Origin of the sequence: Bordetella genomosp. 1 (assembly GCF_002261335.1) — a bacterium.
Lineage (GTDB): Bacteria > Pseudomonadota > Gammaproteobacteria > Burkholderiales > Burkholderiaceae_B > Bordetella.
Map to the genome: position 1 here is coordinate 222,703 of NZ_NEVL01000003.1, position 56,315 is coordinate 279,017.

Below are 56,315 nucleotides of genomic sequence, written 5' to 3' on the forward strand. Positions count from 1 at the left end.
ACCGATTCGTAGGCGAGGCGGCCGAGACCGGGCCAGCTGAAGACGGTCTCGACCACGACCGCGCCGCCGAGCAGCGTGCCGAAGTTCAGGCCCGCCACGGTCAGCACCGGCATGAGCGCGTTGCGCAGGATGTGGCGCAGCGTCACGGCAAGCGGCGCCACGCCCTTGGCGCGTGCCGTGCGCACGAAGTCCTGGCGGCTGACCTCCAGCATGGCCGCCCGCGTCAGGCGCGCGAAGATCGCCACGTAGAAGCCCGCCAGCGCAAGCGTGGGCAGCACCAGATGGCGCGCCACATCCAGCGCGTGGGCCCAGGCGCCGGTGTCGGCCGCGCCGATCGTGCTCACGCCGCCGGGCGGCAGCCAGCCCAGCTGCACCGACAGCACGATGATCGCCATCAGGCCGAGCCAGAATCCCGGCGTCGAATAGAGCAGCAGGGCGGCCAGCGAGAGCAGGCGGTCGGGCCAGCGGCCGACGTGGCTCGCCATCAGGGTGCCCAGCACGATGCCGGCCAGCAGCGCGGTGCCGAGCGCCGTGGTCATCAGCAGCGCCGTGTTGCCGAGCCGGCTGCCGATGAGGTCGGCCACCGGCGTGTTGTAGCGCGGTGACACGCCCAGGTCGAGGCGTGCCAGGTGGCCCAGATAGTTGCCGAGCTGGCGCAGCACGGGCAGGTCCAGCCCGAAATGCGTGCGCACGGCCGCCATGCTTTCGGCCGTGGCCGAGCCCGATTCGGCCGCGATCACGTCCGCCGCGTCGCCGGGCACGGCCTGCATCAGGAAGAAGCTCAGGAGGATCACGCCGGCCACGGTGGGCAGCGCGTGCAGCACGCCACGCAGGGCGGCGCGCGGCAGCGCGAGCAGGCGGGAGGGGCACGTCGGAGTGGCGTCGGCGGACATAAGCATCCAGGGCGAAGGACAGGGGAGCGAAGGGCGATCGTAGAAGCGCGCCGGCGCGCAGGGCTACGAAGCAAAGCGCATATGCAAAGTCGGAAGCGTGGGGGTTGGCCGTCCGGCCGGGGCGGGGCGCTCGCGGTGGCGGCGGGCGGCGGGGGCGGCGGGCCGTGCGCGGCGGCCGGAGCCGCGCATATCCATAGTTGAAAGCCTTCTTTGTCGCCGTGCTGGACGCCTTGCACGATGTGCGCACTCTCCCGTTTTCTCCCCCGAGGTATCGCACTCATGGCAAAACAAGAACCCACCCGCCGCCTGGCCCGATTCGCGCGCCGCTTCGCATTGCGCAGCGGTGCGGCGCTCGGCCTGTTGGTCTGCATGGGCCTGGCGCACGCGGACGCGACGCAGGACAAGATTCGCGAAAAGGGCAAGGTCACGATCGGCGTGCTCGTCAACGGCGGCGTGTTCGGCTCGATCGATCCGGCCACGCAGCAGCTGGTGGGCTGGAACCCCGAGCTGGCGCGCAAGCTGGGCGAGGGCCTGGGCGTGCCGGTCGAGCTGGTACAGGTGCAGACCGCCACGCGCGTGCAATTCCTGCTCTCGGGCAAGGTCGATCTGCTCATCGCATCGATGGAGCTCAATCCCGAGCGCGCGGAGAGCCTGGGCTATGCGCCCACGCCTTTCTATCGGGTGGGGGGTGCGGCCGCCACGCGCAAGAACAGCGGCATCAAGACCTGGGAAGACCTGCGCGGCAAGCCGGTATGCGTGTCGCAGGGTTCGAGCTTCGCCAAGCCGCTGGCCAATGACTACGGCGCCCAGGTCAAGGGCTACAAGAGCTCCTCGGACTCGCTGCTCGCGCTCAAGGGCGGCCTGTGCGTGGCCGCCGTGCACGACTCGACGCTCATCCATCCGCTGCTCAGGAGCAACCCGGAATGGGCCGACTATCACGCGCCCATCGCCAGCGAGATCCTGCCGGCCGATTCGGTGGTCTGGACCCGCAAGGGCGAGGCCGACACCATTGCGGCGGTCGACAAAGTGATCCGCGACTGGCATCGCACCGGCTGGCTGATCGAGACCGAGAAGCGGGTCGGCATCACGCCGCCCAATCCGGTGCTGCCCCAGTTGCACGACCAGGTCGTGAAGGGCAGCTGACCATGGACCGCAGAACAGGCATGATCCGGCGCGCCGCGGGTGCGGCCGTCTTGCTGGCCCTGCTGGGCCACGGCACGGCGTGGGCCGATGCCACGCTGGAGAAGATCAAGCAGCGCGGCAAGCTGGTGGTGGGCGTGGACGGCGCGAGCCCGCCGTTCGGCGTGCTCGACCCGGCGACCGGCAAGGTCGGCGGCTTCCAGGCCGAGCTGGGCCAGGACATCGCGCGCCGGCTCGGCGTGCAGCTCGAGACGGTGCCCGTGACGGCATCGACGCGCGTGCAGTTCCTGCAGGCGGGCAAGGTCGACCTGCTGATCGCCAATATCCAGTGGACCCAGGAGCGCAGCGAGATCCTGAGCTACGCGCCCACGCCCTACAACCTCGTGGGCGGCGCGGCGATGGTCTCGAAGAAGAGCGGCATCACGCGCTGGGAAGACCTGCGCGGCAAGGTGGCCTGCGTCTCGCAGGGCAGCAACTATGCCAAGCCGCTGCAGGAAACCTATGGCGCCGTGGTCAAGGGGCTGCGCAACATTCCCGAGTCGCTGCTGGCGCTCAAGGGCGGCACCTGCGACGCGTCGGTGCACATCCAGCCCGCGCTCTATGAAGTGCTGCACGGCAAGAGCGCCGGGGAGTGGACCGCCTTCGCGCTGGCCACGCCCGACCAGCTGATCCCGTCGCCCACCGTGATCTGGACGCGCCGCGGCGAGGCCGACACGCGCGCCTACGTCGACAACGTGATCCGCGACTGGCATCGCAGCGGCCTGCTGGTGAGCGAGGCCGAGAAATGGGGCGTGCCCGCCGACTACCTGCGCCAGTCGCGCGACAAGGCGCAGAAGGGCGAGTTCGACGCCGCCCCGCCCGAAACGCCCAATCCCTGACCGCGGCCCCGCGCCGCACCGCCATTCATCCGGAGCCCGCATCATGACCGCAAGCCTGTTTCCCGCTTTGCTATCCGCCCGCGCCCGTGCCGCCGAGGTTTCGCCCATCGCGGCCGCGAGCGCGCAGGCCGCGCGGCTGCGCGCCGAGGGCCGTTCGATCGTGACGCTGACGGCCGGCGAGCCCGACTTCGATACCCCGCCCGCGCTCAAGCAGGCGGCGCTGGCCGCGATCGCGGCCGGGCAGACCAAGTACACGCCCACCGCCGGCACCTGGGCCCTGCGCGAGGCGGTGGCCCGCGACTACGGCGCGCGCCACGACCTGCGGGTGGAGGCGCGCGAAGTGCTGGTCTCGAATGGCGGCAAGCAGATCATCTACCTCGCGTTCAACGCCACGCTGGACGCGGGCGACGAGGTGATCGTGCCCGCGCCCTACTGGCCGACGTTTCCGGACAGCGTGCGCATCAACGGCGGGGTGCCGGTGATCGTGCCGACCCGCGCCGAAGACGGCTTCAAGCTCACGCCGGCCGGTCTGCGGCAGGCGATCGGCCCGCGCACCCGGTGGCTGATCCTGAATTCCCCCGCCAATCCCACCGGCGCGGTCTACAGCGCCGCCGAGCTCGCCGCGCTGGCGGCCGTGCTGCGCCAGCATCCCGACGTCCTGGTGCTGTGGGACGAGCTTTACGAGCAGGTCTGGTTCGGCGAGGCGCCGGCCCACTGGCTGAGCGTGGCGCCCGATTTCCAGGGCCGCACGCTGCTGGTCAATGGGGTGTCCAAGGCCTATGCCATGACCGGCTGGCGCATCGGCTGGGGCACCGGTCCGGCCGGCCTGATCGATGCGCTGGAGGCGATCCAGTCGCAGGTGTCGTCCGGCCCGAGCTCGGTCGGCCAGGCGGTGGCGCTGGCGGCGCTCGAAGGCGCGGCCGACGCGTTCGTGGTGGAGGCCCGTTCGGCCTACGCGCGCCGGGCCCGCCTCATCGTGGAGGGCCTCTCGACGGTGCAGGGCCTCACGGTGCACGCGCCGGCCGGCTCGTTCTTCGCCTGGATCGGCGTAGCCGGCCTGATCGGCACCCACCGCCCGGACGGCGCGGAGATCCGCGACGACGCCGACGTGGTGCGCTGGCTGCTCGACGCCGAGGGCGTGGCGGTGGTGCATGGCGCCGCCTACGGCCTGTCGCCCTATCTGCGGCTCTCGTTCGCCACCTCCGATGCCCAGATCGAGCTGGCGGTGGAGCGCATCGGCCGCGCGGTGCGGGCGCTGCGGCCCGCGCCTCGCGTGACGCGGGTGGCCGAGGAGGCCGCATGACGCAGGGCTGGCTCGAACAAGGCGTGGCCTGGCTGCGCCCGCTGGGGCTGAACTACGCCTTCGTGCTGGACGCGGGCGAACGTGCCGCGTTCGGCCGCGGCCTGTGGGTGACGCTGCAGCTGTGCCTGGTGTCGATTCCGGTGAGCCTGCTGTTCGGCGTGCTGATCGCCGCCGGCCTCACCAGCGGGCGGGCCTGGCTGGCGCGCCCGCTCTCGGCCTTCGTCGAGCTGACCCGCAACACGCCCACGCTGGTGCAGCTCTATTGCGCCTTCCTGGTGCTCAACATGCTGATCTCGCAGAAGCTGGAAGGCGGCAATCCCGTCACGCCCTTCATGTGGGTGGTGCTGGTGGTGGCGTTGCACAAGGCCGTGTTCCATGCCGAGGCGCTGCGCGCCGGCATCGAGGCCGTGCCGGGCGTCACGCTGGAGGCGGCGCGCTCGCTGGCGTTCAGCCGCGGCGAGATCCTGTTGCGCGTGCAACTGCCGCTGGCGTGCCGCTTCGCGCTGCCGGCCCTGGTCAACAACCTGGTGGACCTGGTCAAGATGACCGCGATCGCCTCCGCCATCGCCGTGGGCGACGTGACCTACGAATCGATCATGATCTGATCGCAGCGCGACAACGTGCTGGAGCTGCTGCTGCTGATCCTGCTGTACTTCGGCCTGCTGACCTGGCTGGTGAGCCTGGCGGGCCGCTGGCTCGAAGACCGCCTGAGGATGCCCGGCTATGGCCAGTGATACCACGCTCACGCTGCCGCGCGGGCGCCGTGCCGGCTCCGCGGTCGCGCGCGCCACGACCGCGATACTGCGCGACGGCTGGGTGCAGCTGCTGCTGGTGCTGCTCGCCCTCAATGCCTGGTGGTATCTCGCCGGCACGGCGCCGGTGGCGGTCGAACGCCTGTGGTTCTGGTGGCCGGCGCTGCTGCGCGGCCTGGGCACGAACATCCAGATCAGTGTGCTGGCCATGGCGCTGGGCACCGTGCTCGGCCTGGTGGTGGGGGCGCTGTCGCTGTCGCCGCTGCCGCTGTTGCGGCGGCTCACGCGCGTCTACGTGCTGGCCTTTCGCAACGCGCCGATCCTGGTGCTGGTGTACTTCACCACCTACGTGTTCCCGTTCGAGATCGGCATCGCGCACTGGGTGGTGCCGTTCCCGGACTGGATCAAGGTCGTGATCGGCCTCGGGCTGCCGGCCTCGGCCAACGTGGCGGAGATCTTCCGCGGCGCGGTGCAGTCGATTCCGAGCGCGCAGTGGGAAGCCGCGCATTCGCTCGGGTTCGCGCGCACGCAGATCTTCCGCATGGTGATCCTGCCGCAGTGCCTGCGTCGCATGCTGCCGCCCTGGATGAACCTGTACGCCAGCATCACCATGAGCACCGCGCTGGCCTCGCTGGTTGGCGTGCACGACCTGGTCGACACGGCCACGGTGGCGAGCAACACGGTGGCGCGGACCGACTTCACCATCCTCATCTACCTCACGCTGTTGGCGCTGTTCTTTGCCTACTGCTATCCCATCGCGCGGCTGACGCGTTACCTGGAGCGGCGCCATGCCCGAATCTGAAGCCCTCGTGCGGCTGTCGAACGTACACCTGGCCTTTGGCGAGAACGCCGTGCTCGACGGCATCGACATCACGGTGCGCCAGGGCGAGGCGGTGTCCATCATCGGCCCGTCCGGCTCCGGCAAGTCCACCATCCTGCGCTGCATCACCGGCCTGTTGCGCCCGCAACAGGGCGAGATCCGGGTCGGCGACGTGGACGTGCACGCGCTGCGGCGCGAGAGCGAGTTCATCGCGCTGCGCAAGCGCGTGGGCTTCGTGTTCCAGCAGTACAACCTGTTCCCGCACATGAGCGTGCTGGAGAACCTGGTCGCGGCACCGGTCAAGGTGGCCGGCGTGCCGCGCCAGCAGGCGGTGCGGCGCGCGCGCGAACTGCTGGCGCGCGTGCGCATGGAGCACAAGGCCGACGCCTATCCGGGCGAGCTGTCCGGCGGGCAGCAGCAGCGCGTGGCCATCGCACGCGCGCTGGCGCTCGCGCCGCAACTGATCCTGTTCGACGAGGTCACCTCGGCGCTGGATCCTGAAATGGTGGGCGAAGTGCTGACCGTGATCCGCGACCTGGTCGACGACGGCCTGACCTGCGTGCTCGTCACGCACGAGATGCGCTTCGCCGAAGAGGTCAGCGACACGGTGTATTTCACCGAGGCCGGCCGCATCGTGGAATCCGGGCCGCCCGAGACCCTGTTCTGCGCGGCGCGCAGCGACCGTACCCGCGCCTTTCTGCAGCGCGCCAGCGGCAGCGCCGCGCCGCGCCGCATCGACCCCTACACCCGCTACACCTTCGATCCCCTGCAACTGGCGGTCTGACCGCCAGCCGACTACGAGGAGCCTTGCATGACCTCAGCACAGCATGCCCCCGCGCCCAGCGCGCGCCGCGCCAGCATCGACGCGGCGCTCGACGACATCCGCCTGATCCTGGCCGCGCAGGCGGTCGAGGGCGGACCGCTCAATCGCGTGACGCTGGCGCGCGTGTCGCTGCGCCTGGAAGCGCTGGCGGCCGAGCGCCACCTGTTTCCCGACGCGGACTTCCCGCCGCCGGCGCCGGGCGACGCCCAGTCGTCGGTGCGCTACCGCCTCAATCCCGACGACGGCGACGACGACCTCGCGCTGTACCTCAACGCCATCAACCCCGGCAAGACGACGGTGCCGCACAACCACACCACCTGGGCCGTGATCGTGGCGCTGTCGGGCGCCGAGCTCAACCGGGTCTATCGCCGCACCGACGACGGCGGCCAGCCCGGCCATGCGCGCATCGAACAGGTGCGCGAGGTGGTGGTGGCGCCGGGCCAGGCGATTGCGTTCCTGCCCGAGGACATCCACAGCATCCATGTGGACGACGGCGCGCCGACGCTGCACTTCCACCTGTACGGCCGCCCGCTCGAGACCCTGTCGGGCCGGATCGGCATCCAGCCCGACACGGGCGCCATCATCAACTACAACGCCAGCCAGATGAGCCCGAGCGTGGAGATCCGAGCATGAGCCGCGACAACGCCCCGCATGACGACGCCGACCTGCGTACCCGATTGATCCACGCCGGCTCGCCCGGCCTGCGCGACGGCGCCGGCCCGGTCAACGTGCCGGTGGTGCGCACCAGCACCGTGCGCTTTGCCGACAGCGACGCCCAGCATCGCCTGCAGGCCCGCCGCGGCGCGGGCGATCGCGTCGCGACCTACGGCCGCCATGGCCTGGACACGCACCAGGCCCTCGAAGAGGCGATCACCACGCTCGAAGGCGGCTACCGCACGCTGCTGGCGCCATCGGGCCTGTCGGCCATCACGCTGGTGCTGCTTGCGCTGCTCAAGCCCGGCGAACATGCGCTGGTGAGCGACAGCGTATATGCGCCGGTGCGCAAGGTCGACCGGGTGCTGCTGGCGCAGCACGGCATCACGCTCGAATACTTCACGCCCGGCCGCGACGCGTTGCCCGAGCTGATCCGCGACACCACGCGGCTGCTATACCTCGAGTCGCCGGGCTCGCTGCTGTACGAGGTGCTGGACCTGCCCGCGCTCGTCGCGCAGGCGCATGCGCGCGACGTGCTGGTCGCCACCGACAATACCTGGGGCGCCGGCCTGTACTACCGGCCGCTCGCGCTCGGCGCCGACATCTCGATCCAGGCGGCGACCAAGTACCTGGCGGGGCATTCCGACGTGATGATGGGCTCGGTCACGGCCGCCAGCGCCGACGTGTTCGACCGCCTCGCGGCGGTGCACGACGCGCTGGGCCTGTCGGTGGGGGCCGACGATGCCTATCTCACGCTGCGCGGCATCCGCACGCTCGACGTGCGCCTGGCCCGCCATCAGGTCAATGCGACCGAGGTGGCGCATTACCTGGCGCAGCACCCGGACGTGGTGCAGGTCTATTACCCGCCGCTGCCCCAGGATCCGGGCCACGCGCTCTGGCAGCGCGACTTCAGCGGCGCCAACGGGCTGCTGACGTTCTCGTTCGCCCAGATCGACCCGCGCGCCGCGGGCGCCTTTGTCGACGCGCTCAGGTACTTCTCGATCGGCGCCTCCTGGGGCGGCTACGAGAGCCTGGCGCTGGAGGCGGCGCCGGAACGCCTGGGCGAGCACGCAAGCTGGCGCGGCGGGCGCAGCGCGGTGCGGCTGCACATCGGCCTGGAGCATCCGGCCGACCTGATCGCCGACCTGGAGCGCGCCTTCGAGGCGGTGCGCGAGCGGCTCAAGCGCAGCGCCTGAGCCGTGCGCCGGGCGGGGCCGGCGCGGCGCGCGCCAGCCTACGCCCGGATATATGGTTAGACCGCGTCGTTCTTAATCCTTCCGCTTATGTAGACCGGATTACTTCCTCTTTGTTTTTCATGGGCTTGCGTGCCTATCATGTGCCTGGTTCAGCAGCAGGAATCCAGGCATGTCATCCATTTTGTCCATCGAATCCGTCCAGCTCTCGTTCCTCGCCCGCCAGGCCGGCGCGGTGCGCGAGTTCTATCGCCACATCCTCGGCCTGAACGAGGTGGCGGCAGAGGGCGACTCGCGCCTGACCTTCGCGCTGGGCAACGCCACGCTCTCGCTCTCGCCGGTGGCGAGCCTCGCCGCGGGCGTGAAGGCCGACTACCTGGCGCTGCGCACCGATGCGTTCGACCAGGTGCGCGACCGGCTGCAGGCCGCGGGCCATCATCCCGTCTGTTCGGTGCCCGACGCGCCCGAGCGCGTCATGTATGTGAAGGATCCCAGCGGCAACCAGCTGGCCTTGCTGGGCTGAGCCCCGCACACCGAACCCACGGCACCCCGATCATGAATTTCCAGCAACTGCGCTCCGTGCGCGAAGCGGTCCGGCGCGATTTCAACCTGACCGACGTCTCCGAAAGCCTGCACACCTCGCAGCCCGGCGTCAGCCGCCAGATCCGCGAGCTCGAGGAGGAGGTCGGCGTCGACATCTTCGTGCGCTCCGGCAAGCGGCTGATCGGCCTGACCCCGCCCGGCGAACTCATCCTGCCGCTGGTCGAGCAGATTCTGCAGGCGGCCGACAACATCCGTCACGCCGGCGCGGAATTTGCGGGCGCAACCACCGGCGTGCTGTCGATCGCGGCCACGCACTCGCAGGCGCGCTATGCGCTGCCGCCGGTCATCAAGGAGTTCCGCACCCGCTATCCCGAGGTCGTGCTGCACCTGCACCAGGGCTCGCCCAAGCAGGTCTCCGAGATGCTGCTCGAAGGCGAGGCCGACATCGGCGTGGCCACCGAAGCCGTGGCCGACTATCCCGGCCTGGTGAATCTGCCGTGCTATCGCTGGACCCACAGCATCATCGTGCCGCCCGCGCATCCGCTGGCGAACGTGGTGGCGCCCACGCTGTCGCAGCTGGCCGCCTATCCCATCATCACCTATGGCCACGGCTACACCGGCCGCGCCCATATCGACGAGGCCTTCGCTCGCGCCGGCATCACGCCCGACATCGTGATGACCGCCATGGACGCCGACGTGATCAAGACCTACGTGGAACTCGAGATGGGCGTGGGCATCGTGGCCTCGGTGGCCTGGGATGCCGAACGCGACACCCGCCTGACCGCCATCGACGCGCGCCACCTGTTCGAGATCAACCTGACCCGCCTGGCCGTGCGCCGCGGCGCCTGGCTGCGCGGCTACGCGTACCACTTCATCGAGCTGTTCGTGCCCACCCTGACCCAGCCGGTGGTGGAATCGGCGCTGCGCGGCGAGGTCATCGAAGACTGATCGTGAGTCGCGATGCACCCGCGCCCGGCCACGCCGCTACAGGCGTGCCGGGCGCGGTGTCCAGGCGCGACGCGCGCGTTACGCCTGGCCCGTGATCGGCGTCCTGCGCACCTCCGACACGTACATGATGATGAGCGAGACCCACACCACGCCGTAGAGCAGCATGAAGTTGCTCGAGCGGATGCCGACGAAGTCCAGGCCGAGGCCGAACAGCAGCGGCAAGAGGAAGCCACCCAGGCCGCCGGCGAGGCCCACGATGCCGGAGACCACGCCCATGTTGTCGGGGAAGTCGTCGGCCACGTACTTGAAGGTGGAGGCCATGCCGAAGGCGAAGCTCATGCCGAGCACGAAGAGCAGGGCGGTGAAGAGCCACAGCGGCAGGTAGAAGTGCAGGTTCATCGCGCCGTCGAGTGTCTTGATGCTCAGCGTGGTGTCGGGATACGACAGCAGGAACAGGCAGATCCAGGCCACCCACAGGCACCACCAGGTGGTGCTGTGGGCGCCGAACTTGTCGGCCAGCACGCCGCCGACCGCGCGCAGCACCGAGCCCGGCAGCGAGAAGCCCGCGGCCAGGCCGGCCGCGGCGGCGATGCCCAGGCCGTACTCGTCTTTCATGTACTGCGGAATCCACAGCGACAGCGCGGTGAAGCCGCCGAACGTGATCGAGTAGTACTGGCAGTAGCGCCACACCTTGGGATTGCGCAGCACCTTGAACTGCGCGCCCAGGCTGCCGCCCTTGGCGCCCGCGCCGGGGTCGGGCGCCGACATGAACCAGAAGATCACCGCCGTCACCAGCAGCATCCCGGCATAGATGCGCGGCACCATGCGCCAGCCGTAGAGGTCGAGCAGCACGGGCGTGACGAACAGATTGACCGCCGCGCCGACGGTGCCCGCGCCGAAGAAGCCCATGGCGAAGCCACGCCGGGCCGGCGGGAAGAAGCGGGCGACGTAGGGCGTGCCGACCGCGAACGAGGCGCCGACCAGCCCCAGGAACAGCCCGATCAGCAGGAATTGCCACAGCGCCGCCGCGTAGGTGACGAAATACACCGGGACCGCGCACAGCACCAGCAGCAGCGTCATCATCAGCCGGCCGCCGTAGCGGTCGGTCCAGATGCCGAGCGGCAGGCGGAACATCGCGCCCGTCAGGACCGGGGTGGACGTGAGCAGGCCGAACTGGAACGCCGACAGGCCGAGCTCTTCGCGTATCGGGATGCCCAGCACGCCGAACATCATCCAGACGATGAAGCAGACCATGAAGGCGAGGGTGCTGGCGTACAGCACCGGATAGGCCTTGGGCAGAGGCTGGTCCATGTTTGTTTCTCCTTGTTGGGGCCAGGGCCGCGGCTCATTGCACCAGCGGGGTTTGCGCGCCTTCCATCGCCACGCCCTCGATGCGGGCCTGGCCCACGAGGCGCTGCAGATACTGCGACTCGGCGCGGCGCCGGCTGGCGGCCTCGAGCCAGCTCGCGATCATCGGGCGCACCGCCTCGAACTCGCTTTGCTCGCCGGCCTGCTTGCGGCCGGTGCGCACGATGTGAAAGCCATGGCGCGTGTCGATCAGGCGCGGCGCCAGGGTGTCGCCGGGCAGGGCGAACACGGCGCGTTCGAACTCTTCGGCGGCATCGCCGCGCCGCAGCTCGCCCAGGTTGCCGCCGCCCGCGCCCGACGGGCAGTTGGAGTAGCGGCGCGCGCTCTCGGTGAAGTCGGTGCGCCCGGCCAGCAGGTCGTTGAGGATGCCGGTGGCGTGCGCGCGCAGCTTCTGCGCGTCGATGCGCGGCGTGAGCTGGAACAGGATGTGGCTCACCTCGACGCTCTCGCCCATCATGAAGCGCTGCATGTGCTGCGCATAGTAGCGCCGGCAGGTGGCCTCGTCGGCCTCGGGCGTGTGCACCTCGGCGGCGAGCACGGCCTGGATGCGGGCCTCCTCGTCGGGCCCGTCGATGCCGAGCGCGTCGGCGCGCTGGCGCAGCAGCTCGCGCAGCACGAGCTCGTGCGCCGCGCTCATCATCGGGTCTTCGGCGTCGTCATGGCGCGGCACCTCGGCCTCGAGCTGCGATTCGGTGATGGTGGTGTGGTTGATGGTGATCATGGCGTGTCCTCAGCGCGAGCGCACCAGCTGCCACGCACGGCCCAGGTAGCCCACCGAGGCAAAGCCGCTCCAGACGTGCACCAGCCGGGTGAACGGGAAGATCACGAACAGCGTCATGCCCAGCACCATGTGCACCTGGTAGACCCAGGGCGCACCGGCGATCAGGTCGGCCGCGCCGCTGCGGAAGGTCACGATGTGCTGGGCCCAGTCGCCCAGCGACACCATCAGCTCGCCGTCGCTGTGCTGGCGCGAGGTCAGGATCGACAGCAGCCCGAGCGACAGCACGATCAGGATCCAGATCAGCGTGAGCCAATCCGACGGGCGCGAGGTGGCGCGCAGGCGCGGTTCCGACCAGCGCCGCCAGATCAGGATCAACAGGCCGGCCAGGCAGACCAGGCCCAGGATGGCACCGACGATGATGGCCATCTGCTGCTTGAAGGCCGTGGTCACGCCGAAGGCGTGGTAGACCGCGGGCGGGGTCAGCAGGCCGACCAGGTGGGTGAAGAAGAGCGAGATGATGCCGAGATGGAACAGATTGCTGCCCAGCCGCAGCGAGCCGCGCTTGAGCAGCTGGCTGGAGTCGCTCTTCCAGGTGTACTGGCCGCGATCGAAGCGGGCCAGGCTGCCCAGCAGGAACACGGTGAGGGCGATGTAGGGATACACCGAGAAGAAGAAGTAATGGAGGTAGTCACCCATGGCCGTCTCCTCATTGACCGGATTGGGGGGTGGCGCGGCGCGGGTCGGTGGCATGGAAATGCACCGGCGCGGTCTGGCCGTTCATCTGCTGCAGCATGGCGCCGGGGCCGCCGGCCTGCGGGCCGAACACCACCGGGCGCTCTTCCAGGTCGCCCTCGGGCACGTCCGGCAGGGGCTCGGGCTGGACGTCGGTCATGCCGCGCAGGATCGCGAACACGCAGGCATAGGGGCTTTGCACCGCGGCGAGCTTGTCGCCCAGGCGCGCGATCACATGGACGGCGTCGCCCAGCAGCCGGCGCGCGTCCGCGGGCGGGATCTGGGCCAGGAACTCCAGGAACATCGGGATGTAGTCGGGCAGCTCGGCCGGATCGGGCGCGAGGCCATGCGACAGGTATTCCTCGCGCAGGTCCACCATGGCCTGGCCGCGGTCGCGCGACTGGCCATGGATGTGCTCGAACAGATGCAGCGAATGCGCCGGGCGGCTGTCGAAGGTCTCGACGTACTGCTCCTGCAGCGCGATCAGGTCGGCGCCGTTGGCCAGCCAGGCGAGCAGGGGCGAGAGCGCGGCGCGGGTCGGGGCGGGCAGGGCGGCGCGCAGCTCGGGCAGCGCACCGACCCAGCCGGCCTCGGGATAGCGCAGCAGCATGGCCAGGCCGGCGTAGATGTCGGCGTCGGCGTGTTGTGTGACTTGCATGATTCGCTCCTTCAGCGCGTGCGCTCGACTTCCATGAACACCATCTTCTGCGCGTCGCCGCGCGGCTTGCTGCCGAACAGCGAGGGCGACTTGGCCGCGCCCGCGTCGGCGCCACCGCCGCAGCCGCTGCCGAACGAGAAGCCGCAATCGCCCTTCATGTCGAAGGTGTTTTCGGCGTACTCGCGGTGGGTGGTCGGAATCACGAAACGGTCTTCGTAGTTGGCGATGCCCAGATAGCGGTACATCTCTTCGATCTCGGCCACCGAGAGCCCGACCTGGTCGAGGATGGCGGTGCGCTCCTTGCGCTCGACGGTGCGGGCGCGCATGAAGGCGCGCATCGCGAGCAGGCGCTCGAGCGCCAGCGCCACCGGCGCCTCGTCGCCCGCGGTGAGCATGTTGGCCAGGTATCGCAGCGGGATGCGCAGCGACTTCACGTCGGGCAGCTCGCCGTTGGCGCCGATGTGGCCGCTGTTGGCGGCCGACTGGATCGGCGAGAGCGGCGGCACGTACCAGACCATGGGCAGCGTGCGGTACTCGGGATGCAGCGGGAAGGCGATCTTCCATTGCACCGCCATCTTGTAGGTGGGCGAGCGGCGCGCGGCCTCGAGCCAGTCGTGCGGCACGCCGTCGGCGATGGCCTGGGCGATCACCGCGGGATCCTCCGGGTCGAGGAACACGTCGAGCTGCGACTGGTACAGGTCTTTCTCGTTTTCGACCGAGGCCGCGTGCTCGATGCGGTCGGCGTCGTAGAGCAGCACGCCGAGGTAGCGGATCCGGCCGACACAGGTTTCGGAGCAGACCGTGGGCTGGCCGGCCTCGATGCGCGGATAGCAGAAGATGCACTTCTCGGCCTTGCCGCTGCTCCAGTTGTAGTAGATCTTCTTGTAGGGGCAGCCCGACACGCACATGCGCCAGCCGCGGCACTTGTTCTGGTCGACCAGCACGATGCCGTCCTCGGCACGCTTGTAGATCGAGCCGGACGGGCAGCTCGCCACGCAGCTCGGATTCAGGCAGTGCTCGCACAGGCGCGGCAGGTACATCATGAAGGTGTTCTCGAACTGCCCGTAGATGTCTTTCTGCACCGCCTCGAAGTTGTAGTCCTGCGAGCGCTTGGCGAACTCGCCGCCCAGGATCTCTTCCCAGTTCGGGCCCCATTCGATCTTTTCCATGCGCTTGCCGGTGATTAGCGAGCGCGGCCTGGCGGTGGGCGCGGCCTTGAGCTCGGGCGCCGACTGCAGGTGGTCGTAGTCGAAGGTGAAGGGCTCGTAGTAGTCGTCGATCTCGGGCAGGTTGGGATTGGCGAAGATGCGCGACAGCAGCTTGAGCTTGCCGCCCTGGCGCGGCTCGATCCGGCCGTCGGGCAGGCGGCGCCAGCCACCGTTCCAGTGGGCCTGGTTCTCCCAGTCCTTGGGGTAGCCGACGCCGGGCTTGGTCTCGACGTTGTTGAACCACACGTATTCCATGCCTTCGCGCGAGGTCCAGACGTTCTTGCAGGTGACCGAGCAGGTATGGCAGCCGATGCACTTGTCGAGGTTCAGGACCATCGCGATCTGAGCGCGTACTTTCATGTCGATCTCCTCAGGCCGTGGCGCGCACGGCGGTGTCCTTGCGTTCTTCTTCGAGCCAGTCGATGCGCGCCATCTTGCGCACGATCACGAACTCGTCGCGGTTGGAGCCGACGGTGCCGTAGTAATTCAGGCCGTACGACAGGTGCGCATAGCCGCCGATCATGTGGGTGGGCTTGAGCACGATGCGCGTGACCGAGTTGTGGATGCCGCCGCGCGCGCCGGTGATCTCGGAGCCGGGCATGTTCACGATCTTTTCCTGCGCGTGGTACATCATGGTCATGCCCTCGGGCACGCGCTGGCTCACCACCGCGCGCGCCACCAGCGCGCCGTTCACGTTGAAGGCCTCGATCCAGTCGTTGTCGACGATGCCGGCGCGGGCCGCGTCTTTCTCGGAGATCCAGACGCAGGGACCGCCGCGCGACAGCGACAGCATGATGAGGTTGTCGGTGTAGGTGGAGTGGATGCCCCACTTCTGGTGCGGCGTGATGAAGTTGAGCACCACCGTCTTGTTGCCGTTGTCGCGCTTGCCCTCCAGCGGCTGCACCGACTTGGTGTCGACGGGCGGGCGATACACCACCAGGCCTTCGCCGAAGGCGCGCATCCAGGGGTGATCCTGGTAGAGCTGCTGGCGGCCGGTGAGGGTGCGCCACGGAATCAGCTCGTGCACATTGGTGTAGCCCGCGTTGTAGCTGACCTTGTCGGACTCCAGGCCCGACCAGGTCGGCGAGGACAGGATCTTGCGCGGCTGCGCCTGCAGGTCGCGGAAGCGGATCTTCTCGTGCTCGCGCGGCAGCGCCAGGTGCTCGTGGTCGCGCCCGGTCACCTGCGACAGCGCGCGCCAGGCCTTGACCGCGACGGCGCCGTTGGTCTCGGGCGCGAGCGCCAGGATGGTTTCGGCCGCATCGATGTCGGTGTCGATGCGCGGCCGGCCCTGCGAGACGCCGGCCTCGTCGACCGCGTAGTTGAGCGCGGCCAGCAGCTCGACTTCGCTCTCGGCCTGCCAGTTGATGCCCTTGCCGCCCACGCCCAGCTTGCTGGTCAGGGGGCCGAGCGAGGTGAACTGCCGGTGCAGGTCGGCGTAGCGGCGTTCGACCACGGTGATCGAGGGCGCGGTCTTGCCGGGGATGAACTCGGTTTCGCCGCGCTTCCAGTCGCGCACGTCGTGCGGGCTGCCCAGCTCGCCCGGGGTGTCGTGCTGCAGCGGCGTGAGCACCACGTCGTGCGCCACCGGCAGCTCGGTCTCGGCCAGGCGCGAGAAGGCCTTGGCGAAGCCCTTGTAGATCTCCCAGTCGCTGCGCGATTCCCACACCGGGTCCACCGCGGTGGAGAACGGGTGGATGAAGGGGTGCATGTCGGAGGTGTTGAGGTCGTTCTTCTCGTACCAGGTGGCGGTGGGCAGCACCACGTCGGAGTAGACGCAGGTGGTGGACATGCGGAAGTCCAGCGTCACCAGCAGGTCGAGCTTGCCGCGCGGCGCCTCGTCGTGCCAGGCCACCTCGGACGGCTTTTCGCCGCCGAACTCGCCCAGGTCGGCGCCCTGCACGCCGTGGTCGGTGCCGAGCAGGTGCTTGAGGAAGTATTCATGGCCCTTGCCCGACGAACCCAGCAGATTGGAGCGCCACACGAACATGTTGCGCGGATGGTTGTTGGGATGGTCGGGGTCTTCGCAGGCGAACTTGAGCCGGCCGCTCTTGATGCCTTCGGTCACGAAGGCGACCGGGTCCTGGCCGCTGGCCTGGGCCGCGCGCACCACTTCCAGCGGGTTGTCGTGCAGCTGCGGCGCCGACGGCAGCCAGCCCATGCGCTCGGCGCGCACGTTGTAGTCGATCATGGTGCCGCCGAACTCGGCCGGGTCGGCCAGCGGCGACAGGATCTCGCCCACGTCCAGCGTTTCGTAGCGCCACTGGTCGGTGTGGGCATAGAAGAACGAGGTGCCGTTCATGTGGCGCGGCGGGCGGTTCCAGTCCAGGCCGAAGGCCAGCGTGGTCCAGCCGGTCTGCGGCCGCAGCTTTTCCTGGCCCACGTAGTGGCACCAGCCGCCGCCCGACTGGCCGACACAGCCGCACATGACCACCAGGTTGATGATGCCGCGATAGGCCATGTCCATGTGATACCAGTGATTCAGGCCGGCCCCCAGGATGATCATGGACTTGCCCTGGGTCTTGTCGGCGTTGGCGGCGAACTGGCGCGCCACGGTGATCACGTCCTCGCGCTTGACGCCGGTGATGCGCTCCTGCCAGGCGGGCGTGTAGGGCACGTCGTCGTCGTAGGAGGTGGCGACGTTGGCGCCGCCCAGGCCGCGGTCCAGGCCGTAGTTGGCCATCAGCAGGTCATAGACCGTGACCACCAGGGCCTCGCCCTCGCGCGTGGCGATGCGGCGCGCCGCCATGTTGCGCAGCTGGATCTCGTCGTGGTCGGTGCCCTGGAAGTAGTCGTGCTGGCGCGCGCCGAAGTAGGGGAACGCGACCGGCACCACGTCGGTGTGCGCGCCCACCAGGCTCAGGCGCAGGTCGATGTCCTCGCCCGCGCCGTCCTTGCTTTCGAGGTTCCATTTGCCCAGGTCGCCGCCTTCCTTCTGGCCCCAGCGAAAGCCCGCCGAGCCGCGCGGCACGACCAGCGTGTCACGCGCTTCGTCGAAGGCCACCGGCTTCCAGTCGGGGTTGTTGTCCTGGCCGAGATTGCCGTCGAAGTCGCCGGCACGCAGCATGCGCTCGGGCACCCAGCGGCCGTCCTGCTGCACCAGCCGCACCAGGAAGGGCATGTCGGAGTAGCGCTTGACGTAGTCGCGGAAGTAGGCGCTCGTGCCTTCGAGGTGGAACTCCTTGAGCACCACGTGGCCCATCGCGAGCGCCAGGGCCGCGTCGGTGCCTTGCTTGGGGTGCAGCCAGATGTCGCCGAACTTCGCGCCTTCGGCGTAGTCGGGGAAGATCGACACGATCTTGGCGCCGCGGTAGCGCGCCTCGACCATGAAGTGGGCATCGGGCGTGCGCGTCTGCGGCACGTTCGAGCCCCACATCATGATGTAGCTGGAGTTGAACCAGTCGGCCGACTCGGCCACGTCGGTCTGTTCGCCCCAGGTCTGCGGGCTGGAGGGGGGCAGGTCGCAGTACCAGTCGTAGAAGCTCAGCAGCGTGCCGCCGAGCAGCGACAGGTAGCGGCTGCCCGCCGCGAACGACACCATCGACATGGCCGGGATCGGCGAGAAGCCGATGATGCGGTCGGGGCCGTAGTGCTTGGCCGTGTAGAGGTTGGCGGCGGCCACCAGCTCATTGACCTCGTCCCAGGTGGCGCGCACGAAGCCGCCCATGCCGCGCACCGACTTGTACTGGGCCGACAGCTCGGGCCGGGTGCAGATGTGGCGCCAGGCCTGCACGGGTTCCATGGTCTTGCGCGCCTCGCGCCAGAGCCGGGCCAGCCGGCCGCGCAGCATCGGATACTTGATCCGGTTGGCGCTGTACAGGTACCAGGAATACGACGCGCCGCGCGAACAGCCGCGCGGCTCGTGGTTGGGCATGTCGGGCCGGGTGCGCGGGTAGTCGGTCTGCTGCGTCTCCCAGGTCACGATCCCGCCCTTGACGTAGATCTTCCAGGAGCACGAACCGGTGCAGTTCACGCCGTGCGTGGAGCGCACGATCTTGTCGTGCTGCCAGCGATCGCGGTAGGCCGCCTCCCAGCTGCGGTCTTCGCGCGTGGTGCTGCCGTGGCCGTCGGCGAAGGATTCGCGGGGCCGCGTGAAATACTTGAGGCGCTCTAGGAAGAAACTCATGACCACTCCTGCATGTGTGGTGGCGTGACGCCACGCCCGCGCGGCGCGCGAGCCGGGGCCAGGCGGGGCGCACGGGCGTGGGAGGACGCCGCGGCGCGGGCCGCTCAGGCGAGGGAATCGGGGAGACGAAGGGACGGCACGGAGCGCGTCTGGGAGGCGCCGGCGCGGGGCGCCAGGGCGGGGGACGCGGCGAACTCGCTTCGCCGCTGACTACAGTAAGGAATCACGAACACCATTCTTGCCTCCGGGGGAGGGGTTGGCGAGAACCTGGCACCGTAAAGCGCGTTCACGATAACTGCGACAAAAGATCATCGTCAATCTGTGAACATCTTCCGGCCTTGCTCAGGCAGCTTGCCGCTCCTGCGTGAACATTGTGCAAGGGAATGGGCGCGGAAAACTCGCAGGGGGACGATATGTCGTGCCACGACTTGATATAGCGCAAGCGCCCCGGCAAAAGCGAGGCGGATGGCGGGGCCAGCGCTCCGCCCGGTGTTGCGAGGGGGAGACAGGCGTGCGCAACGGCGTGCGCAGCGGCATGCGCAGCGGCATGCGCAGTGGCGTGCGCTGCGGTGGGTTCCAGCGCATGCGCATTGGCATGCGCAGCGGTGGGTTCTACCGCGCGCGCAGCAGCAAGCGCTGCGGTGGCTGACGCAGCGCGCGCCGCGACGGGGAGAAGGGCGCGCGGCGGGACCCGCGCGCGGAAGCGGGGCGGGCGCCGGGTGGGCGCGCGCCACGGAGGCTGTCGCGAATCCCCCATGCGAGCGGGTTCGCGACAGCGCCTTGCCTTGGGGCCGCCGCGTCCGGCGGCGCGGGCGGCGGCCCGGCGGGCCTCAGCGGCCGGCCGGATCCAGGTAGACGTCGGCCAGGTTGGATTCCACCCCGTCGGCCGTCAGCGAGTGGTCGTGCACGCGCTGGTTGGCGATGGTGATGAACTCCGGCTGGTACAGGTTCAGGTCGGGAACCTCGCGCGCCACGATCTGCTGGAACTCGCGGAACAGCTCGACGCGGCGCTTGGGATCGTTCTCGACCGCGGCGCCCTCGAGCAGCGCGTCCACCTTGGGGTTGCTGTAGTGGGTGCCGTTGGAGAACGGCACGCCCTTGATGAAGTTCTTCGACCAGTACAGCCGCTGCACGCCCACCGTCGGGTCGAACAGATTGCTCGCGCCGTTGGTGGTGAAGGCGAAGTCACGGTCGGTGTACACGCGCTTGATGAAGGACGAGGCATCCTGGGCCCTCACGTTCACCGTGATGCCCACGCGCGCCAGCGTGGTGCGCAGGTAGTCGGCCAGGCGCGGGCCGTCGGCGCCGATCGGATTGAAGTCGAGCGGCACGGTGAAGCGCACGTTGTTGGCGCCGCGCGGGTAGCCCGCCTCGTCGAGCAGCGCGTTGGCGCGCTTCAGGTCGTAGGGGTAGGGCGTGGGCGCGGGGTCGTTGTACTGCTTCAGGCCCGGGGCGATGGGCGAGTAGGCGACCTGGCCGACGCCGTAGTTCACCACCTTCAGGATCACGTTGCGGTCGATGGCGTGCGCCACGGCCTGGCGCACCTTTTCGTTCTTGAAGTACGGATTGTCGAGGTTGAACTCGAGCCGCGTCACGTTGAACGAGTAGCTGTTGCCGCGGGTCTCGAAGCGCAGCGTGGGCACCTTGCGCAGGCGCTCCAGGTCGGCCAGCGGCACGGGCGTGCGGTAGCCCAGGTCCACCGTGCCGGTCTCGAAGGCGATCGCGGCGGCGGCCGGGTCGGCCACCACCCGCACGATCAGGCGGTCGATGTAGGGCTTGGGCTTGTCCCAGTAGTCGGGATTGCGTTCGTACACGATGTGGCTGCCGCGCACCCATTCCTTGAACTTGAACGGGCCGGTGCCGACTGGCGCCGAGGTGGCCGGGTTGGTGAGCGGATCGGTGCCGTCGTAGAGGTGCTTGGGCACGATCGGCGTCTCGGTGGCGACGAAGGCACGGATCAGATAGGGCGCCGGCTTGGACAGGCGCAGCACCACGGTGTGGTCATCGGGCGTGTCGATCGCGGTGACGTTGGCGAAGGTGTTGCGTCCGCGCGGATGGATCTTCTTGAGCAGCTCGATCGAGTACTTCACGTCGGCCGCGGTGAACGGCTTGCCGTCGTGCCATTCCACGCCCTGGCGCAGCGTGAAGGTATAGACCGTGCCGTCCGGGCTGACCTGCCAGGCGGTGGCCAGCTGCGGCTCGGGGTTGAGGTCGTAGTCGTATTTGAGCAGGCCTTCGGTGACCTTGGCGCTCACGCTCAGGATGGGCGTGGCGACGTTGCCCACGGTCACCAGGGCGGTCGGCTCGGAGGGCAGCAACAGCGTGAGCGTGCCGCCGCGCTGGCCGCCGCGCTGGCCGCCCGGTTTCTCGGTGGCGGCCTGCGCGAACGCGGCGCCGGGCAGGGCCAGCGGCGTGGCCAGGGCGGCCGCGAGGGCGGCCTGAAGCAGGGTACGGCGGGTCAGTGTCATGGTGCGTCTTGCGAAAGAGGAAAGAAGGGGGAAATCAGGGCGTGCCGTAGACCGCTGCGGCCTGGGCGGCGCTCACCAGGCCGAGCGCGAGGTCGGCGTCCAGATGCGCGCGGTCGCGCCGGGCGGGGTCGCCCAGGCCGCCACCGCCCGGCGTGTTCACCACCAGCGAGTCGCCGGCCGGAATCAGCTGGCGGCCCTTGGACTTGAGCGGCGTGCCCGAACCCAGCGCCAGCTGGCCGGGCGCGCCGTCGTGGCCGCCGAGCGCGCCCCGCGCGGGGTGGATCACGCGGTCGAACGCCGCCGCCAGAATCATGGCCGCGTCGGGGTCGGCGTGGCGCACCACGATGGTCTGGCCCAGGCCGCCGCGGCGCGCGCCGGGGCCGCCCGAGTCGGCCCGGTATTCCTTGCGTTCGAACAGCAGCGGATTGGCCGCCTCCAGGATCTCGATCGAGACATTGCGCACGCCGCTCGGATAGGAGGTCACGGACAGGCCGTCCTTGCCGGGCCGGGCACCGGTGCCGCCGGTCGAGAAGCTGACCGCGTTGAAGCGCTTGCCGTGGATCAGCGCATGGTTCTGCTCGGCGCTCGCGCCGGCGATCGGCTCGCCGCCCACCAGGTGCAGATTCCAGAGCGAGGAGCTGCCCTCGGCCGGCACCTGGTCGGCGCGGGCCTGGCGCAGCGCGCCGAACACCACGTCCGGCAGCATCTGGCCGATGATGTGGCGCGCCGTCACGGCGGCCGGGAAGCGCGCGTTCAGGATCGAGCCCTCGGGGGCGCTGACCTGCACCACCGACAGCGAGCCGGCGTTGTTGGGCACGTCGGCGCCGATCAGGCAGCGCACGCCGAACGAGGTGTAGGCGTCGGTATAGGCCTTGACCACGTTGATGCCGCGCGCCACCTGCGGCGAGGTGCCGTCGAAGTCCACCAGGATGCGGCCGGGCTCGACCGTGACGCGGGCCACCAGCTCGATCGGCGCGTCGTAGCCGTCGATGGTGAGGCGGTTGGTCCAGCTGCCCTGCGGCCAGGCGGCGATGGCGTGCAGCATGGCCAGGCGCGACTGCTCGATGATAGTGTTGCCGAGCGCGGTCAGGTCGTCGAGCCGGAACTCGCGCATCAGGTCCTTCAGGCGCCGTCCGCCCACCTCGTTGCAGGCCACCAGGGCATAGAGGTCGCCCTCGACCTGCTCGGGTTCGCGCACGTTGGCGCGGATGATGGCGCGCACGCCCGGATCCACCTGGTGCGCGTGGAAGAACTTCACGATCGGCAGGAACAGACCTTCGTGATAGACCTCCAGGCCGTCGGCGCTGCTGCCGATCCCGCCGATGTCGATCACGTGCAGCGTGGAGGCGAACAGCGCCACCAGCCTGCCGTCGTGGAACACCGGCGTGACCATGGTCATGTCGAACAGGTGGCCGGTGCCTTTCCAGGGATCGTTGGTGAGCAGCACGTCGCCGTCGTGCAGCGTCTCGAGCGGAAATTCCCGCAGGAAATGCCTGACCGACTCGGCCATGGCGTTGACGTGGCCGGGCGTGCCGGTGACGGCCTGGGCGATCATGCGCCCGTCGGGCAGGAACACGCCGGCCGACAGGTCGCCGGCCTCGCGGGTGGCGGTGCCGAAGGCCGAGCGGATCAGCACCTGTGCCTGTTCCTCGACCACCGACAGCAGGCGGTTCCAGGCGAGCTGGTGGCGGATGCGCGAGAGCGCGGAAGCGGCGCGGGCCTGATTGGCCTGCGCGCCGGCGGACTGAGCGGGAGCGGTCATGCCGTGGTCTCCAGATAGGTCGAGGCGGTTGCGGACACGCGCTGCAGGTCGTGCAGCACGAGCGAGCCCTGCGGGCTGCGGTGCGCGGCGAAGCCCTCGGGCACGTGCGTGGTGGTTTCGTCTTCCACCACCAGCGCCGGGCCCTGGACCTGCTGGCCCGCGGCGAGCGTGCTGCGTTCGTACACCGGTACCTCGCGCCAGCGCGCGCGCTCGAAGTCGTAGAGCGTGCGGCGCCCGCTGGGCGTGGCCGGCGTGCTGCCGGCGGCGTCGATCACGTCGGCGGCGATGGCGCGCCGCGCGCCCGCCTGCGCGGCCACCGACCAGCTCACGGTCTCGGCCGGGACGTGCGGCAGGCTGCGGCCGTAGATCTGCGCATAGCGCTCGGCGAACTGCGCCGCCAGCGCGCGCGCCGCGTCGGCGTCGAACGGACCGGGCGCCAGATCGATGGCGATCTCGTGGCCTTGGCCGGCATAGCGCATGTAGACCTGGCGACGCAGCGTCTGGGGCTCGTCGGGCGCGGCGCGCCGGACCACGGCCTGCACCTGCTCCGTGAGCGATTCGAGCGTGCGTTCGACCAGGTCGAGGTCGGCGCGGTCCAGGCGCTGGTGCAGGCTGCGCACCGCCTGGTAGGCGATCGGGGCCCACAAAAAGCCCACGGCCGAGCCCACGCCCGCGGATTCGGGCACGATCACGGTGGCGATGCCGAGCTTGCGCGCGAGCAGCGCGGCATGCAGCGGCGCGGCGCCGCCGAAGGCGATCAGCGTGCGGTCCTCGGCGTCGCGGCCCAGTTCGGAGGCGTGCACGCGGGCGGCATTGGCCATGTTTTCGGTGACCACCTCGAGCACGGCGTGGGCCGCCTCCGGGTCGGCCAGCTTGCCGGGCCGTGCGAGGTGTGCCTGCACGGCCAGGCGCGCCAGCGAGGGGTCGAGCGCCACCTTGCCCACGGCGAAGCGCTCCGGCGTGATGGTGCCGAGCACGGCGTGCGCGTCGGTCACCGTGGCGTGCTGGCCGCCCAGTCCGTAGGCGGCGGGGCCGGGCGAGGAGCCTGCGCTGTCGGGGCCGACCTGGATCACGCCGAGATGGTTGATGCGGGCGATCGAGCCGCCGCCCGCGCCGATCTCGATCATCTCGATCACGGGGATGCGGATCGGCAGGCCGGAGCCCTTGAGATGGCGGTGCACGCGGCCGAACTCGAAGCTGCGGCTCACCTGCGGCTGGTAGTCGTCGATGTAGCAGATCTTGGCCGTGGTGCCGCCCATGTCGAACGACAGCGCGCGCGCGGCGCCCACCTGTTCGGCAATGTGCTGGGCCAGGATGGCGCCGCCGGCGGGCCCGGATTCGACCAGCCGCACGGGCTCCTCGACGCCCGTCTGCAGCGTGGCGATGGCGCCGCCCGAGGTCATGAGGAAGGGTTCGGCGCGCAGGCCGCGCTCGCGCGCGGCGGCCTCGAAGCGGCGCAGATAGCCCGAGACCTGCGGCTGCACATAGGCGTTGGCGCACACCGTGGACAGGCGCGGGAACTCGCGGATCTCGGCGCATACGTCGGACGACAGCGAGATCCAGAGCTCGGGCAGCTCGGCGCGCAGGATCTCGCGCACGCGGCGTTCGTGGGCGGGATGGGCATAGCTGTGCAGCAGGCACACGGCCACGCTCTGCACGCCGTCGTCGCGCAGCCGCACGGCCAGCGCGCGCACCTGCTCCTCGTCGAGCGGGATCAGCACCCGGCCCTGGGCATCCACGCGCTCGGCCACGCCGTGGCGCCGGTCGCGCGGCACCAGCGGCTCCGGCTTGTCGAGAAAGATGTCGTACTGCGCGTAGCGGTCTTCCAGGCCGATCTCGACCAGGTCGCGAAAGCCGGCGGTGGTGATCAGCGCGGTGCGCGCGCCCTTGCGCTCGATCAGCGCATTGGTGGCCAGCGTGGTGCCGAGCACCAGGCGCTCGACCGCGTTCCAGGGCAGGCCGGCGGCCTGCAGCAGTTCGTCGATGCCGGCCAGCACGGCCTGTTCGGGCGCGGCCGGCGTGGTCAGCAGCTTGGCCGAGCGGCGCAGCTCGCCTTGCTCGAGCACGATGTCGGTGAAGGTGCCGCCGACGTCGACCGCCACCCGGATCGCGGGGCGGCGCGCGGCGGGCGCGGAAGGGGAAGCAGACATGGAGCGGGCCCTGTGTCGTGAATAAGAAGTGCCTGGCGCGCAGGGTGCGGCGCCTGGCAATGAGGAGACGATGCTAGGGAGCGCCAGGAGCCCGCGGAAGGACGTTTTTCGTATGTCGTTATGCGTGCCGGCCGGGGGAGGGCGGCGCATATGGATACTCGGTTTTCTGCGTTGCCGCGGGGCCGGGGGCGGCCGTAGCCTTGGCGTCATCCCCGGCCCACGCCGGACCCCCAACGCCATGACGACCGACGTACCCGAGATGACGCAACTGCCTCCCACCGCCGATCTTTCCGTCCAGACCACGCGCTCGCGCGCCGTGGCCGCCCTCATCGCGGATGTCCGCGCGGTGCTGCCCGACCCGGTGCGCGCCACGCCCGCCCAGCTCGACGCCGCGGCCGCGCTGCTGCGGGGGCTCGCCGGGCGCGCCGAGCTCTTTGCCGCCGAGGCCTTCCCGGTGCATCCGGAGCGCCCCGGCACGATCTACCGCCTGGCCGAAGACACCGACGGCGCCTACGCCCTGTATCTGTCGCTGGGCGAGGTGGGCAAGGCCCAGCCGCCGCACGATCACACCACCTGGGCCATCATTGCCGGCGTGCGCGGCGACGAGCGCAACGAGGTCTATGCGCGCGCCGCCACCGCCGACCCCGCGCGCGACACGCTGACGCACGTCAGGCGCGTCGACGTGGGCCCCGGCGGCGCGATCGTGCTGCAGCCGCACGACGTGCACACCATCGAACTGATCGGCGACCAGCCCGGCGCGCACCTGCATTTCTATGGCCTGGCGCTCGACCGCCTCGCCGGCCGCGTGGTGTTCGAGAGCAAGGAGGGCGGCACCGTCCGCACCTTCGGCCCGCCCGCCGCGATCTTTCACGCGCTGGTGAGCGCGCAAGAGGTGGAGCGCGCGCTGCGCGGCACCGCCGAGATCGCGCTGCTGGACGTGCGCGAGGCCGGCCGCTACGCCGAGCGCCACATCCTGGAGGCGGCCAACGCGCCGCTGTGGCGGCTGGAGCAGCGCATCGACCGCCTGGTGCCGCGCCGCAATACGCGCATCGTGGTGGTGGACGAGGACGAATCGCTGGCGCACGAGGCCGCCGGCAAGCTGACCCGGCTGGGCTACACCGACGTCGCCGTGTTGGCGGGCGGGACGCGCGGCTGGGAAGCCTCGGGCCGCGAGATCTTCTGGGGCACCAACGTGCCCAGCAAGGCCTTCGGCGAAGTGATCGAACACGAGAAGCACACGCCCTGGATCGACGTGGACGAGCTCGCCGCGCGCGTGTCGGCCGGCGAGAACATCGTGGTGGTCGACAGCCGCACCACCGAGGAATTCCACAACTTCACGCTGCCGTTCTCGCACAGCCTGCCGGGCGCCGAGCTGGTCTACCGCATCGGCGAGCTGGCGCCCGACCCCGACACCTTCGTGGTGGTGAACTGCGCCGGCCGCACGCGCTCGATCGTGGGCGCGCAGACGCTGATCGACGCCGGCATTCCCAACAAGGTGGCGTCGCTGCGCAACGGCACGATGGAATGGCTGATCTCCGGCCGCGAACTGGCCTATGGCCGTCACGCCGTGCTGCCCGAACCGGGCGCGCAACAGCTGGCGCAGGCGCGCGAACGCGCCCAGACCTTGATCGCCGCCGCGGGCGTGGGCTACGTCGATGCCACGCAACTGGCCGCCTTCGAGGCCGAAGCGGCCGCGGGCCAGCGCAGCCTCTATCGCTTCGACGTGCGCACCCGCGAGGAATACGAGGCCGGGCACCTGCCGGGCTGGCGCTGGGCGCCGGGCGGCCAGCTGGTGCAGGCCACCGACGAATACGTGGGCACGCGCCGTTCGCGCGTGGTGCTGGCCGACCATGATGGCGTGCGCGCCCTCACCACGGCGGCCTGGCTGGCCCAACTCGGCGCGGTCGAGGTCTATCTGTATGCCGCGCCGCTGCAGCCGCTGGCGGCCACGCCCGGCCTGGCCGCCGCGCCGGTGGCGCTCGAAGTGGGCGCCGAACGCGTCCGGGTGCTGCGTCATCGCGATCCGGCGCCGTCGGTGCGGGCCCAGGCCCTGGCCGGCTGGCTGGAGGCGGGCGACACGCTGGTCTACGACGTGGACCGCCGCGGCGCCTACGAGCGCGGCCACGTGCGCGGCGCGCACTTCGCCGCACCCGACCGCCTGCCGGCACTCGTGGCAGGCCACGCGGGCAAGCGCGTGGTGGTCGTGTCGGAGGACGGCGTGCTGGCGCAACTGGTGGCGGCCGAGCTGCATTGGCGCCTGCGCCGCCAGGACGGCGCGCCCGCGGTGTATGCGCTGACGGGCGGCACGCGGGCCTGGCAGGCCCAGGGCCTGCCGCTGGGCACCGGCGCGGGCGGCGTGCTGACGGGCGACGACGACCAGGACATCAGCCCCTATCTGCTCGACGACGTGGCCGCACGCAACGCGGGTTTCAAACACTATCTGGACTGGGAGCTGGGCCTGGTGGCGCAGCTCGAGCGCGCCGGCGCGAGCGACATCAAACTGATCGAGGCCGCGCAATGACGGGCCGCGCTCGCGAGACGGGGCCCGTGGCGGATGCCTGGGCCCGGCTGCGGCGCGGCTTGCGCCGGCTGCGCCGCCGCGAGTGGGTCAGGTGGGCGCGCCAGCCGGTGTCGTGCTGGTCGGCCGCGCCGTTCGCCGTGGGACCCGCGCCGGCCGTGCCGCGCGGCGCCCGGCCCCGTTCGGCGACGGACACGTGCTACGCCCGCTTCGACGCGGACGGCGGTTGCCGTTCCGCCTGCGCCACGGCCTGAGGGCCGCGGGCGGCGCGCAGGCCGGGAGGACGAGTCCCGCGCCCGCCGCCGCCGGCGGACCCGGCCGGGTGCGCCGACCGGCGCCCATCCCACCCATTTCCTGCCGCCGGCTCCGGCCGGCGGCGTCCGATACGCCATCCCGGCTTGTCACCCCGCGCGGAGCCGTTCCGCGCCATCCGTCCAACAGGAGTCATGCATGGCCATTCAATCCATCAACGCCCGCAACCAGTTCCGCGGCAAGATCAAGGAGATCGTGCTGGGCTCGGTCGTGTCCGAAGTCGACATCGACACGCCCGCCGGCATCGTGACCTCGGTCATCACCACCCGTTCGGTCAAGGAGCTGGACCTGCAGGTCGGCACCGAAGTGCTGGCCTTCGTGAAGGCCACCGAGGTGTCGGTCGCCAAGCTCTGAGCGCGCTTGCAAAACACCACGGGCCGCCTCTCGGGCGGCCCGTCGTGCTTGGTGCGCCCGTTCAGGCGGCGCGTTCGAGCTGGCGCGCGACGGCGCCCAGGACCTCGATCAGCGAGCCCGCGTCGCGCTCGCCGTCATAGCGGACGCCGTTGACGAACAGCGCGGGCGTGCCATTGACGCCGCTGCGGATGCCGCCCTGGAAGTCGCGCTGGATCCGGCCGTCGAAGCGGCCCGAAAAGGCCTCGTTCAATGCGGCGGCATCCAGCCCGAGGGTCTGGCCATACGCCATCAGCTCGCGCGGACGCAGGGCCTGCTGGTTTTCGTAGAGCATGTCGTGCGCTTCCCAGAACTTGCCCTGCAGCGCCGCGGCTTCGGCGAACTCGGCCGCCATCACCGCATGCGGATGCAGCTCGGAGATCGGAAAGTTGCGGAACACGAAGCGCAGCTTGTCGCCCAGCGCCTGCTGCACCTGCTTGAGCACCGGATAGGCCTCGCCGCAGTACGGGCACTCGTAATCGCCGTACTCGACCAGGGTGACCGGCGCATCGACCGGGCCTTGCAGGTGGTCCGTCGCATCGACGGGGTAGATCAGGCGGCTCATCGCTGGGCTCCCGGGATCGATTGCTGCGGGGCAAGGGCGGCGGCGCGCGCGCCGCCTGCGGCCAGTCCGGCCTGCGCGGGTGGCGGCGCGGTGGCGCCGGCGGCCATGGCATCGAGCGCCTCGAAGATGCCGTCGGCACCCGGATTGATGCCCAGCGGCGAGACATAACTCCAGCGGATCACGCCATGGGCGTCGATCACGAACAGCGCGCGTTCGCAGATGCCTTCGGCCTCGCGATAGACACCGTAGCTGCGCGCCACCGCGCCCTTGGGCTCGAAGTCGGCCAGCAGCGGAAAGTGCAGCTTGCGCTGTTCCGCGAAGGCCGCATGGCACCACACCCCGTCCACCGAGATGCCCGCCAGTTGGGCGCCGGCCCGATGGAACTCGGGCAGGATCTGGTTGTAGAGCGCCATCTGGTCGCCGCACACCGGGCTCCAGTCGGCGGGATAGAAGGCCAGCACCAGCGGGCGGCCGAGCAGGTCGTCCAGCGAGACCTGCTGGTCCGGCGTGGCCGACAACGTGAAGGGCGGCGCGGCGGTGCCCGCCGGCAATGCAGTCAGGGAATGCGCTTGCGACATGATGGACTCCAGGGTTGCGGCAGGGCAGGGTGGCTCAGCGGGCGGCGCGCGTGGTCTCGAACAGGAACCAGCTGCGGCGCTCGGCCTCGTCGATCCAGTTTTCGATCAGGCTGGCGGTCGCGACGTCGTTGTGTTCTTCGCAGACGGCGTGGGTGGCGCGCAGAAAGCCGGTCAGCTGGCGGTTGTCGTCGGCCAGTTCGGCCAGCATGTCCTGCGGCGTGACATAGTCGGCGTCGTTGTCGAGCAGGCGTTGCAGGCGCTGGATGTGGCCGATCGAACGCAGCGTGGTGCCGCCGACCTTGCGGGCGCGTTCGGCGATCGCGTCGGTGGTGGCGTAGATCTCGTCGCCCTGGTCGTCCAGCATCAGGTGGTAGTCGCGGAAGTTGGGGCCGGACATGTGCCAGTGGAAGTTCTTGGTCTTGAGGTAGAGCGCGAACACGTCGGCCAGCAGCGTGGTGAGGGCGGCGGCGATATCCCGGGCGGCGTCGGCGCCCAGGTCGGTGGGCGTGTTCAGCGGGGCGCGCAGACGGGCTTGCAGCGAGAGGTCGTTCATGGCGTTTTCCTTCGGTTCGTGGGACGGTCGGGTGGGCGGTCCCGGCGGGGCCCGGGGGTAGGGAGGCGGGCTGGGCCGCCGGGAGGTGCGCCCTGGAAAACAGAATATCCGTGCGTGAACCCCCGAAAAATCGGCAGATCGTTTCGCGCACTCATACCTTGGTTTAGGTCACCGTATGCTGCCGTGCGAGTGCGCGGCAGGGATCCTTACCCGATAATGAACGCGCCTGGCCCCACCCCCGCGCGGGGCCGCCGTTATCCGGAGATCATTCTTGTCCACGCCGCCACCGGCCGCGCAACCGTTGCCCGCGCAACCTGTTGCCGCCGCCGTCGATGCCGACGCCGCGATCGACGCGGGCCCCGCGCCCGCCGCCTGGCGCATCGGCGCGCTGGTGCTCGCCTTCGGCATCTTCCTGGTCGACACCTTCACCACGCTCGAAGGGGCGGTGGCCGTGCTGTATGTGCTGGCCGTGCTGATGGCCGCGCGCACCGGCAGCCGGCTCGACATCTTCGTGGCGACGGCCGCCAGCGTGATCCTGACCCTCGTCGCCTATGTCGATTCGCACGGGCTGCACCACGTCGGCGCGCCCACGGTGCGCGGCGTCGTCAGCCTGGCGGCGGTCGGCATCACGGCCTTGCTCGCGCTCGAGAACCTGCGCGCCACGCGCCGGCTGGCAGCGCAGGCGCGGCTGCTGGACCTCTCGCACGACATGATCTTCGTGCGCGACCGCAAGGGCGTGATCACGTTCTGGAACCGCACCGCCGAGGACGTCTATGGCTGGCTCGCCCGCGAGGCCGTGGGCCGCGTGGCCGACGAACTGCTGCAGACCCGTTACGCCGAGCCGCGCGCCGCCATCGAGGTGGCCCTGATGAGCGCCGGCCGCTGGGACGGCACGCTGCGCCAGGTCACCCGCAGCGGCGCCACGCTGACGCTGGCGAGCCGCTGGGTGGTGCAGCGCGACCATGCCGGCCGGCCGATGGGCGTGATGGAGACCCACACCGACGTGACCGACCGCGAGGCCGCCCACGCCGCGCTGGTCAAGAGCGAGCGGCGCTATCGCCGCATGTTCGACGCCACGCGCATCGGCGTGGTGCAGGAAGACTGGCGCGAGGTGCCGGCCGAGCTGGCGCGCATCGCGGCCGACGCCGACGGGCTGGCGCGCCATTTCGCCAGCCATCCCGAGGCGGTGCAGCGCATCCGCAGGCGGGTGCGCATCGATGCCGTCAATCCCGCCTTCCTGGCGATGGTCGGGGCCGGCACGGCGCCCGGCGCCCCGGGCAACGTCGACGAGGTGCTGAGCCCCTCCGACCGCAGCTTCGCCGAGGCGCTCACCGCGTACGCGCGCGGCGAGCCATTCCATGAGGGCGAGACCGACATGATCCGCGCCGACGGCACGCTGGTGCCGGTGCTGTTCACGATCACCTATCCCGCGCCCGACGATCCGGAGGGCTGCGTGCTGGTGTTCGTGGTCGACAACACGGAGCGCAAGCACGACCAGGATGCGCTGCTGCAGGCCCAGGCCGAGATCGCGCATGCCGCGCGCGTGGCCACGCTGGGCGAGCTCACGGCGTCGATTGCGCACGAGGTCAATCAGCCGCTGATGGCGGTGGTGACCAGCGGCGACGCCGCGATGCGCTGGCTGCGCCGCGATCCGCCCGACCTGCACGAGGTCGAGGTGGGCCTCGAGCGCATCGGCTCGGAGGCGCGCCGCGCCTCCGAGATCGTCAAGCGGGTGCAGGCCTTCCTGCGCAAGGCGCCGGCCCAGCACGACCGGCTGGCGGCCGGCGCCATCATCGAGGAGGCCGCGCGGCTGGTGGCGCACGAGTTCGCGCGCGAACGCATCGAGCTGCGCATCGAGGTGGCGCCCGACCTGCCCGAGGTCGCGGGCGACCGCATCCAGCTGCAGCAGGTGCTGGTCAATCTGATGGTGAACGCGACCCAGGCCATGGCCGGTCAGGCCGGCCCGCGGCTGCTGTGCGTCACGGCGGCACGGCACGACGACGCGCACCTGGCGATCACGCTCAGCGACACCGGCCCCGGCGTGGCCCCGGCCGACCGCGAACGCCTGTTCGCGCCGTTCTACACCACCAAGCCCGATGGCATGGGCATGGGCCTGGCGATCTGCCGCAGCACCGTGCAGGCCCATGGCGGCACGCTCACCCTGAACACGGCGCCCGGCCACGGCGCGGTCTTCCAACTCACGCTCGCGGTGGCCCGCGAAGGAATCCCGGCATGAACCGTTCCCCGATCCCGGCCCCGGCCGTCGAGCCGCTGGTCATCATCGTCGACGACGAGGCGCCGGTGCGCGACGCGCTCGATTCGCTGTTCCGCTCCGTCGGCCTGCGCACGATGCTGTTCGCCGCGCCCGCCGAGCTGCTGGCCGCGCGCATTCCGGACACGCCCGGCTGCCTGGTGCTGGACGTGCGCCTGCCCGGCATCAGCGGACTCGACTTCCAGTCGCAGCTGGCCGGGCAGGGGCTGGACCTGCCGATCGTGTTCATGACCGGCCACGGCGACATCCCCATGACGGTGAAGGCGATGAAGGCGGGCGCCGTGGACTTCCTGTCCAAGCCGTTTCGCGAACAGGACATGCTGGACGCGGTCACGACGGCGATCGAGCGCGACACCGAGCGCCGCGCCCAGACCGCCGGCCTGGCCACGCTGCGCGCCGCCTACGACACCCTGACGGCGCGCGAGCGCGAGGTGATGGGGCATGTGGTGTCCGGGCTGATGAACAAGCAGGTCGCCGGCCTGATCGGCCTGAGCGAGATCACGGTCAAGATCCATCGCGGCAACGTCATGCGCAAGATGGGCGTGCGGTCGCTCGCCGACCTGGTCCGCCAGGCCCACACGCTGGGCATTTCGCGCACCTGAATGGGGCGGCGACAAACCTGTGTATGATTCCTTTCATGGCTGAGAAGGTTCATAACGGAGACTGCCGCGTTTCGACGCACGTTCGTGCTGCCCGCGGCCTGAAGGACTTTCGTATATGAATCACGTTCCCACGATAGCGATCATCGACGACGACGATGGCGTGAGGACCGCCCTGTCCAGCCTGGTCCGCTCGCTCGGCTACCAGGTGCGCGCCTACGCATCGGCGCCCGATTTCCTCGGCGACGCGACCCTGCGCGAGCCGGACTGCCTGGTTTCCGACATCCAGATGGCGCCCATGAGCGGCGACGAGCTCCAGCGCGCGCTGAACGCCGCCGGCCGCCATTTCCCGATGATCTTCATGACGGCGTTCTCGACCGACGCGATGCGCCGGCGCATCCTGGAGGGGGGCGCGCGCGCCTATCTCGAGAAGCCGGTCGACGGCGGCACCATGGCGCGCTGCCTGGCCGAAGCCCTGGCCTGAGCGCGGGCGCCGCGCCGTCGCGGCCCGCCCGCGCGGGCGCGGCGATCCGGCCGGGCGGCCGCAGCCAATTGTCACATCCCTGACGTGCGCGAGGCGGTATGTTGGTGCTCCCGTGCGCCGCGGCCGGCCGGCGAGGTCGATACGCCGGCCCGGCGTGGCGCGTGCGGTACACCTTCGGTGCGGTACCGCACATACGTAGGTATAGGGCTGTCGATCCCACCGTAGGATTTCGCGACGCCGCCCGATTCCCTAATCTTGTCTTGCGGTTCTTTTCCACCCAACTCCCTCTGGAGCAACAAGACCATGAGCACGATCACCACGAAAGACGGCGTCGAAATCTTCTTCAAGGACTGGGGTCCCAAGTCGGCCCAGCCCATTGTGTTCCACCATGGCTGGCCCCTGTCGAGCGACGACTGGGATGCCCAGATGCTGTTCTTCCTGGCCCAGGGTTTCCGTGTGATCGCCCATGACCGCCGCGGCCACGGCCGCTCGGCCCAGGTCAGCGAAGGCCACGACATGGACCACTACGCCGCCGACGCGGCCGCCGTGGCCGAGCACCTGGACCTGCGCAACGCCGTGCACATCGGTCACTCGACCGGCGGCGGCGAGGTGGCGCGCTACGTGGCCAAGTACGGCCAGCCGCAGGGCCGCGTGGCCAAGGCCGTGCTGGTGAGTGCCGTGCCGCCGCTGATGCTCAAGACCGCGGGCAATCCCAAGGGCACCCCCATCGAGGTGTTCGACGGCTTCCGCGCCGCGCTGGCCGCGAACCGTGCCCAGTTCTTCCACGACGTGGCCTCGGGTCCGTTCTACGGCTTCAACCGTCCGGGCGCCAAGGTGCAGGAGCCGGTTGCGCGCAACTGGTGGCGCCAGGGCATGAACGGCAGCGCCAAGGCCCACTACGAAGGCATCAAGGCCTTCTCCGAGACCGACCAGACCGAAGACCTCAAGGCCATCACCGTGCCCACGCTGGTGCTGCACGGCGACGACGACCAGGTGGTGCCCATCGACGCCTCGTCGCGCCTGTCGGCCGAGCTGCTGAAGAACGGCACGCTCAAGGTCTACGCCGGCTATCCGCACGGCATGCTGACGACCCACGCCGAGGTCATCAACGCCGACCTGCTGGCCTTCATCAAGGGTTGAGGGCAGGGCGCGGCGGGCCGGGCCGAACCCCCGGCCTGCCCGCCGCGTCCACCTGCCCTCCACGGGCCCCGCGGCAGCCGCCGCGGGGCCCGCGCGTTTTTGGGGTGCAGCGCGGGCGCAGCGCGCGGACGCGGCCGGGTTATGCTCTGACCAGAGATGCCGCGCGCATCGTTCATCGCAATGGAGTGTGGCCCATGTCCCAGGAATTCGTGCTGGTCAAAACGCTGTTTCCCCCCAAGTCGCTCGCCAGCATGCAGGAAGACCTGGATGCCACGGTCGACGACTACGCCGATCTGGCCGAGTCGCTGTTTCCCACGCTGGCGTGGGACGAGGCCGTCGAGGACGACGATGACGAGACCCTGGCCGAGACCGGCCAGGTCGAGCTGCCCGGGCTGGTGATCGACGTGCGCGCCGACGAGGGCGCGCTGGTGCTGGCCGTGCAGGGGGAGGGCGAGGCCCTGCAGTCGCTGGCGCGCGGCGTGGCCCACGTCGCCGCGTCGCAGCGCTACGCCATGATCGATGTCGAACGCTCCGCGCTGGTGCCCGCCGACACGCCCGACATCACCTACACGGCCTGGCGCCGCCAGGCCGGCGGCTGAGCCTCCGGGGCCGCGCCGTCGCGGCGCGGCGAGCCGGGCGGGGTCAGGGGTTCTGCGCCCAGGTGCGCGCCAGGCTGATGTGCACCTCGGCGCCGCGGCGCTCGATGCCCAGGTCGCCCGCGCCGGCGTTGAGCGCGTTCGCCGCCTGCTCGGTCGCATCGATGGCCTGCTGCACCTGGGCGGCGAAGGCCGCGTCGCCGGCTTGCTCGGCCTGCGACTTCAGTTGCGACAGCAGGCCGGTGAGCGCGGGCAGGCCGGCGCGCTTGGCCAGCGTCTCCGCGGTCTTGGCATCGATGGCGCTGAAGCGCGGCGACATGGCCTCGGCCGCCTTGTGCAGGTCCACGAACGGCGTGTAGACCGTGTTCTTCAGGTGGCCCTTGTACACGTGCTCCTGGCGCACCACGTCGTTGCCGTGCCCGCCCGAGGTGAACTTCGACTTGATCAGGTCGATGCCATGGCCCACGTTGCGGGACAGCGCGCCGAAGAAGCGGCCGATCGCCGTGCCTGCGTTTTCGTGGCTTTCCTTGCCGCAGAAGAACGGCGGGCAGCCCACGTGCTCGAATTTCACCAGCAGTTCGCCGCGCGCGCCCGGCCGGCCGCTGCTCATGTCGTGCAGCTTGTCGAACAGCATGGTGCCGCCCTTGCCGGGCAGCTTGTTCAGGTAGTCTTCGGTGCCACGCTGCTCGGGCTTGCTGGTCGGAATGAAGCCGAACACCGAGTGTTTCGCATCGGCGGCGCTGCGCTCGTTGAAGTGGGTCGACATGCGCGCGTCGGAGGTGGGCGCGGCCTTCAGGAAGTCATAGATCCGGTTGCCCTCGTCGGGCATCACGATCGACCCGCTGGTCACCATGTTGCTGGTCGCCTGCGGATCGGTTGCGTTCACGTCCTGCAGCGCGGCCTGCGCCATCATGTACCAGCCCAGCGCGCGCGTGGTCTCCACGCCGCTGTGCACGGCGTGGGTCTGGCCATCGCCGCCGGTGACCTGCAGCACGCCCTGCTGCGACGCACCGTTGGCCAGCGCGTCGGCGAGGCGTTCGCCCATGGCGACCAGGCCGCGCAGGGTGTCCGGCTGGTTGGCCAGCGGCGAGCCGGTGAACACCGCATGCTCGACCAGCTTGTCGAACACGGTCGCGGGTCCGTTGCCCTGCTGGTCCAGGATGCTGTTTTCCATGGGCTGGCGCAACGCGGCCAGCATGGCGCCCTGCTGGGCCTCCAGCCCGCGCTCCGAGCGCGTCTCGCGCGCCTGGCTCGAGAAGATGCCCTCGATGGTGCGGCCGATCGCCTTGAAGGGGGCGGCCAGCGCGCTGAAGAAGTCGCGCGCCGCGCTTCCCTGGTTGAGCAGCTGTTCGCGCTGCTGGCCGTCGCCGACGTCGATCATCACGCCGTCCAGGGCCTCGCCCTGGCCGCGCACCGCGTTGATCGTGCCATGGCCGGGCGCGTTGTGGTCGTCGAGCAGGGGCTGGCGCTCGCCCAGGTCCTGGCTTTGCAGCGCGCCCGGGTTGAATCCGTGGATGCTCATGGCGGTCTCCGGGGTCAGGCGCGCTGGCCGAAGGCGGCCAGGTGGCTGGCGGGCGCCTGGGCGGTTTGCGACAACACGGTTTCGCCCGCAACCACCGCGCGCCAGAAGTTGGCCGTGTCGAGGAAGACGGCAAGCATCTCCGCCAGGTGGGCCGGCTCGGTGCCCTCCACGGGCAGCCGGGCGCCCAGCACCACGGTGCCGGTGTCGCGCTGTACGCCCAGGGTGGCGCCGCCGGTACCGGTCCAGAGGTGGTTGGCCTCCAGCAGGAGTCGCTGCACCTCGCCACGGCGGGCATCGTCGGGCGCGCCCAGCGCGGCGTAGAAGGCGACGTCGCCCTCGATCGGCTCGTTCACGTCGAGCGGCCGGTACTGGAAGGCGATCACCAGGTCGTCGAGACGGAGTTCCTCGACGTCGGCGAGCCGCTGCGGCTCGGGCAGGCCCAGATGGCTGGCCAGCCCGGTGAGGAGTTCGGTATAGCGTGCGGTCATGGTGTCTCCGGTGTGAGTGCGGGGCTGGCGCCCCGGCGATACCTCGTAAGTGACGCCGGCGCCGGGAAGGTTCCACGGCCGCCGGGCGGGCCGGCGGGAGTTGACCGGCGCGCCCGAGTTCACTAAAACAGCGTGCTTGCCCCCCCTCATCGGAGAGCGCGCATGTCCACGCACGACGAGCTCTACACCCCCCGCACCAGCCCCGACAATCCCGGCCAGGCCACCCGCTTTCGCGTCAACCTCACGCGCGACCAGGAGGCCTGGGACGAGGACATCGACCTGAGCGCCATGCTCAAGTCGGTGCTCGACGAGGCCGGCATCGAGACCGTGCGCGGCGACGCCTGGCTGCGCACCAGCCACGGCTTCTGGCTGCTGCCGCAGATCGCCAGCCTGGAGATCGCCGAGGAGGGCACGGCGCGCACCTCCACCACCATCCAGATTGCCCACGAGACGCTGGTGCCGCAGGGCTGTTTCGAGTATCAGCACGCCACCAGCCGGGAGGACGTGGCCACCTCGCTCATGCAGGGCCTGTCGCAATGGGCCCGCACCGACGCGGTCGTGTTGCACGACAGCGCGCGCGAGGCGCTGGAGGATTGCGGCGCCATCACCATCGCCTATCCGGCGGCCGACGCGGACGACAGCGGCCGGCGCCGCGTCGTGTTCGGCCCGACCTCGCACTATGTCGAGCATCCCGATGCGGAGGTCGATGATGCGCACCCGTTTTGTCCGTGCTGCCTGTTCACCAACAGCATCGATGCCTTCAACACGCTGCTCAAGGCGGGCGAGTTCGCGGCCATCCGGCTCTATGCGGCGCGCGACAGCGACGGCGGCGTGAGCGCCGACTGCCGCGTCAATGGCGTGGATTTCGAGCCCGGCGCCGAGGCGCTGCGCGCCTACGTGCAGACCTGGCCGGCGCGCGGCCTGGAGTTCCGCAAGCAGCTGGTGGTGGCGCAGCGCATCGACGGCGCGGCCTGACGCGGCCCGCGCCGCGCCCCGGCGCACGGCGGCGGAGAAGGGCGGCCCCATCGATACTGAGTCACGCCAGGCCACGCCACGCCCGGATGGGTCCCTCTGAGCGCCGCGCCGCCGCAGGCCCGGGGAATTCGCCTCCGCATCCCGATCAGCCACCGCATATCATCATGCGGAACGAGTATTTTTCGGCCCCGCGCCCGCCTGACAGAATCGCTCCATTCACCCCTCAAGGAACGATTCATGCAGGTGCGACGCAGTTTTCTGAAGCTGGCCGTGCGCCAGGTGGCGGCCGGCGCCGCGCTGCTCTCGGTGGCCGCGTTCGCGGCGCCCGAGGCGCAGGCCGTGCAGACCCAGGACGGCAAGACCACGATCACGGTCGGCATTTCGGTCGGGTCGGCCGAGAAGATCTTCGACGTGGTCAAGCGGGTCGCGGCCAAGGACGGGCTGGAGATCAAGCTGGTCAAGTTCAACGACTACCAGCTGCCCAATGCCGCGCTCAATGCCGGCGATCTCGACGCCAACGCCTTCCAGCACAAGCCCTTTCTCGACAACCAGATCAAGGCACGCGGCTTCGACATCGTGCCGGTCGGCCTGACCGTGACGGCGCCGCTGGGCTTCTATTCGCGCAAGGTCAAGTCGCTCGATGCCCTGCCCGAAGGGGCGACGGTGGGCATCCAGAACGATCCCTCCAACGGCAACCGCGCGCTGCTGCTGTTGCAGGCCAACAAGCTGATCACGCTCAAGCCGGAGGCCGTGCAGAAAAACACCGCCACGCCGCTGGACGTGGTGGAGAATCCGCGCAAGCTCAAGCTGGTGGCGCTCGACGCCGCGCAGTTGCCGCGCTCGCTCGATGACCTGACGGCCGCCTCGATCAACAACGATTACGCCGAGCAGGCCGGCCTGGTGCCGGCGCGCGACGCGATTGCGCGCGAGGCTGCCAACGGCCCCTACGCCAACCTGATCGCCGTGCGGCGCCAGGACCAGGACAAGCCGTGGGCAAAGCAACTGGTGCGCGCCTACCAGTCGCCCGAGGTGCGCAGCTACATCGAAAGCGAGTTCAAGGGCTCGCTGGTGCCCGCGTTCTGATCCGGGCCGAACCACCATGACGATTCTGACTTTGGCGGGCAGCCCGTCGCAACGCTCCCGCTCATCGGCGCTGCTGCGCCATGCCGCCCGCCGGCTCGAAAGCCTGGGCCTGAAGACCTCTGAAATCGGCCTGCACGACATCCCGGCCGAGGATCTGATCGAAGGCCGCTACACCGGCGCCGCGGCGTCGGCCCTGCGCACGCGGGTCCATGCCGCCAGCGCCGTGCTGATCGCCACGCCGGTCTACAAGGCCTCGTTCGCCGGCGGCCTGAAGGCGGTGCTCGACCTGCTCGACGAGAAGGCGCTGATCGGCAAGGTCGTGCTGCCGCTCGCCACCGGCGGCAGCCCGGCGCACCTGCTGGCGCTCGAATACAGCCTGAAGCCGGTGCTGTCGGCGCTGGGCGCGCGCCACATCCTGGCCGGCGTGTACGCCACCGACAAGGAAGTGAGCTTCGATGACAAGGGCCAGGCCCGGATCGAGGATGCCGTGCGTGCGCGCCTCGAAGACGCCGTGGAACGGCTGGCCGAGCACGTCGGCCGGCCGACGCCCGCGGTGGACCTCGGCCAGCTTGCCCTGCAGGCGCGCTTCAGCGTCTGACCCCCGCGGGCCGCCCGCGCATTCCGGAGGATGTGTATGAAAAGCAGTGTCGCTGTTTCCGCCTCGCGTCTTGGACTGCCGGGCTGGCTCAAGCAATGCGCCCTGGTGTTCTGCCTGGGCCTGACCGGCGCGGGCGTGGCCCAGGCGCAGGACAAGCCGCGCGAGTTGCGCATCGGCTTCCAGAAATACGGCACCCTGACCATCGTCAAGGCGCTGGGCACGCTCGACAAGCGCCTGGGCGAGCAGGGCATCCGGATCACCTGGACCGAGTTCCCGGCCGGTCCGCAGCTGCTCGAAGGCCTGAACGTCGGTGCGATCGACTTCGGCACGGTGGGCGAGGCGCCGCCGATCTTCGCGCAGGCGGCGGGCGCCGCGCTCGTCTACGTCGCCAACGAGCCGCCGTCACCCACCAGCGAGGCGCTGCTGGTGCCCCGCGATTCCCCGATCAAGACCGTGGCCGAGCTCAAGGGCAAGCGCGTCGCCCTCAACAAGGGATCGAACGTGCATTACCTGCTGGTCAAGCTGCTGGAGCAGGCCGGCGTGGCCTACCGCGACGTGGACGTGGCCTACCTCACGCCCTCGGATGCGCGCGCCGCCTTCGAGCGCGGCTCGGTCGACGCCTGGGTGATCTGGGATCCGTTCCAGGCCGCGGCCGAGAAACAGCTCGGCGCGCGCGTGCTGGCCGACGGCACCGGGGTCGTCAAGAACTACCAATTCTTCCTGGCGGCCAGGCCGTTCCAGGACAAGCATGCCGACGTGATCGACATCGTCATCGACGAGATCCGCAAGGGCGACGCCTGGGCGCGCGAGCACCAGGCCGAAACGGTGGCGCTGCTCGAGCCCGTGCTGGGCCTGCCGCGCCCGGTGGTGGAACTCGCCGCGAGCCGCCTGGCCTACGGCATCACGCCCATCACGCGTGAGGTGCTGGCCGAGCAGCAGCAGGTGGCCGACGCCTTCCATGCCCTCAAACTCATCCCCAAGCCGGTGCAGGTGCAGGACGCCGCGCCGGCCGCCCTGAAATAGGCCTGCCTCATGGACGTGTTCTGGTTCATTCCCACCCACGGCGACTCGCGCTATCTCGGCACCCGCCAGGGCGCGCGCGAGGCCAGCTTCGACTACTTCCGCCAGGTGGCGGTGGCGGCCGACACGCTGGGCTACGACGGCGTGCTGCTGCCGACCGGCCGCTCCTGCGAAGACGCCTGGGTGGTGGCTTCCAGCCTCATCAGCGCCACGCGCCAGCTCAAGTTCCTGGTGGCGATCCGCCCCGGCGTGAGTTCGCCCCAGTTCGCCGCGCGCATGGCCGCCACCTTCGACCGGCTGTCCGAAGGGCGCCTGCTGGTGAACGTGGTCACGGGCGGTGATGCCGCGGAGCTCGAAGGCGACGGCATCTTCGCCAGCCACGACGAGCGCTACGCCATCACCGCCGACTACCTCGACATCTGGCGCGGCATCCTGTCGGCCAGCCACGACGGGGTGGGCTATACCCATCAGGGCGAACAGCTCACCGCGCGCGACGGCAAGGTGCTGTATCCGCCGGTGCAGAAGCCGTATCCCCCGCTGTACTTCGGCGGCTCCTCCGAGGCGGCGCACGAATTGGCCGCCGAGCAGCTCGACGTCTACCTGACCTGGGGCGAGCCGCCCGCGGCCGTGGCGGCCAAGATCGCCGACATCCGCAGGCGCGCCGAGAAGCACGGCCGCACGCTGCGCTTCGGCATCCGGCTGCACGTGATCGTGCGCGAGACGGAGGCCGAGGCCTGGGCGGCGGCCGACCGCCTCATCAGCCACCTCGACGACGCCACGGTGCAGGCCGCCCAGAGCGCCTTCGGCCGCATGGACTCCGAGGGGCAGCGGCGCATGGCCGCGCTGCATGGCGGCAGGCTCGACGACGGCCAGGGCGGACGCTCGCACCTGGAGGTGTCGCCCAATCTGTGGGCGGGTGTCGGGCTGGTGCGCGGCGGCGCCGGCACGGCGCTGGTGGGCGATCCGCAGACCGTGGCGGCCCGCATCCAGGAATATGCCGACCTCGGCATCGAGACCTTCATCTTCTCGGGCTATCCGCATCTGGAGGAGTCGTACCGCTTCGCCGAACTGGTGTTTCCGCTGCTGCCCGGCAAGGCGCGCCAGCGCGAGGCGTCCGGCGCGCTCACCGGGCCGTTCGGCGAGGTGATGGGCACCGAGCTCGTGCCGCGCCGCGCGGCCGGTTGAGGACGCAACCATGACGGGCGCGCAGCCGCAGCTTCGATCCGCCTGGTGGCGCGCCGCGCTGCCCTGGCTCGTGCCGGTGGGCATCGTGCTGGTGTGGGAGGCCGCGGCCCGCCTGGGCTGGCTCTCCTCGCGCATCCTGCCGGCGCCCGCCGCCGTGGTCGAGGCCGCCTGGAGCCTGGCGCGCTCGGGAGAACTGTGGGAGCACGTGCGCGTGAGCGCGTTGCGCGCGCTGGTGGGGCTGCTGGTGGGCGCGGGGGCGGGGCTGGCGCTGGGCCTGCTCAACGGCCTGTCGCGCACCGCCGAGACGCTGCTCGACACGACCCTGCAGATGCTGCGCAACATCCCGGTGCTGGCCCTGATCCCGCTGGTGATCCTGTGGTTCGGCATCGACGAGAGCGCCAAGCTCGTGTTGCTCGCGCTCGGCGTGTTCTTCCCGATGTACATCAACACGCTGCATGGCCTGCGCGCGGTGGACCCGGCGTTGATCGAGATGGGCCGCAGCTACGGGCTGCGCGGCTGGACCCTGTTTCGCGACGTGATCCTGCCGGGCGCCTTGCCCGCCATGCTGGTGGGGCTGCGCTTCTCGCTCGGCCTGGTGTGGGTGATCCTGATCGTGACCGAAACCATCTCCGCGCGCTCGGGCATCGGCTACATGACGATGAACGCGCGCGAGTTTCTGCAGACCGACATCGTGCTGCTCGGCATCGTGCTGTACGCCTTGCTGGGCAAGGCGGCGGACCTGGTGGCGCGCGCGCTCGAGCGGCGCCTGCTGCGCTGGAATCCCGCCTACCAGCCCGCCTGACGCCCGCGTCGGCCTTCCGGATGCCGCCATGACCCTGACCGAATCCCTCTATATGGAAAAAATCGAACACGACACCATGACCGGCCACCGCGCCGTCGGGCGCGAGCCGGACGTGGCCGCCACGGTCGAAGCCCTGGCGCAGGCGCTGGCGGCCACCGCCGTGGCGCGCGACCAGGCCGGCGGCCACGCGCACGACGAGCGCGAGCGCATTCGCGCCAGCGGCCTGCTGACGCTGTCGGTGCCGCGCGAGCAGGGCGGGGCGGGCGCGTCCTGGGCCACGGTGCTGCGCGCGGTGCGCCGTCTGGCCGAGGCCGACAGCGCGCTGGCGCATCTGTTCGGTTTTCATCATCTGCAGGTGGCCGGCGTGCTGCTCTACGGCACCCCGGCGCAGCACGATTACTTCCTGCGCCCGACCGTGTCGCGCGCGCTGTTCTGGGGCAATGCGCTCAACCCGCTCGACCGCCGCACCGTCGCGCAGCGCCGCGGCGAGGGCTTCGTGGTCTCGGGCACCAAGAGCTTCGCCTCCGGCTCCGTGGGCTCCGACCTGCTCACCATCTCGGCCTGGCACGAGCCCAGCGGCGCGGCGCTGATCGCGGCCGTCCCCACCGACGACCGCGCGGTCACGGTCAACGCCGACTGGGACGCCTTCGGGCAACGCCAGACCGACAGCGGCACCGTGACCTTCGACCAGCTGGTGCTGGAGCCGATCCAGGTGCTGCAGCGGCCCGACGCGGCGCCCACGCCGCGCGCCACGGTGCGCTCGCAGGTGGCCCAGCTCATCATGACCAACCTGTACCTGGGCATCGCGCGCGGCGCGAATGCCGAGGCGGTGCGGTATGTGCGCGAGGAGGCGCGGCCCTGGTTCGACAGCGGTGTCACGCGTCATGCCGATGACCCCTATGTGCAGGAGCGCCTGGGCGAGTTCCGCCTGCGCATCCGCGCCGCCGAAGCGTTGGCCGACCAGGCCGCCGAGCGGCTCGACGACGCGGTGGCGCGCGGCGACGGCGTGAGCGCGGCGATCCGCGGCGAGCTGGCCATCGCCGGCGCCGAAGCCAAGGTCCACGCGCACCGCGCCGCGCTGGCCATCGGCACCGAGCTGTTCGAGCTCACCGGCGCGCGCTCCACCTCGGCGCGCTACGGCTACGACCGTTACTGGCGCAACGCGCGCGTGCACACGCTGCACGATCCGGTGGCCTACAAGGTGCGCGACATCGGCCGCTACGCGCTCGACGGCAGCCTGCCCGTGCCCGGCCCCTACAGCTGATCCCTTTCCCCGCAACCGCGAGCCCTCATGACGCACGATTCCCCCAGTTCCACCGTCAGCACCGTGCCGACGCCGGTGATCCGGCTCGACCACGTCAGCAAGTCGTTCCGCATCAAGGGCACCGCCTTCGATGCGGTGCGCGACGTGTCGCTGTCGATCCGCGCCGGCGACATCTTCGGCCTGATCGGCAAGAGCGGGGCCGGCAAGTCGACCCTGCTGCGCCTGATCAACCTGCTCGAGCGGCCCGACAGCGGCAGCGTGCAGGTCGATGGCGCCGAGCTCACGCGCCTGTCCAAGCGCGACCTGCGGGCGGCGCGCCAGCGCATCGGCATGATCTTCCAGCAGTTCAACCTGCTGCAGAACGAAACCGTGTTCGAGAACGTGGCGTTCCCGTTGCGGGTGCACGGCGGCCGCGGCCGCGACGCGCTGCGCGAGCGGGTCCGGACCTGCCTGGACATCGTCGGGCTGGCCGACAAGGCCGCCAGCTACCCGGCCCAGCTCTCCGGCGGCCAGAAGCAGCGCGTGGCGATCGCCCGCGCGCTGGCCAGCGAGCCGGCGGTGCTGCTCTGCGACGAGCCGACCTCGGCGCTGGACACCGAAACCACGCGCTCGCTGCTGGCGGTGCTGCGCGACATCAACCAGCGCCTGGGCGTGACCATCGTCATCGTGACGCACGAGCTGGCCGTGGTGCGGGCGCTGTGCCGCCACGTGGCGGTGCTGGAGGACGGGCGCGTGATCGAGCAGGCGGAGATCGCCGGGCGCAACGTGCAGCTGCATTCCTCGCTCGGCCGTGAGCTGGTGCGCGAGGCGGACAATCCTTACGAGGCGGTGGCCTGACATGTGGAATACCTTCGTCGAACTCTGGCCCGAGCTGGTGGTGGCGGTGGGCCAGACCTTCCTGATGCTGGGCATCGCGCTGGCCGCCTCGCTGCTGCTGGGCGGCCCGCTGGGCATCCTGGTGTTCCTGACCGGCCCCGGCCAGTCGCTCGAACGGCCGCTGCTGCACCGCCTGCTGGGCTGGACCGTGAACACGGTGCGCTCCTTCCCCTTCATCATCCTGCTGGTGGCGCTGGTGCCGTTCACGCGCACCATCGCGGGCACCTCGATCGGGCCGGTGGCGGCGGCCGTGCCGCTGTCGTTCGCGGCGATCCCGTATTTCGCGCGGCTGGTCGAGCAGTGCCTGCGCGAGGTGCCGCGCGGCGTGATCGAGGCCGCGCACGCCTCCGGCGCCTCCGAGCTGCAGATCGTGCGTCGCGTGCTGCTGGTCGAGGCCCGCTCCGGCCTGGTGCTCGCGATCACCGTGCTGGCCGTGAGCTTCCTGTCGTATTCGGCGGTGGCGGGCGTGGTCGGGGGCGGCGGCATCGGCGACCTGGCGATCCGCTACGGCTACTACCGCTTCCAGACCGACGTGATGGTGCTCACCGTCGCGATTCTCGTGGTGCTGGTCCAGATCATCCAGATAGCGGGAACGACCGTGGCCCGCCGCATCGACAAGCGTTGACGCCGATGCAACACACTCCCCACGGCAATGCACATCGAGGAAACCCCATGACATATGCAAGCAAGCTGGCCGTGGCCCTGCTGGTGGCCGCGGGATTCACCGCCGCCGCGCAGGCTGCCGATCCGGACAAGAAGGAGATCGTGTTCGGCGCCACCGCCGGGCCCTACAGCGACCAGATCAAGCTCGGCATCAAGCCGATCCTGGAGAAGCAGGGCTACACGGTGCGCATCGTCGAGTTCAACGACTACGTGCAGCCCAACTTCGCGCTGGCCCAGGGCGCGCTCGACGCCAACGCGTTCCAGCACATCGTCTACCTCAGGAACTTCGCGGCCAAGAACAATCTGCAGCTCTCCGAGCTGGTGAAGGTGCCGACCGCGCCGATCGCGATCTACAGCAAGAAGTACAAGAGCGTGGACGCCGCGCCGGATGGCGTGACGGTGGCCGTGCCCAACGATCCGACCAACCAGGCGCGCGCGCTGGTGGTGCTGGAGGAGCTGAAGTGGGTCAAGCTCAAGCCCGGCTACGATCCGCTCACGGCTTCCGAGAAGGACGTGGTGGAGAATCCCAAGAAGATCCGCATCGTGCCGCTCGAGGCCGCGCAGCTGCCGCGCTCGCTCGACGACACCGATTACTCCTTCATCAACGGCAACTTCGCGCTGGCGTCGGGCCTGAAGCTCACCAGCGCGCTGGCGCTGGAGAAGACCACGCCCACCTACCAGAACCTGGTGGCCGTGCGCACGGCCGACAAGGATCGCCAGTACGTGAAGGACATCGCCGCCGCCTACCAGTCGCGCGAGTTCCTGGCGGTCACGGAGAAGTCGTTCGCCGGCTTCGTCAAGACCGATTACCAGCAGCGCCTCGACGCCGCGCGCTGAGCGCGTCGCATGCCGCCGGGAGGCCCGGATGTTCCTGAACCCGAACGAGTTCGAACTGATGCGCTACCTCGAAGACGAGGCGGCGCGGCGCGACAGCGAACCGCCGCAGCCGGACGGCCGGGCGGCCCATGCCGTGCCGCCGCCGGTGGGCGTGCAGCTCGCGCGCCTGTCCAAGCGCTACGGCGCGCGCAGCGTGCTCGACGACATCAGCCTGACGATCCGGGCCGGCGAGTTCGTCGCGGTGGTCGGGCGCAGCGGCTGCGGCAAGAGCACCTTGCTGCGGCTGCTGGCGGGCCTGGAGCGCCCGGACGCGGCGCCCGGCGCGCTGCGCTTCGACGGGGTGCCGGTGAAAGGCGCCGACCCGCGCGTGCGCCTGATGTTCCAGGAGGCCCGGCTGCTGCCGTGGCGCAGCGTGCTGGCCAATGTGGGATTGGGCCTGCCGCGCTGGCGCCTCGGGCAGGCGCGTGACGTGTTGCGCGAGGTCGGCCTGGCCGGCCGCGCCGCCGACTGGCCGTCGGCGCTGTCGGGCGGCCAGCGCCAGCGCGTGGCGCTGGCGCGCGCGCTGGTCCACCGGCCCGGCCTGCTGCTGCTCGACGAGCCGCTCGGCGCGCTGGATGCGCTCACGCGCATCGAGATGCAGCAGCTGATCGAGGGCCTGTGGCAGCGCGACGGCTTCACCGCCGTGCTGGTCACGCACGACGTGGCCGAGGCCGTGGCACTGGCCGACCGCATCCTGGTGATCGACGAGGGCAAGGTGGTGTTCGACGAGCGCGTGGCGCTGGCGCGTCCGCGCGCCCGTGGCCATCCGGAGTTTGCCCGCATGGAGGCGCGGGTGCTGGACGTGATCTTCAAGCGCACGCCCGCGCCGCCACCCGCGCCACCGCCGGTGATCCAGATCCGGCACCTGCGGCTGGCGGTGTAGGGCGCGTGCCCCCGACGGCGCCGCCGTGACCGACCCGGGCGGCGCTTGCCGCGGCGCCGGGCCGGCCCGTGCATCCTCGATCCAATTTTCCTGCGCTGGCGTACAAGCCAGCCGGCCCATCGCTCCCTACGCTTGATGCCTGGCCGGCTGCCATGCCGGCGCACGATCGAGGGGAACACGATGAACGAGCACACTGGCCCCGCCATGACGGTGGACCCGATCACGCTGGCCGTGGTCCGAGGCGCGCTGGAGACGGCGCAGCGCGAGATGACGCTGACGCTGGAGAAGACCGGCCGCTCCAGCGTCTTCAACCTGGCGCACGACTACAGCAACGCGCTGTTCGACCATCTTCCGGAGATGATCCTGCAGGGCCAGGACATCCCGATCCACCTGGGTTCGCTCATCCCCGCCATGAAGGCCGTGGCCGAGTTCTTCGGCGACGACATCCACGAGGGCGACATCATCTACCACAACGACCCGGTCTACCAGGGCAGCCACATCCTGGACTGCTGCATGTACAAGCCGGTGTTCCACGAGGGCCGGCTGGTGTTCTGGTCGGTGTGCAAGGGCCACCTCACCGACATCGGCGGACCGGTGCCCGCGGGCTACAACCCCGACGCGCGCGAGCTCTATGCCGAGGGCCTGCGGATTCCGCCGGTCAAGCTGTGGGATCGCGGCGTGCGGCGCGACGACGTGATCAACCTGCTGTTGTGCAACATGCGCGCGCGGCGCAACCAGGAGGGCGACCTGAACGCGCAGTACGGCGCGTGCCGCGTCGGCGAGCGCCACCTGCACGCGCTGCTGGCCAAGTACGGCCTGGACACGGTGCAGGCCGCCATCGCCCAGCTCAAGAACATGGCCGACCGCCACATGCGCTCGCTGATCGCCTCGATCCCGGATGGCGTCTATCACGGCCGCGCCCGGCTCGAGGACGCCGGCCACGGCCACGGCGACATGACGATCTCGGCCGAGGTCACGGTGCGCGGCGAGGGCGTGCACATCCGCATCGACAGCCCGCCCCAGGTGCCGTACTTCATCAATTCGTATGCCGGCAACTCCATGTCGGGCATCTATCTCGGCCTGATGATGTTCGCCCAGGTCCCGCCGCCGTACAACGCCGGCCTGTACCGCTGCGTGACCGTGGACCTGGGCCCGCCCGGGACGCTGTGCAACGCCCGCGAGCCGGCGCCCCACGTCAACTGCACCACCACGCCGATGGAGACGCTGACCGACGCGGTGCGGCAGGCCTTCGAGGCCGCGGCGCCGGATCGTGTCACCGCCTCGTGGGGGCATGCCAGCGGCGTCAACATCGCGGGCGTGGACCCGCGCACCGGCGAGCAGTACGTCACGATGGTGCTGGCCTCGATCATCTCGGGCGCCGGCGCGACCCGACAGATGGACGGCTGGCACGCCTGCGGGCCGCTGTGCTGCTTCGGCGCGCTGAGCTCGGGCGACGTCGAACTGCTGGAGTACGCCTACCCGATCATCATCCATCGCTACGGCCTGCAGGAGGACAGCGGCGGGGCGGGGCAGCGGCGCGGCGGCCATGGCACCGTGTGGGAGGTCGAGCCGCTCGGCCACGACATGACCGTGATCGCCTTCGGCGAGGGCCGCCAGATCCCCACGGGCGGCGCCGCGGGCGCCTACAACAGCCTGCCCGAGCGCAAGCTGGGCCGGCTCGAACATCATCACGCCGACGGCAGCGTGTCGCTGCACCGGCAGAACACCATTCTTCATGTGGCGCCCGGTGAGCGCGCGCGCAACGTCAATCCGGGCGGCGGCGGCTACGGCGATCCGTTCAGCCGCGCGCCGCAGGACGTGGCGCGCGACGTGCGCGACGGCCTGGTCTCGCGCGAGGCCGCGCAGGCCGAGTATGGCGTCGTGCTCGACGCCCAGGGCCGTCCCGACCTGTCCGCCACCCACGCGCTGCGCATCCGCGATCCCCGCTAAGGAGTCCACCATGCAAGGACAATATCGCCTCGGCGTCGACGCCGGCGGCACGTTCACCGACTTCGTGCTGGCGGGCCGCGACGGCAGGGTCCGCCTGTTCAAGAGCGCCTCCACGCCCCAGGACGGCACCCGCGCGATCGCGGCCGGGCTGGCCCAGATCGCCGCGGCCCTGGACCGTCCGGTCGAGGAGATCGTGCGGGACTGCGACCTCTGCATCAACGGCACCACGGTGGCACTCAACGCGCTGATCGAGCTCAAGGGCGTCAAGGTCGGCCTGCTGTGCACGGCGGGCCACGAGGACAGCATCGAGATCCGGCTGGGCCACAAGGAAGAGGGCTACCGCTACGACGCCGACTATCCGCCCGCCCCGCAGCTGGTGCCGCGCCAGCTGCGCATGCCGGTGCGCGAACGGGTGCTGGCGGATGGGACGGTCCACCAGCCCCTGAACGAAGACGACGTGCGGGCGGCCGTCGAGGTGTTCCGGCGCGAGGGCGTGCAGGCGGTGGCGGTGTCGTTCGTCTGGGCCCCGGCCAACGACGCCCACGAGAAGCGCGCGCTGGCGCTGCTGCGCGAGGCGCTGCCGGGCGTATTCGTGTGCGCCGGCCACGAGGTCTATCCGCAGGTGCGCGAATACACCCGCACCTCGACCACCATCGTCAACGCCTACCTGAGCCCGGTGATGGCGCGCTACGTGGCGCGCATCGACGACTATTTCCGCAGCCTGGGCGCGCGCGGCGCGGTGCGTTACTTCCAGTCCAATGGCGGCCTGGCCGTGGGCGAGATCATGCGCCAGCGCGCGGTCAATGCCATCAATTCCGGGCCCGCGTCGGCGCCGCAGGCGGGGCTGTACGTGGCCGCGCCGTTCGGCATCGACAACATCATCACGGTGGACATGGGCGGCACGTCGTTCGACATCACGATGGCGCGCGGCGGCCAGACCAACCTCAACCGCAACATCGACTTCCTGCGCCACCGCATCGGCGTGCCGATGATCCACGTCGAGACGCTGGGCGCGGGCGGCGGGTCGATCGCCCACCTGAACGCCTTCGGCATGCTCGAGGTCGGTCCGCGCAGCGCGGGGGCGAACCCCGGACCGGCCTGCTACGGGCTGGGCGGCGAGGAGCCCACCGTGACCGACGCCAACATGGCGCTGGGCTACCTGCGCCCGGACGCCGTGCTGGGCGGCACCATCCGCCTCGATCTGGAACGCGCACGCAGCGCCATCACGCGGGGCGTGGCGCAGCCCCTGGGCCTGACGCTGGCGCGGGCGGCCTACGGCATCAGCACGCTGGTGAACCTCAACATGGCCAACGGCATCCGCCGCATCTCGATCGAGAACGGCTACGACCCGCGCGACTTCGCGCTGGTGTGTGCGGGTGGGGCGGCGGGCATGCACATCACCGCGCTGGCCGAGGAGATCGGCAGCCGCAGCGTGCTGGTGCCCAAGATCGCCTCGTGCCTGTGCGCCTTCGGCCAGGTGATCTCCGACGTCAAGTATCACTTCCTGGCCAGCGCCGTCATGCGCCTGGACGCGCAGGCCGACCTCGAGCGGGTCGATCGCCTGTTCGACGACATGGCGCAACGCGGCCGCGAACTGCTCGGCGCCGACGGCTTCGCGCCGGAGCGCATCCACCTGGAACGCAAGGTCGAGATGCGATACCAGGGCCAGATCCACGAGTGCCAGGTCGAGGTGCCGCCCGGCCCCGTCACGGCGGCCACCCTGCGCACGTTGCTGCGCGACTTCCACGCGCGCCACGAGCAGCTCTACACCTATTCCGAGCCGCACAGCGTGGTCGAGCTGGTGAACCTGGAGACGATGGCGTCCGGCAGCGTCGACAAGCCCGCGCTGCCGGCGCTGCCCGCGGGCAACGGCGACCCGTCGGCGGCGCTCACGGACATGCGCGACATGCTGTTCGACGGCGAGGGCCGCTGGACCGCCACGCCGGTCTACGACGGCGCCAGGCTGCTGGCCGATGACCGGATCGATGGCCCGGCCGTGATCGAGGAGCCCACCACGACGCTGGTGGTGCGGCCGGGCTGGACCGCGCAGCTGCACCGCTCGGGTACCTACTTATTGACCCGGGGGCAGGCCTGATCCAGATTGACGGCTGTGTTTCCGCTCGTGGAGAGAGCCCTGTGGACGCCCACTACGACACCGGCCACGTCGCCGCGCCGGACCGCGCCCGCCACTGGGAGGCCGCCGTCGGCCAGACCTACTTCAGCCTGCAGCTCCAGTTCCAGGATGCCGCGCGCTTCGAGGGCTCGCTGCATTCCTGGCACCTGGGCGCGCTGTCGCTGTCGCGGCTGGCCTCCTCGCCGCTCTGCTACCGCCGCCTCAAGGCGCACCTGCGCGACAGCACCGATGAGCAATACCTGATCACCGTGCCGCGCCGCAGCGGCATCCGGTTCGCCCAGGACGGGCGCGAGACGCGCTGCGAGCCGGGCGCCTTCCTGCTCGAGCATGGCCAGAGTCCCTACGAGTTCTCCTACGGTGCCGACAATGCGCTGTGGGTGCTCAAGGTGCCCGGGGCATTGCTGGCGGGCCGGCTGCGCACCCCGGACCGCTATTGCGCGCTCTCGTTCGACGCCACGGGTGGCGCCGGGTGGCTGTTCGCGTCCTATGTCGAGCTGGTCGGCCGGCAGCTCGCGCAGCGCCGCGACGGCGCCGACGGCGCGACCCGCGAACTGGCGGCGCAGCAGCTGGTCGACCTGCTGGTGTGCTCGGTGCAGGGCGATGCGCGCGTGCTCGCATCGCGCGATTCGGCGGTGCGGGCCGCGCATCTCTGCCGCATCGAAGACTACGCGCGGCGCCATCTGTGCGATCGCGACCTCACGCCCGACCGGGTGGCGCAGGCCTGTGGCATCTCCGTGCGCTACCTGCACGCGCTCTATCGCGACGTGGGGCAGACCTTCGGCCAGTGGCTGCAGGGCCAGCGCCTCGAACGCGCCGACCAGGCCCTGCGCGCCAGCGCCCGGCCGCCCGCGTCGGTGGCGGCGATCGCGCATGCGTGGGGCTTCGCAGACCAGTCCCATTTCACCCGCCTGTTCAAGCGCCGCTACGGCCGCACGCCGGGGCAGGCCCGCCGCGCCGCCGACTGACGCCGGCAGGTCATTCGCGCTCGCCGCGCGCGGCGCCCTCCCAGAACACCACGCGGCGGTGCAGGCGCCGCATCAGCAGCGAACCGCTGAGCCCGATCACGGCCAGCAGCGCCACGCCGGCAAACATCGTGGCCAGGCTCATGCTCACCGAGGCCGACGCGATCAGATAACCCAGGCCGCGCTGCGCGGAAAGGAACTCGCCCACCACCGCGCCGATGAGCGCCAGCGACACGCCGATCTGCAGCCCCGAGAAGATGTCGCCCGCGGCCGCCGGCAGCTTGACGTGCAGCAGCAGGTAGCGCCGGCTCGCGCAGAACGCGCGGCAGGCGTCGAGCAGCTCGGGATCGGTGCGCTTGACGCCGTTGATGGTGTTGACGAACAGCGGGAAGAAGCACACCAGCGCCACCAGCACGACCTTGGACGCCATGCCGAAGCCGAACCACACCAGGATGATGGGCCCGAGCGCCACCTTCGGCATGGCCTGCAGGCCGAGGAAGACCGGATAGCAGAAGCGCTCGAAGGTGCGCGACTCCGCCAGCAGCGCGCCCAGCACGATCGCCAGGCCGCAGCCCAGCACATAGCCGCTGACGGCCTCGGCCAGGGTCGCGCCGATGTGGGGCCAGAGCGAGCCGGTGGCGAAGCCCTGTACCAGCGCGTCGAACACGGCGGCAGGCCGGGGCAGCAGGTAGTCCGGAATGGCGAACAGCGCGATGGCGCCTTGCCAGAGCCCGAGGATCACGGCGAGGCTGATGAGGGGATAGACCGGGGCGGGCAACAGCGCGCCGCCGCGGCGGGTGCGGGTATCAGGCATGGGTGAAATGGCGTCGCAGGTGATGGCAGGCGGCGTTGAATTCCGGCAGGCCCAGGGTGTCGGGATCGCGCGGGCGCGGCAGCGCGGGGCGATAGTCTTCCACGATGCGGCCCGGACGCGGCGACAGCACCAGGATGCGGTCGGCCAGGAACACGGCCTCGGGAATGCTGTGCGTGATGAACAGCACCGACTTGCGTTGCTGGCTCCAGATGCGCTGCAGCTCCAGCGTGAGCGCCTCGCGCGTGAGGGCGTCGAGCGCGGCGAAGGGCTCGTCCATCAGCAGCAGCTCGGGGTCGGCCAGCAACATGCGGGCGATGCCCACCCGCTGCTGCATGCCGCCCGACAGCTCGTGCGGATAGTTGTCGGCATAGCCGGCCAGGCCCACGAGTTCGAGCAGCTGCGCCGCGCGCGCCTGGGCCGGCGCGGGCGCGAGGCCCAGCGTGGCGGCCGGCAGCAGCACGTTCTGCCGCACGCTGCGCCAGGGCAGCAGGTTGGGCTTCTGGAACACCACGCCGGTGCGGCGGCTCGGCCCGCTGATCGGCGCGTCGCCCAGCCGCAGCGTGCCGGCGGTCGGCGCGATCAGGCCGGCCGCCAGCTTGGCCAGCGTGGACTTGCCGCAGCCCGACGGGCCCAGCACGGCGACGAACTCGCCCTGCGCCAGCGTCAGGTCGATGGGGCCGAGCGCGTCGAGCGCGCCGCGCCGGGTGCGGTAGGTCAGGCTCACGCCCTCCAGGCGCAGGTCCGCGCTCATGCGCTGGCCTCGCGCAGGAAGCGCTGCACGGCCGCCCACGAGGCGCGATTGGCGCGCGCGTTGGCGCTGGCCGTGCCGCCGCCGCTCAGCACCACGCCCGCCACCGGGTGCGGCTTGGCGATCAGCGTGGCGGGCAGGTTCGGCACGCCGATGGCGTGGCCGGCGTACTGGCAGCGCACGTGTTCGATGGGCCAGGCGTGCTCGTGCTCGTAGAGCGTCTGCGCCACCTCCTCGGCATAGGCCGTGGACGGCCAGAAGCCGTCGTCGGTGCCGGACACCAGCATCACCGGTCCGGCGATGCGCTCCACGGGAATGCGGGCGGACGCCACGCTGGGCGCATGGCGATGCGCGCTGACGAACGCGGGCGCCTGGCGCACCGGGCCGGGGCCGGCCTCGCGCGCCTCGAAGGCGGTCCAGTCGGCCTGCGGGTTGCCGTCCCAGACGGTTGCCAGGGCCTGGCCGCGCCAGGTCCAGGCCGGTTCGCCGGGCTGCTGGCCGGGGCGGCCGGCACGCAGCGTGCCGTGCACCACCGAGCTGGGCACGTAGGCGATCACCGCGCCCACCAGCTCGGGGAAGCGCGCGCCCAGCAGCAGCGACAGCTCGCCACCGCGCGATTGACCGGTGAGGGCGACGAAGCCGCGCGCGGGCGCGAGCTCGGCGTGGATCCAGCGCAGCGCCGCCTCGAAGTACTCGAGCGGCGTGTCGGAGATGTGATCGGGGCGGCCGGGCGACTTGAAGTAGCCCAGCGCCACGGCGCGATAGCCCTGCGCGGCGTACAGCGCGGCGCGCTGCCGTGCCACGCCGCCGCCCGAGCCGTTGAAGACCACGATCACCGGGTGCGGGCCGGGGCCGGCCGGGGTGTAGAGCGTGCCGGAGCGTTCGCCGTCGAGCTCCTGGCGCGTCACGCCCTCGACCTCGAAGCGCTGCACCAGCGTGGCCGACAGCGTGAGTGCGCCGGCCGTGAGCGTCAGCGCGGTGTGCAGCGGGCCGGTCTCGTCGGACAGCCGGGCGTCGGTGGGCGGGGACTGGCGCTGCAGCGCCCACACCACCGCCATCGCGTCGGCGCGGCACCAGTCGCCCGCGACCGGCGCCTGCGCGTCCAGGTCCAGCGTGCCGTCGGCGCCGATCTGGTAGTGCGCCTCGGCCTGCCACAGGCTGCCGTCGGGATGGCGCAGGGTCGCCGCGAGCCGGGCCGGCCCGGGCGGCAGGCCACGTGCCACGATGCGGCGCGGCACGTCGACCCGCGCGTCGGCCGGCTCGATGCGCAGCTGCGCTTGCGTCGCCTCGCTCATTGCTGGGCCTTGGCCTGCGCGCGCACGGCGGCGGCGTCGAAGTCGTTGATGCGCGGCAGCAGCGCATTGCTGAAGAGCTTGTCCACCGGCACCTGCGCGGTCGGGTATTCGCCCGCGTCGGCCATGGCCTGGATGCCGCCCTGGATCGCCTTCAGGTCGTACTGGCCCGGCACGCGCGGTTGGCCGTCGGCGGTGTACAGCACGCGCTTGAGGCGGCGCGACAGCAGCGTGGTGGCATCCTGCAGCGCACGGGCCTCGTCGCCCTCCGGCTTGGCCTGGGGATTCTGCTGCCAGAAGGCGCGCACGCAGTAGGTCGGGTTGGCGTCGCAGGCGACCTGACCCTTGGTGTAGGCGCGCGCGAAGCGCACCAGCAGGTCGGGGTTGTCGCGCACCGTGTCGACGTGGGCGATGAAGCCGTTGCCGGCGGTCTCGCCGAACACCGGCGGGTAGGCAATGCGGCGGATCCGGGTGCCCGACATCTCCAGCATGTCGTTCCAGCTGCTGTTGAAGTTGAGCGCGTCGACCTGATGGTTGCGCAGGGCCTGGAAGCCGGCCGCGAGCGCGCCCACGGCCACGAAGTCCACGTCCTTGCCCGGCGTGAGGCCGGCAGTGCGCAGCGCGGCGCGTCCGCCCGGGATCGTGCCCCAGGTCAGCGCGCCCACGCCGATCTTCTTGTTCTTCAGGTCGGCGAGCGACTGGATCGGGCCGTCGGCCAGCACCGCGAATTCCATGGTGGTCGCGGGCACGCCGTTGTAGAAGTACTGCAGCGGCAGCGCGTCCTTGCCGTTGAAGGTGCTGGAGATGACGGGTTCCGAGGTCGGGTAGCCCACCGTGACGCGCTTGTTGGCCACCTGCGGCAGCAGCGCGCCCGCGCCCTGGAACACGATGGTCTTCACGTCCAGGTTTTCCTGCTTGAAGTAGCCCAGCGCCTCGGCGGCCGCGTACGGCGCGCCGTCGTGCACGGCGGGCGGGATCGCCAGGGCCACGGTGAATTCATCGGCGGCCTGCGCGCCGCCGGCGGCAAGCGCCA

General features: G+C 70.6%; 50 protein-coding genes and 1 pseudogene (2 of these 51 only partly in view). 32 read left to right on the plus strand and 19 right to left on the minus strand.

Annotated features, from left to right (window positions below):
- Positions 1-893 carry the 5' portion of an ABC transporter permease gene (locus CEG14_RS09490; protein WP_094826134.1) on the minus strand. 124 nt of this gene lie to the left of the window's left edge, so only the first 893 of its 1,017 coding nucleotides appear in the window; the start codon lies at positions 891-893; its stop codon lies off the left edge, out of view.
- Positions 894-1,262: 369 nt separating this feature from the next.
- Between CEG14_RS09490 and CEG14_RS09495 the strand changes: the two genes are divergently transcribed.
- From CEG14_RS09495 to CEG14_RS09540, 10 genes and pseudogenes are all read left to right on the plus strand, one after another.
- Positions 1,263-2,036, plus strand: coding sequence for a transporter substrate-binding domain-containing protein (locus CEG14_RS09495; RefSeq protein WP_094827468.1), 774 nt, complete (start codon positions 1,263-1,265; stop codon positions 2,034-2,036).
- Between the two features lie 2 nt (positions 2,037-2,038).
- The gene (locus CEG14_RS09500) at positions 2,039-2,911 is read left to right on the plus strand and encodes a transporter substrate-binding domain-containing protein (protein WP_373454185.1); all 873 of its coding nucleotides are present in this window, start codon (positions 2,039-2,041) and stop codon (positions 2,909-2,911) included.
- A gap of 43 nt (positions 2,912-2,954) precedes the next feature.
- A complete protein-coding gene (locus CEG14_RS09505) occupies positions 2,955-4,214 on the plus strand; it encodes an aminotransferase class I/II-fold pyridoxal phosphate-dependent enzyme (protein ID WP_094826136.1) in 1,260 nt (419 codons plus the stop codon).
- A pseudogene (locus tag CEG14_RS09510) lies at positions 4,211-4,948 on the plus strand (amino acid ABC transporter permease). The gene CEG14_RS09505 and the pseudogene CEG14_RS09510 overlap by 4 nt, the downstream one beginning before the upstream one ends.
- Positions 4,938-5,768, plus strand: a complete 831-nt coding sequence (locus CEG14_RS09515; protein ID WP_094826137.1) for an amino acid ABC transporter permease — start codon at positions 4,938-4,940, stop codon at positions 5,766-5,768. The pseudogene CEG14_RS09510 and the gene CEG14_RS09515 overlap by 11 nt, the downstream one beginning before the upstream one ends.
- A complete protein-coding gene (locus tag CEG14_RS09520) occupies positions 5,755-6,570 on the plus strand; it encodes an amino acid ABC transporter ATP-binding protein (RefSeq protein ID WP_094826138.1) in 816 nt (271 codons plus the stop codon). Before CEG14_RS09515 ends, CEG14_RS09520 begins: the two co-directional genes overlap by 14 nt.
- Before the next feature lie 27 nt (positions 6,571-6,597).
- On the plus strand, positions 6,598-7,242 hold the full coding sequence (locus CEG14_RS09525) for a cysteine dioxygenase family protein (RefSeq protein WP_094826139.1): 645 nt from the start codon (positions 6,598-6,600) through the stop codon (positions 7,240-7,242).
- Positions 7,239-8,459 (plus strand): cystathionine beta-lyase, encoded by a 1,221-nt coding sequence (gene metC / locus CEG14_RS09530; protein WP_094826140.1) that lies wholly within the window; start codon positions 7,239-7,241, stop codon positions 8,457-8,459. Before CEG14_RS09525 ends, metC begins: the two co-directional genes overlap by 4 nt.
- 169 nt (positions 8,460-8,628) lie before the next feature.
- The gene (locus CEG14_RS09535) at positions 8,629-8,979 is read left to right on the plus strand and encodes a VOC family protein (protein WP_094826141.1); all 351 of its coding nucleotides are present in this window, start codon (positions 8,629-8,631) and stop codon (positions 8,977-8,979) included.
- Positions 8,980-9,011: 32 nt separating this feature from the next.
- The gene (locus CEG14_RS09540) at positions 9,012-9,947 is read left to right on the plus strand and encodes a CysB family HTH-type transcriptional regulator (protein ID WP_094826142.1); all 936 of its coding nucleotides are present in this window, start codon (positions 9,012-9,014) and stop codon (positions 9,945-9,947) included.
- Positions 9,948-10,025: 78 nt separating this feature from the next.
- On the opposite strand, the gene CEG14_RS09545 is transcribed toward CEG14_RS09540, so the two are convergent.
- The 6 genes from CEG14_RS09545 to CEG14_RS09570 are packed head-to-tail and all read right to left on the minus strand — an operon-like array spanning position 10,026 to position 18,760.
- Positions 10,026-11,258 (minus strand): MFS transporter, encoded by a 1,233-nt coding sequence (locus CEG14_RS09545; RefSeq protein ID WP_094826143.1) that lies wholly within the window; start codon positions 11,256-11,258, stop codon positions 10,026-10,028.
- Positions 11,259-11,292: 34 nt separating this feature from the next.
- A complete protein-coding gene (locus CEG14_RS09550) occupies positions 11,293-12,036 on the minus strand; it encodes a peptidylprolyl isomerase (protein WP_094826144.1) in 744 nt (247 codons plus the stop codon).
- A gap of 9 nt (positions 12,037-12,045) precedes the next feature.
- On the minus strand, positions 12,046-12,732 hold the full coding sequence (narI, locus tag CEG14_RS09555; protein WP_094826145.1) for a respiratory nitrate reductase subunit gamma: 687 nt from the start codon (positions 12,730-12,732) through the stop codon (positions 12,046-12,048).
- Positions 12,733-12,742: 10 nt separating this feature from the next.
- Positions 12,743-13,426, minus strand: a complete 684-nt coding sequence (narJ, locus tag CEG14_RS09560; protein ID WP_094826146.1) for a nitrate reductase molybdenum cofactor assembly chaperone — start codon at positions 13,424-13,426, stop codon at positions 12,743-12,745.
- 11 nt (positions 13,427-13,437) lie between these two features.
- A complete protein-coding gene (gene narH, locus CEG14_RS09565) occupies positions 13,438-14,994 on the minus strand; it encodes a nitrate reductase subunit beta (protein ID WP_094826147.1) in 1,557 nt (518 codons plus the stop codon).
- 10 nt (positions 14,995-15,004) lie between these two features.
- A complete protein-coding gene (locus CEG14_RS09570) occupies positions 15,005-18,760 on the minus strand; it encodes a nitrate reductase subunit alpha (RefSeq protein WP_094826148.1) in 3,756 nt (1,251 codons plus the stop codon).
- 511 nt (positions 18,761-19,271) lie between these two features.
- Here CEG14_RS09570 and CEG14_RS26325 point away from each other — a divergent pair.
- Complete coding sequence (locus tag CEG14_RS26325) at positions 19,272-19,409, plus strand: hypothetical protein (RefSeq protein WP_179280572.1); 138 nt, start codon at positions 19,272-19,274, stop codon at positions 19,407-19,409.
- 181 nt (positions 19,410-19,590) lie between these two features.
- On the opposite strand, the gene CEG14_RS09580 is transcribed toward CEG14_RS26325, so the two are convergent.
- Genes CEG14_RS09580 through CEG14_RS09590 form a run of 3 tightly spaced genes read right to left on the minus strand, consistent with a single transcriptional unit; the run spans position 19,591 to position 25,140 of the window.
- Positions 19,591-21,228 (minus strand): ABC transporter substrate-binding protein, encoded by a 1,638-nt coding sequence (locus CEG14_RS09580; protein ID WP_094826150.1) that lies wholly within the window; start codon positions 21,226-21,228, stop codon positions 19,591-19,593.
- A gap of 34 nt (positions 21,229-21,262) precedes the next feature.
- On the minus strand, positions 21,263-22,990 hold the full coding sequence (locus CEG14_RS09585; RefSeq protein WP_094826151.1) for a hydantoinase B/oxoprolinase family protein: 1,728 nt from the start codon (positions 22,988-22,990) through the stop codon (positions 21,263-21,265).
- Positions 22,987-25,140, minus strand: a complete 2,154-nt coding sequence (locus CEG14_RS09590; RefSeq protein ID WP_094826152.1) for a hydantoinase/oxoprolinase family protein — start codon at positions 25,138-25,140, stop codon at positions 22,987-22,989. Before CEG14_RS09590 ends, CEG14_RS09585 begins: the two co-directional genes overlap by 4 nt.
- Positions 25,141-25,378: 238 nt before the next feature.
- On the opposite strand from CEG14_RS09590, the gene CEG14_RS09595 reads away from it, so the two are divergent.
- Together CEG14_RS09595 and CEG14_RS09600 are read left to right on the plus strand one after the other, a co-directional pair.
- Positions 25,379-27,661 carry a rhodanese-like domain-containing protein gene (locus tag CEG14_RS09595; RefSeq protein ID WP_373454186.1) on the plus strand — a complete coding sequence of 761 codons (2,283 nt, stop codon included), beginning with the start codon at positions 25,379-25,381 and terminating at the stop codon, positions 27,659-27,661.
- 447 nt (positions 27,662-28,108) lie between these two features.
- Positions 28,109-28,324, plus strand: coding sequence for a TOBE domain-containing protein (locus CEG14_RS09600; RefSeq protein WP_094826153.1), 216 nt, complete (start codon positions 28,109-28,111; stop codon positions 28,322-28,324).
- A gap of 61 nt (positions 28,325-28,385) precedes the next feature.
- Here CEG14_RS09600 and CEG14_RS09605 read toward each other — a convergent pair whose 3' ends face one another.
- Genes CEG14_RS09605 through CEG14_RS09615 form a run of 3 tightly spaced genes read right to left on the minus strand, consistent with a single transcriptional unit; the run spans position 28,386 to position 30,056 of the window.
- A complete protein-coding gene (locus tag CEG14_RS09605; protein ID WP_094826154.1) occupies positions 28,386-28,925 on the minus strand; it encodes a DsbA family protein in 540 nt (179 codons plus the stop codon).
- The gene (locus CEG14_RS09610; RefSeq protein WP_094826155.1) at positions 28,922-29,503 is read right to left on the minus strand and encodes a redoxin domain-containing protein; all 582 of its coding nucleotides are present in this window, start codon (positions 29,501-29,503) and stop codon (positions 28,922-28,924) included. The genes CEG14_RS09605 and CEG14_RS09610 overlap by 4 nt, the downstream gene beginning before the upstream one ends.
- A gap of 34 nt (positions 29,504-29,537) precedes the next feature.
- A complete protein-coding gene (locus tag CEG14_RS09615; protein WP_094826156.1) occupies positions 29,538-30,056 on the minus strand; it encodes a Dps family protein in 519 nt (172 codons plus the stop codon).
- A 271-nt stretch (positions 30,057-30,327) separates the two neighbouring features.
- Between CEG14_RS09615 and CEG14_RS09620 the strand changes: the two genes are divergently transcribed.
- From CEG14_RS09620 to CEG14_RS09640, 5 genes are all read left to right on the plus strand, one after another.
- Complete coding sequence (locus CEG14_RS09620; RefSeq protein ID WP_218831322.1) at positions 30,328-32,292, plus strand: PAS domain-containing sensor histidine kinase; 1,965 nt, start codon at positions 30,328-30,330, stop codon at positions 32,290-32,292.
- Positions 32,289-32,930, plus strand: a complete 642-nt coding sequence (locus CEG14_RS09625; RefSeq protein ID WP_094826157.1) for a response regulator transcription factor — start codon at positions 32,289-32,291, stop codon at positions 32,928-32,930. The genes CEG14_RS09620 and CEG14_RS09625 overlap by 4 nt, the downstream gene beginning before the upstream one ends.
- Positions 32,931-33,045: 115 nt before the next feature.
- Positions 33,046-33,411 (plus strand): response regulator transcription factor, encoded by a 366-nt coding sequence (locus CEG14_RS09630; RefSeq protein ID WP_094826158.1) that lies wholly within the window; start codon positions 33,046-33,048, stop codon positions 33,409-33,411.
- 303 nt (positions 33,412-33,714) lie between these two features.
- Positions 33,715-34,551 carry an alpha/beta fold hydrolase gene (locus CEG14_RS09635; RefSeq protein WP_094826159.1) on the plus strand — a complete coding sequence of 279 codons (837 nt, stop codon included), beginning with the start codon at positions 33,715-33,717 and terminating at the stop codon, positions 34,549-34,551.
- Positions 34,552-34,745: 194 nt separating this feature from the next.
- The gene (locus tag CEG14_RS09640) at positions 34,746-35,150 is read left to right on the plus strand and encodes a hypothetical protein (protein WP_094826160.1); all 405 of its coding nucleotides are present in this window, start codon (positions 34,746-34,748) and stop codon (positions 35,148-35,150) included.
- A 43-nt stretch (positions 35,151-35,193) separates the two neighbouring features.
- On the opposite strand, the gene CEG14_RS09645 is transcribed toward CEG14_RS09640, so the two are convergent.
- Both CEG14_RS09645 and CEG14_RS26330 read right to left on the minus strand, forming a co-directional pair.
- On the minus strand, positions 35,194-36,669 hold the full coding sequence (locus CEG14_RS09645) for a hypothetical protein (protein ID WP_094826161.1): 1,476 nt from the start codon (positions 36,667-36,669) through the stop codon (positions 35,194-35,196).
- Positions 36,670-36,683: 14 nt separating this feature from the next.
- The gene (locus CEG14_RS26330; RefSeq protein ID WP_179280573.1) at positions 36,684-37,157 is read right to left on the minus strand and encodes a type III secretion system chaperone; all 474 of its coding nucleotides are present in this window, start codon (positions 37,155-37,157) and stop codon (positions 36,684-36,686) included.
- 162 nt (positions 37,158-37,319) lie between these two features.
- Here CEG14_RS26330 and CEG14_RS26335 point away from each other — a divergent pair, with 162 nt between their 5' ends.
- The 14 genes from CEG14_RS26335 to CEG14_RS09715 all read left to right on the plus strand — a co-directional run bounded on the left by CEG14_RS26335 (position 37,320) and on the right by CEG14_RS09715 (position 52,431).
- Positions 37,320-38,132: a DUF6348 family protein gene (locus CEG14_RS26335; protein WP_179280574.1), complete on the plus strand. Its 813-nt coding sequence runs from the start codon at positions 37,320-37,322 to the stop codon at positions 38,130-38,132.
- 243 nt (positions 38,133-38,375) lie between these two features.
- A complete protein-coding gene (locus CEG14_RS09655) occupies positions 38,376-39,215 on the plus strand; it encodes a MetQ/NlpA family ABC transporter substrate-binding protein (RefSeq protein WP_373454201.1) in 840 nt (279 codons plus the stop codon).
- 16 nt (positions 39,216-39,231) lie between these two features.
- On the plus strand, positions 39,232-39,813 hold the full coding sequence (ssuE, locus tag CEG14_RS09660) for an NADPH-dependent FMN reductase (RefSeq protein WP_094826163.1): 582 nt from the start codon (positions 39,232-39,234) through the stop codon (positions 39,811-39,813).
- Between the two features lie 36 nt (positions 39,814-39,849).
- Entirely contained in the window at positions 39,850-40,836 is a 987-nt protein-coding gene (locus CEG14_RS09665; RefSeq protein WP_094826164.1) for a sulfonate ABC transporter substrate-binding protein, read from the plus strand.
- 9 nt (positions 40,837-40,845) lie between these two features.
- Positions 40,846-42,018 (plus strand): FMNH2-dependent alkanesulfonate monooxygenase, encoded by a 1,173-nt coding sequence (ssuD, locus tag CEG14_RS09670; RefSeq protein ID WP_094826165.1) that lies wholly within the window; start codon positions 40,846-40,848, stop codon positions 42,016-42,018.
- Between the two features lie 10 nt (positions 42,019-42,028).
- Entirely contained in the window at positions 42,029-42,820 is a 792-nt protein-coding gene (gene ssuC / locus CEG14_RS09675) for an aliphatic sulfonate ABC transporter permease SsuC (protein ID WP_094826166.1), read from the plus strand.
- A 52-nt stretch (positions 42,821-42,872) separates the two neighbouring features.
- Positions 42,873-44,084, plus strand: a complete 1,212-nt coding sequence (locus CEG14_RS09680; RefSeq protein WP_094827472.1) for an acyl-CoA dehydrogenase family protein — start codon at positions 42,873-42,875, stop codon at positions 44,082-44,084.
- A 27-nt stretch (positions 44,085-44,111) separates the two neighbouring features.
- Entirely contained in the window at positions 44,112-44,921 is an 810-nt protein-coding gene (locus tag CEG14_RS09685; RefSeq protein ID WP_094826167.1) for a methionine ABC transporter ATP-binding protein, read from the plus strand.
- Between the two features lies 1 nt (position 44,922).
- The gene (locus CEG14_RS09690; protein WP_094826168.1) at positions 44,923-45,585 is read left to right on the plus strand and encodes a methionine ABC transporter permease; all 663 of its coding nucleotides are present in this window, start codon (positions 44,923-44,925) and stop codon (positions 45,583-45,585) included.
- Between the two features lie 47 nt (positions 45,586-45,632).
- On the plus strand, positions 45,633-46,460 hold the full coding sequence (locus tag CEG14_RS09695) for a MetQ/NlpA family ABC transporter substrate-binding protein (protein ID WP_094826169.1): 828 nt from the start codon (positions 45,633-45,635) through the stop codon (positions 46,458-46,460).
- 28 nt (positions 46,461-46,488) lie between these two features.
- Positions 46,489-47,382 carry an ATP-binding cassette domain-containing protein gene (locus CEG14_RS09700; RefSeq protein ID WP_094826170.1) on the plus strand — a complete coding sequence of 298 codons (894 nt, stop codon included), beginning with the start codon at positions 46,489-46,491 and terminating at the stop codon, positions 47,380-47,382.
- A gap of 180 nt (positions 47,383-47,562) precedes the next feature.
- Positions 47,563-49,332 (plus strand): caprolactamase subunit beta, encoded by a 1,770-nt coding sequence (gene capB, locus CEG14_RS09705; RefSeq protein ID WP_256985623.1) that lies wholly within the window; start codon positions 47,563-47,565, stop codon positions 49,330-49,332.
- 10 nt (positions 49,333-49,342) lie between these two features.
- A complete protein-coding gene (capA, locus tag CEG14_RS09710; RefSeq protein WP_094826172.1) occupies positions 49,343-51,427 on the plus strand; it encodes a caprolactamase subunit alpha in 2,085 nt (694 codons plus the stop codon).
- 41 nt (positions 51,428-51,468) lie between these two features.
- Positions 51,469-52,431: a helix-turn-helix domain-containing protein gene (locus CEG14_RS09715; protein ID WP_094826173.1), complete on the plus strand. Its 963-nt coding sequence runs from the start codon at positions 51,469-51,471 to the stop codon at positions 52,429-52,431.
- A 10-nt stretch (positions 52,432-52,441) separates the two neighbouring features.
- Here CEG14_RS09715 and CEG14_RS09720 read toward each other — a convergent pair whose 3' ends face one another.
- The 4 genes in view from CEG14_RS09720 to CEG14_RS09735 are tightly spaced (each overlapping or abutting the next) and all read right to left on the minus strand, a layout consistent with a single transcriptional unit that may run on beyond the window.
- Entirely contained in the window at positions 52,442-53,242 is an 801-nt protein-coding gene (locus CEG14_RS09720) for an ABC transporter permease (protein WP_094826174.1), read from the minus strand.
- A complete protein-coding gene (locus tag CEG14_RS09725; RefSeq protein ID WP_094826175.1) occupies positions 53,235-53,993 on the minus strand; it encodes an ABC transporter ATP-binding protein in 759 nt (252 codons plus the stop codon). Before CEG14_RS09725 ends, CEG14_RS09720 begins: the two co-directional genes overlap by 8 nt.
- On the minus strand, positions 53,990-55,285 hold the full coding sequence (locus CEG14_RS09730; protein WP_094826176.1) for an acyl-CoA thioester hydrolase/BAAT C-terminal domain-containing protein: 1,296 nt from the start codon (positions 55,283-55,285) through the stop codon (positions 53,990-53,992). The genes CEG14_RS09725 and CEG14_RS09730 overlap by 4 nt, the downstream gene beginning before the upstream one ends.
- A protein-coding gene (locus tag CEG14_RS09735; RefSeq protein WP_094826177.1) for an ABC transporter substrate-binding protein crosses the window boundary here: on the minus strand, positions 55,282-56,315 show its 3' portion. Its footprint extends 55 nt past the window's final position; the window shows 1,034 of its 1,089 coding nt (coding positions 56-1,089); the start codon falls outside the window, past its right edge; the stop codon is at positions 55,282-55,284. The genes CEG14_RS09730 and CEG14_RS09735 overlap by 4 nt, the downstream gene beginning before the upstream one ends.

Coding starts and splice junctions, on each gene's coding strand:
- CEG14_RS09495 (WP_094827468.1), top strand. CDS start 1,263: ATGGGCCTGGCGCACGCGGACGCGACGCAGGACAAGATTCGCGAAAAG.
- CEG14_RS09500 (WP_373454185.1), top strand. CDS start 2,039: ATGGACCGCAGAACAGGCATGATCCGGCGCGCCGCGGGTGCGGCCGTC.
- CEG14_RS09505 (WP_094826136.1), top strand. CDS start 2,955: ATGACCGCAAGCCTGTTTCCCGCTTTGCTATCCGCCCGCGCCCGTGCC.
- CEG14_RS09515 (WP_094826137.1), top strand. CDS start 4,938: ATGGCCAGTGATACCACGCTCACGCTGCCGCGCGGGCGCCGTGCCGGC.
- CEG14_RS09520 (WP_094826138.1), top strand. CDS start 5,755: ATGCCCGAATCTGAAGCCCTCGTGCGGCTGTCGAACGTACACCTGGCC.
- CEG14_RS09525 (WP_094826139.1), top strand. CDS start 6,598: ATGACCTCAGCACAGCATGCCCCCGCGCCCAGCGCGCGCCGCGCCAGC.
- metC (WP_094826140.1), top strand. CDS start 7,239: ATGAGCCGCGACAACGCCCCGCATGACGACGCCGACCTGCGTACCCGA.
- CEG14_RS09535 (WP_094826141.1), top strand. CDS start 8,629: ATGTCATCCATTTTGTCCATCGAATCCGTCCAGCTCTCGTTCCTCGCC.
- CEG14_RS09540 (WP_094826142.1), top strand. CDS start 9,012: ATGAATTTCCAGCAACTGCGCTCCGTGCGCGAAGCGGTCCGGCGCGAT.
- CEG14_RS09545 (WP_094826143.1), bottom strand. CDS start 11,258: ATGGACCAGCCTCTGCCCAAGGCCTATCCGGTGCTGTACGCCAGCACC.
- CEG14_RS09550 (WP_094826144.1), bottom strand. CDS start 12,036: ATGATCACCATCAACCACACCACCATCACCGAATCGCAGCTCGAGGCC.
- narI (WP_094826145.1), bottom strand. CDS start 12,732: ATGGGTGACTACCTCCATTACTTCTTCTTCTCGGTGTATCCCTACATC.
- narJ (WP_094826146.1), bottom strand. CDS start 13,426: ATGCAAGTCACACAACACGCCGACGCCGACATCTACGCCGGCCTGGCC.
- narH (WP_094826147.1), bottom strand. CDS start 14,994: ATGAAAGTACGCGCTCAGATCGCGATGGTCCTGAACCTCGACAAGTGC.
- CEG14_RS09570 (WP_094826148.1), bottom strand. CDS start 18,760: ATGAGTTTCTTCCTAGAGCGCCTCAAGTATTTCACGCGGCCCCGCGAA.
- CEG14_RS09580 (WP_094826150.1), bottom strand. CDS start 21,228: ATGACACTGACCCGCCGTACCCTGCTTCAGGCCGCCCTCGCGGCCGCC.
- CEG14_RS09585 (WP_094826151.1), bottom strand. CDS start 22,990: ATGACCGCTCCCGCTCAGTCCGCCGGCGCGCAGGCCAATCAGGCCCGC.
- CEG14_RS09590 (WP_094826152.1), bottom strand. CDS start 25,140: ATGTCTGCTTCCCCTTCCGCGCCCGCCGCGCGCCGCCCCGCGATCCGG.
- CEG14_RS09595 (WP_373454186.1), top strand. CDS start 25,379: ATGACGACCGACGTACCCGAGATGACGCAACTGCCTCCCACCGCCGAT.
- CEG14_RS09600 (WP_094826153.1), top strand. CDS start 28,109: ATGGCCATTCAATCCATCAACGCCCGCAACCAGTTCCGCGGCAAGATC.
- CEG14_RS09605 (WP_094826154.1), bottom strand. CDS start 28,925: ATGAGCCGCCTGATCTACCCCGTCGATGCGACGGACCACCTGCAAGGC.
- CEG14_RS09610 (WP_094826155.1), bottom strand. CDS start 29,503: ATGTCGCAAGCGCATTCCCTGACTGCATTGCCGGCGGGCACCGCCGCG.
- CEG14_RS09615 (WP_094826156.1), bottom strand. CDS start 30,056: ATGAACGACCTCTCGCTGCAAGCCCGTCTGCGCGCCCCGCTGAACACG.
- CEG14_RS09625 (WP_094826157.1), top strand. CDS start 32,289: ATGAACCGTTCCCCGATCCCGGCCCCGGCCGTCGAGCCGCTGGTCATC.
- CEG14_RS09630 (WP_094826158.1), top strand. CDS start 33,046: ATGAATCACGTTCCCACGATAGCGATCATCGACGACGACGATGGCGTG.
- CEG14_RS09635 (WP_094826159.1), top strand. CDS start 33,715: ATGAGCACGATCACCACGAAAGACGGCGTCGAAATCTTCTTCAAGGAC.
- CEG14_RS09640 (WP_094826160.1), top strand. CDS start 34,746: ATGTCCCAGGAATTCGTGCTGGTCAAAACGCTGTTTCCCCCCAAGTCG.
- CEG14_RS09645 (WP_094826161.1), bottom strand. CDS start 36,669: ATGAGCATCCACGGATTCAACCCGGGCGCGCTGCAAAGCCAGGACCTG.
- CEG14_RS26330 (WP_179280573.1), bottom strand. CDS start 37,157: ATGACCGCACGCTATACCGAACTCCTCACCGGGCTGGCCAGCCATCTG.
- CEG14_RS26335 (WP_179280574.1), top strand. CDS start 37,320: ATGTCCACGCACGACGAGCTCTACACCCCCCGCACCAGCCCCGACAAT.
- ssuE (WP_094826163.1), top strand. CDS start 39,232: ATGACGATTCTGACTTTGGCGGGCAGCCCGTCGCAACGCTCCCGCTCA.
- CEG14_RS09665 (WP_094826164.1), top strand. CDS start 39,850: ATGAAAAGCAGTGTCGCTGTTTCCGCCTCGCGTCTTGGACTGCCGGGC.
- ssuD (WP_094826165.1), top strand. CDS start 40,846: ATGGACGTGTTCTGGTTCATTCCCACCCACGGCGACTCGCGCTATCTC.
- ssuC (WP_094826166.1), top strand. CDS start 42,029: ATGACGGGCGCGCAGCCGCAGCTTCGATCCGCCTGGTGGCGCGCCGCG.
- CEG14_RS09680 (WP_094827472.1), top strand. CDS start 42,873: ATGGAAAAAATCGAACACGACACCATGACCGGCCACCGCGCCGTCGGG.
- CEG14_RS09685 (WP_094826167.1), top strand. CDS start 44,112: ATGACGCACGATTCCCCCAGTTCCACCGTCAGCACCGTGCCGACGCCG.
- CEG14_RS09690 (WP_094826168.1), top strand. CDS start 44,923: ATGTGGAATACCTTCGTCGAACTCTGGCCCGAGCTGGTGGTGGCGGTG.
- CEG14_RS09695 (WP_094826169.1), top strand. CDS start 45,633: ATGACATATGCAAGCAAGCTGGCCGTGGCCCTGCTGGTGGCCGCGGGA.
- CEG14_RS09700 (WP_094826170.1), top strand. CDS start 46,489: ATGTTCCTGAACCCGAACGAGTTCGAACTGATGCGCTACCTCGAAGAC.
- capB (WP_256985623.1), top strand. CDS start 47,563: ATGAACGAGCACACTGGCCCCGCCATGACGGTGGACCCGATCACGCTG.
- capA (WP_094826172.1), top strand. CDS start 49,343: ATGCAAGGACAATATCGCCTCGGCGTCGACGCCGGCGGCACGTTCACC.
- CEG14_RS09720 (WP_094826174.1), bottom strand. CDS start 53,242: ATGCCTGATACCCGCACCCGCCGCGGCGGCGCGCTGTTGCCCGCCCCG.
- CEG14_RS09725 (WP_094826175.1), bottom strand. CDS start 53,993: ATGAGCGCGGACCTGCGCCTGGAGGGCGTGAGCCTGACCTACCGCACC.
- CEG14_RS09730 (WP_094826176.1), bottom strand. CDS start 55,285: ATGAGCGAGGCGACGCAAGCGCAGCTGCGCATCGAGCCGGCCGACGCG.